The sequence below is a fragment of the Nocardioides faecalis genome, assembly GCF_018388425.1.
Lineage (GTDB): Bacteria > Actinomycetota > Actinomycetes > Propionibacteriales > Nocardioidaceae > Nocardioides > Nocardioides faecalis.
The window spans coordinates 2,508,209-2,563,593 of record NZ_CP074406.1 but is presented as its reverse complement, the minus strand read 5'-3'; the positions used below and the strand labels follow the sequence as shown (position 1 = coordinate 2,563,593).

The window sequence follows — 55,385 nt, the reverse complement described above, 5'->3', positions numbered from 1 at the left end:
GCTACCACGGCGTGCAGCACGTGGACCTGGACGGGGACGGACGCAAGGACCTCGTCACCACCTCGGAGGCCGGCCGCGTGGCGGCGAACCTCGACGACGACATCGTCGCGCTGCAGGTGTTCCGCGGGCTCGCGGGCGGGAAGTTCGCCGCCCCCGTCACGATCGGCACCGAGGGCGGCAGCATCCCGGTGGTCGCCGACGTGGACGGCGACGGTCGCCTCGACATCGCCTCGTCGCAGTACTTCGGCACCGGCTCGATGGCCGACAACCCCACCCGCGCGTCCTTCCTGTGGTGGCGGCAGACCGGGGACCTGTCCGACGGCATCGCCGCCGGCGACTTCACGATGCATGTGATCGCCACGCTGGCGCAGACCGGCCCGGGCTTCCAGATCCGCCCGGTCCCCGACTTCCGCGGTGACGGCCGGACCGTCTGGGTCGGCACCAACCACACCGGCCGCTGCACGTTCTCCACGCCCCAGCCGGCCGAGGGTGTCTTCGAGCTGACCCCCGGTGAGGCCATCACCGAGCCGTGGGGCATCACCCGGCTGTCCACCCCGGCCAACCCGGACCCGAGCTGCCCCGCGGAGTTCAAGAACGACCGCAACATGATCTTCCCCGGCGACGACATCACGTCGCGGGCCGTGCCCGGCCAGGCCGCCCCCGGTGTGTTCGGCTACGGCGACGTGGACGGCGACGGCGACATCGACCTCGCCGTGTCCGGCGACGGCGACCACCGCCTCTTCTGGATCGAGCAGCGCGAGGACGGCTCCACCCGCCTGCACACGCTGACCGCTCCCGGTGAGCGCTTCGGCCAGTCCGGCGGGGCCGTGGTGGCCGACCTCGACGGCGACGACGCCGCCGAGCTCGTGTTCTCCAGCTTCGACCGCAACGCGGTCGCCATCTGGCGCAGCGGTGCCCCGCTGGAGTCCGTGGTCGTGCCCAGCACGCTGCGGGTCTCCGGTGCCGGCACCGTGCGTGCCGGCCAGCAGACGGACCTGACCGCGACCCTGACCGGCCTGGACACGCAGGTGCCGGCCGAGCGTCCGGCTCTGCGCGTGACGTTCACCCCCGCCCGGACCGGCAAGCCCGTCCTCCGCGGCATCTTGGCGCTCGCCCGCACCCGGAAGGGGACGTTCGTCGGCCGTTGGCGGGAGCGGGTCGCGCAGGCCGGCACCTACCGGTTCCACTACGCCGGCCGGAAGAACGACCCCCTCATGCAGGCCGGCGCGGCGTCGTACGACGTGCGGGTGGCCGCACGCAGCGTGCTGACGAACCTGTCGGTCCCGCGGAAGCCGACGAGCAAGAAGCGGGTGAAGGTCTCCGGCTCCGTCCTGCCCGCCGTGGGACGCAAGGTGCGGCTGCAGCGCTCCAGCTGTGTCCGCAAGCGCGGCGAGCGCGTCTGCACCTGGCGCACCGTGAAGACGACCCGGACCAGCACCGCCGGGAGGTTCTCGTTCACGACGCGGGTGCCGCGCGGCAAGAGCCGGTGGCGGGTCGTCGTGGCCGCCGACGCGTCCGGTACGGCGCTGACCAGCAGCGTCCGCGTCGTACGGCGCAGGTGAGGCGCACCCCCACCTGAGCGTCGTCGACGCCACCGCCGGCCGGGTCTGCTCAGCGGACCCGGCCCGCGCGCAGGTACAGGACCTTCGGCGCGTAGCCGGGGCGGTGCGCCGTGACCACGACCCGCAGCACCTTGCCGCGGTCGGCGCGGCGAATCTGGTAGCGGGCGCGGGTGGCGCCCGCGACCGGCCAGCCGGCGACGGTCCACCGATAGGTCCGCGCGGTCCGGGAGTCGCTGAGGGGCCTCAGAACCCGTGCCGGCTGCGCAGGTCCGCGAGCCAGTCGTGGGCCGCGGGCAGGCCCCACGCGTCGACGATCTCGAGGGCACGATCCGCGTGCGTGCTCGCGGTCGGCGTCTCCCCGGCCGCGGCGGCGGCCAGGGCGAGGAACGCGTCCACCGGGCCGAAGAGCATCCCGTCGGCACCCGAGGCGCGCCCGGCGTACGGCGCCAGCCGCTCGTGCGCGTGCCGGCCCAGGTCGGCGTCGCCGAGGTGGAGCGCCGCCTCGGCGATCCCGCACCACAGCGGGCTGGAGAAGGCCAGCTCACGCTCCAGCAGCGCGTGCAGCTGCTCGGGGTCGAAGGCGGCCACCGCCTCGGCGTGGCGCCCCGCGCGCGAGTTCGCGACGACGACGAAGACCTGCATCGGGAACCCGGCGTCGATCCGCGCCTGCAACCCGGGCAGCGCGTCCAGCGGCCGGCCCTGCCACAGCCGCACCGCGAACAGGTCGAAGTGGGTGTCCAGGGCGAGCTCGGCGTCGTGCCCGGTGCGGGCCAGGAGCCCGAGGCGACGCTTGATCGTCACCAGCATCTCCTCGCACTCGGCGAACCGCCCCGCCGCCGCGGTCCAGGCCACCTCGATCTCGTCCAGCACCAGGTCGGCGTAGATCACCCGCAGCTCGGCGGCCAGCGCCCGGGCGAGGCCCATCGAGTGCCACATCTCCTCGACCCGGCCCAGCTCGCCCAGGACCACCGTGCTCATCGTCCGCGCCATCAGCAGCGCGTGCCGGTCCCCGACCGACTCGGCCAGCCCGACCGCTTCCTGGGCCGCGGCCAGGGTGTCGGGCGCGGTGGGCGAGGTCCACGTCGAGATGCCGGTGTGCAGCAGCACGTCGCACAGCAGGGCCGGGTCGTCCAGGGCGCGGGCGAGCTCCAAGGCACGACGGCACAAGGCGGTGCGCTCGATCAGCGGCACCTCCTCGCGCAGCTCGTTGGCCAGGCTCACGAGCACCCGGCAGCGCAGCGCGTGCTCCGCCGGGTGGGACTCGCCCAGCCGCGCCAGCGCCCGGCGCAGTGCGCCGACGACCACCTCGTTGACCGCCCCGAACGGCGCGGAGCGCCACAGCATGCGGTGCGTGGTCTGCGTGGCCGCGTGCGCCAGCGCGGTGACCTCGCCGAGCTCGTCGGCGGCTGCGATCGAGCGCTCCACGGCGCCGATCAGCTCGGGCAGCATCCCGGCCCAGCGGTAGACCTCGATCGCCTGCTCCAGCAGCGCCAACCGCTCGCGCGGCCCGGCCGCGGGGTCGCCTGCCTGCAGGGCGAGCGCGGTCTGCAACAGCTCGGCGGCGTCGTCGTAGGCGTGCACACGGGAGGCGGCGCGTGCCGCGGCCGCGCCGGCCCGCCACGCGGCGCCGGCGTGCGCGGGCCCGGCGGAGCGCCAGTGCCAGGCGAGCTCGGCCTCACGGTCGGCACGACCTTCGAGCAGCTCCGCGACCAGCCGGTGGGTCCGGGCCAGCCGGGTGGAGCTCGTCGAGGCGCAGAGCACGTCGACGACCAGGGCGTGGGAGAACCGGAACAGCTCGACGCCGTCCTCCTCCAGCAGCCCCGCCTCCAGCGCCGGCTCCACGGTGTCGAGCAGCTCCTCGGGGGTGATCCGGACCAGCTCGCCCAGGGTCTGCAGGTCGAAGAGCCGGCCGAGGACGGCGGCACTGCGCAGGACGGTGCGGGTGGCCTCGGGCAACGCCGCCAGCCGCTGCTCGACCACCTCCGTCACCGCCCGCGGCAGGGCGCCGGCGTGCAGCAGGTCGCTCACGTCGCGGTCGGCCTCGCCGGCGAGGCGGGCGAACTCGACGACGAAGAACGCGTTGCCGTCGGTGCGCCGGTGCAGCTCGGCGGCCAGCGGGGCGGCGAGCTCGCGGCCCGCGACCTGTGCGTACACCGTCCCGGTGGCGGCCACGTCGAGGCCGGCCAGGTCGCGTCGTACGGCGTGGCGGCGCGCCATCGCCTCCGCCACCCCGCTGAGGTCGCGCGCCGAGGTGGCCGGGGTCCGCCAGGTCGCCACGACCAGCAGCCGCTGCGGCCCGGCCGCCTCGGTGAGCAGCCGCAGCACGCCCAGCGTCGAGGAGTCCGCCCAGTGCAGGTCCTCCAGCACCACCAGCACCGGGGCGGTGGCGGCGAGGCCCAGCACGGCACGCGCCACGCCGGCCCGCACCCGGAACTGCCCGCCCGCCTCGGCACCGGCCGTGGCCAGGTCGTACGACGTGCCGAGCATCTCCAGCGCGGAGAGCCACGGCCACAGCGGGGGAGCCCCGTCCTCCTGCGAGCAGTGCCCCACCGCCACCTGCCAGCCCTGAGCGAGCGCGTGCGCGGCCAGCTCGCCGACCAGGCGCGACTTCCCCACCCCGGCGCCGCCGGTCAGCACCGCGAACCCGGCCGTGCCCGCGCCGGCGCCGGCCAGCGCGCCGTGCAGCGCCGCGACGTCGTTCTCGCGACCGACGAGGGGCCACGGCGCCCGGGGCAACCGGGTGGAGGCTTGGCGCGGTGGTGCCGGCGCGGCCGGGGGCGGCGCGAGGTCGGTGACCGAGGGGTCCTGGCGCAGGATCGCGGTGCGCAGCTCGGCCAGTGGCGGGCTGAGGTCCACGCCGAGCTCGTCGGCCAGGTGTGCGCGCAGCTCGTCGAGCACCGCGAGCGCGTCGGCCTGCCGGCTCTCCCGGGCCAGGGCGAGCGCCCGCAGCGCCCACCAGCGCTCGTGCAACGGATGCTCGGCGGTGCGGGCCTCGAGCTCGCCGCGCACGACGTCGTGCAGGCCGAGGGCGAGCTGCCCGACCGCCCGCAGCTCCCCGGCCATCCGGTGCAGGTCCTCCAGCCGGATCCGGTGCGCGTGCGCGACCGGGTCCGCGCCCAGCTCGGCGTACGGCGTGCCCCGCCACAGCGCGAGCGCCTCGTCGAGCTCGTCGAGGGCCGCCTCGACCGCCTCCCGCGCGTGTGGCGCGACCCGCGGCCGCAGGTGGTCGGGCACGACCTCCAACCGGGCGCGGGCGGAGGCGACGAGCCGCTCGAACCGCACCTCGTCGCGGGCGGACGCGGGCACCTGCAACCGGTAGGTGTCACCGCGGGTGAGGAGCACGGTGGCCGGCCCCCGCGGTGCCCGGTCGGGCTCGAGCGCCCGGCGCAGCGCGGCGACGTAGCCGTGCAGCGTGGTCAGCGCGGTCGGGGGCGCGGCGTCTCCCCAGACCCGCTCGATGAGCCGCCCGCTCGACAGCGGCTCGCCGCCCGCGAGCGCCAACGCGGCCACGACCTGGCGCTGCCGCGGCGTGCCCAGGTCGACCTGGTGCCCGTCACGGCACACCTGCACGGCGCCGAGGACGAGGATCTCGAGCCTCCGCGCGCTGCCCACCACCGTGGTGGCCGCCACGGCGGCGTGCACCGGGTCCACGGCGTCCACGGTGTCCACGGGCTCCTCCACGGGGGTGGTCGTGGGTGCATCCGTCAAGCAGCGTAGCGAGAACCGGGCCCCCTCGTCTCCGCCGTCGCACGCCGTCGCACGCCGTCGCGGATGCTCAGGTGAAGATCGGACCCACCCGGCCGCCGTCGACGGAGACGACGGCGCCGTTGGCGACCCGGGCCCGCGGGGAGGCGAGGAACACCACCACGTCGGCGACCTCCGCGGCCCTGACCGGGCGGCCCAGGGCGTTGCCGGCGGCCGCGGCGGCGTACTCGGCGTCGCCGTCGTTGCGCTCGGTCACGGTCAGCCCGGGGTGCACGCAGGTGACGGCGATGCCGGCCGGTCCCAGGTCGTCGGCCAGGTTCTTGCTGAGCGCGACGACCGCGATGTTGCGCACCGACCCGGCGATGTTGCCGGTGGTGCGGGCGTTGACGCCGGAGATGTTGACGATGGCGCCGCCGCGCTCGCGCAGGTACGGCGCCGCGGCGCGAGCGGTGCGCAGGTAGCCCAACGCCTTGGTGTCGACGTTCTGCAGGAAGTCGGCGTCGTCCAGGCCGGCCAGGCCCGGCGCGGTGGGCGCGGTGGCCCGGGGTGCGGCGGCGTTGACGAGCACGTCCAGCCCGCCGAGCAGCTCGGCGGCGGTGTCGATGGCCGCGCGCACCGCGGCGTCGTCGGTGGTGTCGGCGACCACGACGCCCGCGGCGCCGATCTCGGCCGCGGTGGCCTCCAGCGCCGAGCGGTCCCGGGCCAGCAGCACCACGCGGGCGCCCTCGGCGACCAGGGCGGCGGCGACCGCCTTGCCGATGCCGCGGTTGCCGCCGGTGACCACGGCGGCCGCTCCGTCGAGCCCGAGGTCCATCAGCGCTCGCCTCCCTCGCCCGGGGAGGCGCTCATCTCGGGGATCGGGGTGCGCAGCGTGCCGGTGGCCAGCCAGTCGTCGAGGTTGTCGAGGGTGAGCCGGCGCATCGCGGCGCGGGTCTCGTGGGTGGCCGAGCCGACGTGCGGGGCGAGCACCACGTCGTCACGGACCAGGAGCGCGGCCGGCACCTCCGGCTCGCGGGCGAACACGTCGAGCGCGGCACCGCCGAGGCGGCCCTCCTGCAGCGCGGCGACGAGGGCGTCCTCGTCCACCACCGACCCGCGGGCGACGTTGACGAGCAGCCCGCGGGGTCCCAACGCGTCGAGCACGGCGGCGTCCACCAGCCCCTCGGTGCCGGGGCCGCCGGGCACGATCACGATCAGGTTGTCGACGCCCGCGGCCAGCTCGGCCGGGGAGGCGGCGTAGGCGTAGTCGACGCCGGGCACGGGGCGCCGGTTGTGGTAGCTGATCGCGCAACCGAACGCCTCGAGCCGGCGCGCCACCGCGCGGCCGATCCGGCCCAGGCCGAGGATGCCGACCCGGCTGCCGGAGACCTGGTCGGTGAGCGGGAACGCGCCCTTCGACCACGCGCCGTCGCGCACGAACAGGTCTGCGGTCACGATCCGGCGCCGGGCGGCGAGCAGCAGCGCGAGCGCGGTCTCCGCGACCGCGTCGTCGAGCACGTCGGGGGTGTGGCTGACCGCGATCCCGCGCGCCAGCGCAACGTCGACGTCGACGTTGTCGTAGCCGACCCCGTGGTTGGCGATCACCCCGAGCCGGGGCAGCGCCTCGATCAGGCTCGCGGGCACGGGGGAGAGGTTGGAGCACACGATCGCCACCACGTCACCGCCGTGCTCGGCCAGGAACGCGGCCCGCGCCGGGTCGTCGGCGACGCCGGGGTCGCCGGGGTCGCCCGGCAGGTCGAGGGCGTCGTACCGCTCGCCGGTGGCGGCGTGGAGCTCGGGGCTGATCGGGGGGACCCGCAGGACGGTGCCGGTGCGAGTGGTGCCGGTGCGTGCGTTCACGGGACAAACCTAACGTGATCGCTTGGATGCATATATCATCTATTCCATGGCCTTCAGCACCATCACCGACCTCGATGTCGCCGCCGCCCAGGACAACAGCCGCGCGCTCCGTGAGCGGCTGCTCACCACGCCGTCGCAGACCTACGTCACCGGCCCCGTCGGTGCCGGCAACGGCGAACGCGTGCTGGTGCTGGGCGGCACCGGCTACATCGGCCGGGCGCTGGTGCCCGAGCTCGCCAGCCGGGGCTACGCCCCCGTCGTGCTGGCCCGCGACGCCGCGGTCAAGAACGACGCCGAGTTCGCCGACGCCGAGATCGTGGTGGGCGACCCGACCCGCGCCGCGGACGTCGTCAACGCCGTCGCCGGCGGGGACACCGCCGTCGTGATCTCCCTGCTCAGCGGCCGCCGGCCCAACGACGCCGAGGAGTGCCGCCTGGTCGACCACGAGGCCGTGGTCAACGGCATCAAGGCCGCCGTGGAGCACCGGGTGCGCCAGTTCATCCACATCAGCGACTTCGGCGCCTACCGGCCCGAGCTGATCCCGCAGGTCTACAAGCTGCAGGTCGAGGGCGAGCTGATCGGTCAGCACCACGGCGCGCTGCCCTGGACCATCATCCGGCCCACCGCCTACTACCCGTACCTGTCGATGACCTTCGGCGACGTCAAGAACGGCCTCGCCTACCGGATCTTCGACCACGGCGAGTACAACGTGGTCAACCCGATCGCCCGCGAGGACCTGGCCGAGTTCATCACCAACCAGGTGCTCAACGCCGACGCGCTGGGCCGCGTCCTGCCGGTCGGTGGCCCCTGGGTGGCCGACAACGTCGTGACGCTGAAGGACGCCGGCCAGATGATGTTCGACATCACCGGCCGCGAGCCGCAGTGGGACGTCGTGACGATGGCCAGCTGGGACAAGAAGATCGCCCGCCTCACCCGGCTCGGCAAGATCTCCAAGCAGCTCAAGCCGGTCGCCTTCTACCTCGAGGCGGCGAAGTACTGGTCGGTCGTCGACCACGTCGCCCCCGCGTACGGCGAGCGGACCCTGCGCGGCTTCATGGAGAAGCTCAAGGACCGCGAGTTCCCCACCGGCAGCTTCCGGGAGCGGATGAAGAACGGCACCAACGTGATGCCGACCGACATCTGAGGCTCCCCGACTCGTGAGTTCCCGTCCCCCGAGTCGGGACCTTCCGTCCCCCGAGTCGTGAGTTCTCGTACGCCGACTCGTGAGTTTCCGTCCGCCGAGTCGGCAGGTCGCGGCCTCAGGCCGGATCGTACGACGCGCCCGCGTCGGCCAGCATCGTCGCGATCGAGTCGTCGGTGCACTCCGCCCAGAATCCGCCGACCACGTCCTCGACCTGGCTGAAGGACTCCGCGGCGTAGAGCACGTGCTGGTAGTCGGTGATGTCGTAGGCCTGGGTCGCCATCGCGGCGATCTCCAGGGGCTTCAGTGTGACGCCGCGGAACGCCTCGATCTCGCCGGGGGAGGAGAGGATCCCGGCGCCGTACGCCTTGAGCTCGCGGTCCTCCCACAGCACGCCGAACTCGAGGGTGAACCAGAAGACGCGGCTGACCGCCTCCAGCGCCGCCGGCGTGCGCACCCGGCGGGAGGCCTGTCCGGCCAGCTCGTAGAGCGCGGTGAAGCGCGGGTCGGCCAGCGTGTTGCCGTGCCCGACCACCTCGTGCAGCACGTCGGGCTCGGGGGTGTAGAGCGGCACGGAGTGGTGCCGCACGTACTGCGTGGACCAGAACGCGCGCTCGTCGAGCGCGCCGTAGAACTCGCGCAGCGGCACCAGGCCGGCCGCCGGCCGGTAGCCGAACCCGGTGAGCGGTGCGAGCCACCCGGAGACCTCGCTGAGCTGCGGGACGTGGTCGATCGGCAGGTTGAGCGCCTCCTTGCCGTCGAGGAACTCCCGGCAGGCACGGGCGCGGTGCTTGGCGACCAGCGCCTCGCTGACCACCCGCCAGACCTCGTGCTCGGCGTCGGTGTAGTCGGCCTCGGGCAGGGGGTCGCCAGGTCGCCAGGTGCTGGCCAGGGTGGCCAGTGCGTCGCGGCGGGCGCGGTAGTCGGGATCGGCGAAGCCGGGGTGCCCGGAGCCGAGGTGGACGCTCACGGTGCCGTCGGCCTCGGCGTGCACGGGCGCGAAGTACTGGCCCTCGGTGAACATGGCCCCACTCTCCGACCGTGTCCGGGCATTGGCGAGCAGCATCGGACGAATGGCTTCCGCGCGGGGGTATTCGATGGCAGAGTGCGGGAGATGGACGCCGTCGACCACGCGATCCTGGACGTGCTGCGGGCCGACTCACGGACCTCGATGCGGGAGGTCGCCGAACGGGTCGGGGTGAGTCGCTCCAGCGCCTACGACCGGGTCCGCCGGCTGGTCGAGGGCGGGGTCATCCGCGGGTTCACGATCGACGTCGACCCGGCCGCGCTGGGCCTCGGGCTGTCGGCCTACGTGCACGTGCGGATCAAGCAGAACTCCTGGAAGTCGTTCCGGGCCAGGGCCTGGGACCTCCCCGAGGCCGCGCACGTGGCGCTGGTGGCCGGTGACTTCGACTGCGTGCTGCTGCTGCGCGCCCGCGACTCCGACCACCTCCGCGAGGTGGTGCTCGAGCGGGTGCAGGCGCTGCCCGAGGTGCTGGGCACGCAGACCGTGCTGGTCTTCGAGGAGCACACGGGTCACTCCTGAGACCGGCCGCTGCGCCGAGCCACGGGCTATAACGTGTTCTCGTTCGCGGGGTCTCGTACGACGTCAAGGAGCCAGGCATGCAGCGGTTGGAGGGGCGCGTCGCCCTCGTCACGGGAGCGGGCAGCGGCATCGGCCGGGTCACCGCGCAGCGGCTCGCCCGCCGCGGCTGCGACCTGGCCCTGGTGGACCTGCGTCCCGAGGGCGTCGAGGAGACCGCCCGGCTCGTGCGTGCCGAGGGCCGGCGCGCGTCGGTGCACCTGGCCGACGTCTCCGACGCCGAGCGGATGGCCGCCCTGGTCGACGAGGTGCTCGCCGAGCACGACGTGCTGCACGTGCTGGTGAACAACGCCGGCATCACCTCGGTGGGGGCGTTCTCCGCGGAGCGGCTGGAGGACCTGCACGCCCTGGTCGACGTCAACGTGTGGGGCGTGGTCCACGGGTGCCGCTTCTTCCTGCCGGTGCTGCGGGCCCAGGAGGAGGCGCACATCGTCAACGTCTCCTCGATGGCGGGCCTGATGGGACTGCCGCACACTGCCGGCTACGCGCTCACCAAGGGTGCGGTCAAGGCCTTCACCGAGGCGCTGCGCGGCGAGCTGGTCGACACCTCGGTCGGCGTCAGCGTGGTCTTCCCGGGCACCCACCGCACCGGGATCACGGCCGGCGCTCTCGGTGCCGACGGGGCCCGGATCGCCCAGGTCTCCTCCGGCCGGCTGGCGGTGCTGATGCCGCCGCCGTCCCTGGTGGCGCGCCGCATCGTGAAGGTGATCGAGAAGGACCGCCCCCGCGCCGTGGTCGGTCCGGACGCGCGGATCGTGGACCTGGCCTCGCGCATCGCGCCCGGGCGCACCGGCCTCATCGGCCGGATCACCGGCCGCCTCGCCAGCCACTGAGCGCACCGAGGAGGAGCCGGCGGCTACTGCAGTGCCGCGGTCAGCCGCATCACGTTGTCGAGGTACCGCGTCCGGGCCGGACGCCGGTCCCACTCGCTCAGCGTGAGCTCGCGCGAGAGCGCGCGGTAGCGGTCCTCGACCTGCCGCATCCGGGCCACGACGGCCGGGGCGGGCAGCATCAGGGTGACCTCGAAGTTCAGCCCGAACGAGCGCATGTCCATGTTGGAGGAGCCGACCACGGCGACATCGTCGTCGATGGTGAAGTGCTTGGAGTGCAGCACGAACGGCGCCGGGTAGAGGTGGATCCGCACGCCGGCCTCCAACAGCGCCCGGTAGTACGACGCCTGCGCATGGCCCACCATCACCTGGTCGGAGACCTCGCTGACGAACAGCTCCACCTCGAGCCCGCGCCGCGCCGCGGTGGTGACCGCGTAGAGCAGCGACTCGTCGGGCACGAAGTACGGCGAGGTCAGCGACACCCGCCGGGTGGCGGCGTAGATGAGGGTGGTGAACATCCGCAGGTTGTTCTCCGCGACGATGCCCGGCCCGCTCGGCACCACCTGGCAGGGCACGTCGAGCTCCTCGTCCTCGCGCGTGTCCGGCTCGCCGTGCACGGCGACCAGGTCGACGGTCTCGCCGGTCTCGACGTACCAGTCCGAGGCGAAGACCGCGTTCAGCCCGGTGACCACCGGCCCCTCCAGCCGCACCATCAGCTCGACCCACTCGCGGCCGATGCGGTGGTTGCGCGGGTGGTGGTAGCCCGGCTCGATCAGGTTCAGCGAGCCGGTGAACCCCACGGCGCCGTCGACGACCAGGATCTTGCGGTGGTTGCGCAGGTCGGGGCGTCGGAACCGGCCGCGCAGCGGGTCGATGGGGAGCATCGGGTGCCACTCGATGCCGCTGTCGCGCAGCCGGCGCAGCGTCCGGTGGTAGCCGCGGATGCGGCGGGTGCCGAGGTGGTCGAAGAGCAGCCGTACGTCGACCCCGCGCTCGGCGGCGCGCTGCAGCGCGGCGAAGAGCGGATCGGTGACCTCGTCCCAGGCGACGATGTAGAACTCGACGTGCACGTGGCTGCGGGCCCGGTCCACCTCGGCGGCCATCTCCGCGATCACCGTGCGGTAGTCGGCGAGCAGCTGCACCTCGTTGCCGCCGGTCATCGGCAGGGCGCCCAGGGTGCGGTTCAGGTCGGCCACCCCGGCCAGCGTCGGCGGCAGCGCGGAGGTGTCGAAGGAGAGGTCGTGCGCGGCCACGCGCCTCCGGATGGTGTCCACGGCGACGCGTTGCCGGGTGATCCGCCGCCCGCCGATCCGGGTGCGGCCGAACAGCAGGAAGATCGCGAAGCCGATCAGCGGCTCGACCATGATCAGCAGCAGCCAGGCCATCCCGGTCGAGGGCTTGCGGTTGCCGGGGATCACGCCGAGGGCGACCACGCGCAGCGCGAGCTCGACGACCAGCACGACCCAGCCGAGGGCGGAGCTCGGCTCGGGCCAGGTCATGGTGGAACCCTAGGGCGCGCGGCGCACGAGGGCTCCGCGGTGTCCCGTGGGCTGTTCAGCCTTCCTGGCCGTGGACGTCGTTGAGGATCTCCCGCACGCCCGCCAGCGCGAAGCCGGTCCACGCCCGCGATCGGCGCAGCAGGTAGTGGCCGACGTCGCCCATGTCGGTGAAGCGGGCGTCGCCGACCTCGTTCGCCCGGGCCACGAAGGCGCGCGTCGCGGCGGCGGAGGTGACCCGGTCTCCCGTGCCGTGGGCCGCGCGCAGCACCTTGCCCGCCAGCGGGGTCACGTCCTCCCCAGCAGGCAGCCACGGCGCCAGCGCGACGACGCCACGCACGGCACGGTCGTCGGCCACGGCGACCGCCGTGCGGGCCCCCATCGAGTGCCCGACCAGCACCACCGGCAGGTCGTGGTGGCGCGCCAGCGCGCCCAGCGCCCAGCGCGCGTCCCGGACCGGGTCGGGGTCCCCGGCGTCGTTCCACCCCTTCACCCGGTAGCGCAGCAGCACGACGCCGACGGCGTCACGGCGCAGCGGGCGCGCCAGCGACCGGGCCAGCAGCCGGCCACGCTGCCACGACAGGCTGCGCGCCCCCACCGGATCCGTGCCCGTCTCCGCGCCGCCGTGCAGCACCAGCGCCAGGGCCCGGGGACCGTTGGGCACCCAGCGGTGGGTGAACGCGGGCTCGCCGACCGCCTCCATGCTCATGGCGCCATGCTGCCGTCCTGGGACAACCTCGCCCGGGCTCAGAGGCTCAGAGGCTCGCGGGCTCGCGGGCTCACGGGCTCACGGGCTCGCGGGCCGCAGGGGCGGCCCGGCGGGTGGGGCTACGGTGAGGGGGTGAGAGTCCCCGTGTACTCCGACGACCGACTCGCCGCGGACGTCGCGGCGGCCGCCGCCGAGCTCGGCGAGCCCCTCACCGCCGCGTCGTACGACGCCTGGCAGCGGGGTCGCGACGCCGCCTCGCCGGCCCTGCTGATCCGCCGGTTCGGCTCGTGGACGGATGCCTGCGCTCGCGCCGGGGTGCAGACCAACAAGACCCGGTCGACCACGCGACGCTGGAGCGACGACGACGTGGTCACGCTGGTCGCCAGCTATCTGGCCGAGCCGGGTGCCACCGGCAGCTTCGCCGACTACTCGGCCTGGGCTCGGGAGCAGCCGGACGCACCGAGCGGAGCGACGTTGCGCCAGCGGTTCTCCTGGGCCGAGGTGAAGCGGCGCGCCGCGGCCCGCGCCTGACGTCCACCCTTCGTACGGCGCGTCCACGGTTTGCGGCGGGCAGGGATCATGGTCCCGCCACCGACCAGGGAGTGACGATGACCAACGACGTGACCAGCGACCCGACCAGCGACCCGACCAGCGACGTGACCGGCGACCCCGCTGCCGCGGCGGCCCGGCTCGCCGAGCTCGAGCCCGCCTGCGACCGCGACGAGGCGCTGGCGTTCTTCGACACCCTCCCCGCGGTGCGGGCCGAGACGCTGCGTGGCCAGTGGCGCGGCCGGGAGCTGGCCACCGGCCACCCCATGGACGGGCTGCTGGAGGCCTCGGGCTGGTACGGCAAGCGGTTCGACTCCGCCGACGAGGTGCACCCGCTGCTGTTCACCGCGCCGGGTGGCCGGATCGTCTCCGCCGACCCGCGGCGCATCCCCTTCGGCATGCTCGACTCGATCCCCGAGCAGGTGGTGTCCCGGGGCCGCGCGGTGATGGGCGTCGCGCTGCCGCTGCTGGTCACGAAGAAGCCGCGTGCCCGGCTGCGCAACGTGGAGTACCGCGGTGTGGTCACCGCCGGGATGAGCTACGACCACCTGCCGATCATCGACCTGTTCCGCCGCGTCGACGACACCACGCTGCTGGGCTGCATGGACCTGCGCGCCGCGCCGCCGTACTTCTTCGTGCTGCAGCGCGACTGAGCCGCCGGCGGCACCGGCGCGCCTCCGCACGGCGAGCCGGCGGCCTCGACCCTGGCGCTCGGGCGCGGGATCGGTGATCATCGCCAGATGAGCACTCGGGGCGCCGCCGCGGGTCGGGCGAGGCGCCCGGGCCCCGGATGAGCGCGGCCCCGCCGCCGGCCGAGCCGGGGCGCAGCCGTCGCGGGTTGATCGGCGCGGCCGGCGCCGCCGCGGCGGCAGCGGTCGGTGTGCCGATCGTGGTCGCGGACCGCCTGGTCGACCGGGCCGCGGACAAGGAGGAGCAGCTGGCCCGGGTCACCCCGATCCGGGTCTCACGCCGCGCGGCCGGCCTGCTGACCGACACCGCCGGTGAGTTCGACGACCTCTCCGGCGGGGCAGCAGGCGGGGGCGAGGTCGGCACCGTCGAGCAGGCGAAGGCCGGCACCGGCTCGGTGCGGCTCCGTACGCCGCGCGGCTCCGAGGCCCCCGTCGTGGCACTGCGCCGGTTCGCCTCGGTCGACCTCGCCGCGCAGCACCTGAAGCTCTGGGTCCGCGTCGAGGGCTGGGACGACCTGGGCAACAGCCAGGTCCGGCTGCACTCCACCGACACCGACTACTTCGCCTTCAACCTCGGTGCCGCGATCGCGCGTCCCGCCCGCGCCGAGGGGGAGTGGACCGAGGTCGTGCTGCCGCGCTCGGCGTTCACCGAGAGGTCCGGCGATCCCCGCTGGGCTGCCGTCACCGGTCTCGGGTTCACGGCCTGGTCGCCGTCCGGCACCACCGTCGAGCTGCTCTTCTGCAACGCCGTGCTGGTCCCCGACACCCCCGCGCCGGGCGTGGTCTCGCTGACCTTCGACGACGGCTGGGCCAGCCAGTACCGCGCCGCGCAGCTCATGGACGAGCACGGGTGGGTCGGCACGGCCTTCGTGATCCGGCAACGGATCGGGACCGACGGCTACCTCAGCGACGAGGAGGTCACCGACCTGCACGAGCGGGGCTGGGACATCGGCGGCCACGGCGACACCCCGCTGCGCACGCTCGACGACGACGCGCTGGTCGAGGCGGTGAGCGCCGATGCCGCCTGGCTGCGCGAGCGCAACCTCCGCGGTCGCCAGCACTACGCCTACCCGAACGGTTCGGTCGACGACCGGGTGGCCGCGGTCCTCCGGCGGTACTTCGTCACCGGGCGCACCATCAACGAGGTCAACCAGTCGCTGTCGTGGGTCCAGGAGCACCGGCTCTCGGCGATCTCGGTCTATGCCGAGCAGGCCGACGCCGAGGTGCGGGCCCTCGTCGACGCGGCCGCGCGCGACGGCGACTGGACCAACCTGGTCTTCCACAAGATCGGTGACGAGGGCGACGACCTCTCCTGGACCGAGCACCGGTTCCGCGACCTGCTCGCGCACATCGCCGGCTCCGGCGTCGTGGTGCAACCCCTGGGCGGGGTGCTCTGAGGGGCGGCCCCCAGAGCACCCTGCGCCGGGCTCTGCGCCGGGCTGTGCCCGGCCGGGCACCTCAGGTCAGAGCAGCCCTTCCTCCTTCAGCCACTCCTTGGCGATGGTGGCGGCGGGCAGCTGCTCGTCGACGCTGCGGGCGTTGAGGTTGACGAGGTCCTCGGGCGACATCGCGGCACTGATCCGGTTGATCACGCCCGCCGCGTCGTCGTCGACGTCGTCGCTGGCCACGGGCACCACGTGCGAGGCCACGAACAGGCCCTTGGTGTCCTCGAGCGCCACCAGGTCGTTCTTCTTCAGCGACGGGTCGCCGGTGTAGATGAACGCCAGCTGGATGTCGCCGTCCTTGAGCGCCTTGACGGTGAGCGGGCCGCCGCCGTCCTCGATCGGGGTGAAGCCGACCTCGACGTCGTAGACCCGCTTGAGACCCTTGGGGCCGTTCGGCCGCGTCTCGGACTCCGAGTTGGCGCCGAAGACCAGCGGCTCGGTCACCTTCTTCAGGTCCTCGATCGAGGTCAGGTCCCACTTCTCCGCGAACTCGCGGGTGACCACGTAGGCGTCCTGGTCGGTGGCCGGGGACTGGTCGAGGACCCGCAGCCCGTCAGGGGTGGCCTCGACCAGCGCGTCGTAGACGTCGTCGGAGAGGGTGACGGTGGTGTCCGGCTCCCACACGAGAAGCAGCGGACCGGTGTACTCGGGGAACAGGTCGATCGAGCCGGACTCGATCTCGGGCAGGTAGGCCTCGCGCTGGCCGATCTTGAACTGGCGGTCCACGTCGTAGCCCTCGGCCTCCAGCGCCTGGGCGTACGCCTCGGCGAGGATCTCGCTGGAGTAGTAGTCCTGGGAGCCGATGACGATGGTCTCCCCGCCCTTGTCGCCGGAGCTCAACGGGTCGGAGTCGCCTCCGCCGCAGGCGGCGAGGGCGACGGTGAGGGTGGCGGCGGCCGCGAGCGCGACCCCGGTGCGGAAGCGGGTCATGCATCAACCTTTCGACGGTGCGGCCCGGAGCGGACCGCTGGTACCGGTGAGACCCGTCCCGCGGGTGCGGGCACGGGCGGCGCGCTGCAGTGCGGCCAGCGCGATGTCGACGAGCAGGGCCAGCGCGGCGACGAGCAGCGCACCGGCCAGCATCTGCGGGTAGTCCCGGGACTTCAGGCCGGCGAACAGGTAGCGCCCCAACCCGTTGTCGGAGATGTACGCCGCCAGGGTGGCCGTGGCGACGACCTGCAGCGTCGCGGCGCGGATCCCGCCGAGCAGCACGTCCGCGCCCAGGGGCACCTCGACACGGCTGATCAGCTGCCAGGTGCTCATGCCCAGGGCCCGCGCGGCGTCGACGGCGGTGCGGTCGGCGGACCCCACCCCGGCGTAGGCGCCGGCGAGCAGGGAGGGGAAGGCGAGCGCGACCAGCGCCAGCAGCGGCGCCTCCAGCCCGATCCCCAGCCACAGCCCGAGCAGGGTGAGCAGGCCGAGGGTGGGCACCGCGCGCACGGCGCCGGCCAGCGCCACCACCAGCACCCGGCCGCGACCGGAGTGACCGATGACGATGCCGAGTGGCACCGCGACGAGCGCAGCCAGCGCCACGGCGGCGAAGCTGATCCACAGGTGCTGCACCAGGCGGGTGTCGATGCCGCCGGGGCCGCCCCAGTGCGCGCCGTCGCCGATCCAGGCCAGCGCCTCGGAGAACAGGTTCACCGCGCCACCCCCGGTACGACGTCCGGCACCGCGCTCGGGCCGGGGACGCCGACGCGGGCCCGGCGCCGGCTGGGGCGGCGGTTCCACGGCGTGAGCACGATGCCGAGCCCGACCAGCACGAGGTCCAGCAGCACCGCGAGCGCCATCGTAGCCACCACGCCGGTGACGATCTCGGCCTGGATGCCGCGCTGGAAGCCGTCGGTCAGCAGGTTGCCGAGGCTGGGGATGCCGACCAGTGCGCCGATCGTGACCAGGCTGACCGTGCTCACCGAGATCACCCGGATCCCGGACAGCAGCACGGGCAGGGCCAGCGGCAGGTCCACGCGCAGCAGCAGCCCGGTGCGGGAGTAGCCCATCGCCTCGGCGGCCTCGCGCACCCGGGGATCGACCGAGCGGAACGCCTCGGCGGCGGTGCCGGCGAGCAGGGCGGTGCCGTAGACGGCCAGCGCCACGACGAGGGTCAGGCCCGAGCGCAGCGGGATGCCGAGCAGCACGGGGATGACGATGAGCAGGGGCAGTGCCGGCACGGAGTAGAGCAGCCCGGCGGCGCCGAGCACCACCGCGCCGGCCCGCGGCCAGCGCCAGGCGATGCGGCCCAGCAGCACGGCGACGACGACACTGATCGCGATGGCGGGCGCGGCGAGGCGCAGGTGCTGGAGCGTCATCTCCAGCACGAAGTCCCGGTTGAGGGACAGCCAGCTCACGCGAGCACCCCCACCGGCCGCCCGTCGCCGTCGACGACCAGCCGCCGTCCCTTCACCTCGACGGTGCTCAGCGTGCGTTCGGACCGCTCGGTGCCGACGAAGTCGCGCACGAAGTCGTCGGCCGGGGCGGCCACGATCTCCTGGGGGGTGCCGGCCTGGGCGACGACGCCGCCGGTGCGCAGGATGATGACGGTGTCGCCGAGCCGGAAGGCCTCGTCGACGTCGTGGGTGACCAGGACGATCGTCTTGCCCAGCTCGGCCTGCAGGCCGAGCAGCTGGTCCTGCAGGTCGCGCCGCACGATGGGGTCGACCGCACCGAACGGCTCGTCCATCAACAGCACCTCGGGCTCCGCGGCCAGCGCCCGGGCGACGGCCACCCGCTGCTGCTGGCCGCCGGAGAGCTGGCCCGGGAATCGGCGGGCCAGTGAGTGCTCGAGGCCGACCAGGGTGAGCAGGTCCATCGCCTTGTCCCGGGCGGCGCGCCGTGGGGTGCCGGTCAGCACGGGCACGGTGGCGACGTTGTCCACCACGCGGCGGTGCGGCAGCAGGCCACCGGCCTGCGGCACGTAGCCGATGGAGCGGCGCAGGGCGACCTTGTCGAGCTCACGCACGTCACGTCCGTCGATCCGCACCGTGCCGGCGGTGGGGTCCACCATCCGGTTGACCATCCGCATGAGCGTGGTCTTGCCCGAGCCGGAGGAGCCCACGAGGGCGAGCGTGCTGTGCGACTCCACGGTCGCGGAGAAGTCCCGCACCGCCACGGTGCCGTCGGGGTAGGTCTTCGTGACGGAGTCGAATTGGATCCCCATTGCTGTCCCATCGCGTGGCCGTCGTCGGTGCCGGCCCCGGTGCGCGCGGGCCGTTGGTGAGCCTAGGCGGTGGGGGTGAGCGTGCGCATCACTCTGCGCACCACTCTGCGCAGCGTTCGGTGGGGCGCGGGCTCAGCCGGAGTGGTCCGAGTGGCCGTGCGTCGGGGGGTAGGGCCGGAACGAGCGCATCCGGCGCATGTACCCCGGCACCCGGCGTGCCGAGAGCGAGCGCGGCCAGTCGCTGGCCCGGAACCACGCGTCGGAGCCGCCGTCGACGAAGATGATGCTGCCGCACAGGAAGTCGGCGGCGTCGGAGAGCATGAAGGTCACCCAGCGCGCCAGGTGGTCGGGGTCGCCGAACCCGCCGATCGGCACCGGGAACGCCTTGATCCGCTTCGCCTCCGCCGGGGTGGCCAGCTGCTGCTGCAGCAGCGGCGTCAGGATCGCGCCGGGCGCGATGGCGTTGAGCCGGATGCCGGCGCCGGCCCACTCGCGGGTCACCGCGTGGCGTCGTACCCAGTGGCTGACGGCGATCTTGGAGGCGCCGTAGGCGAACGACGGCGCCATCTTCGCCCCCAGGAGCCGGATCCTGCGCAGCGCCTTCTCCATGTCGCGGTCGATGATCGCGTCGGTGGTGGCGCGCGCGATGAGCGGCACGGTGGTGGTGGAGTTGCTGGAGAAGACCACCACCTTGGCGTTGCCTGCGGCGGCCAGGGCCGGGCGCCAGGCCTCGAGCAGGTCGACGACGCCGAGGAAGTTGACCTCCAGGATCAGCTGCGGCCGGTCGGCGCCGGGGGCGGGACCGATGCCGGCCGCGAGCACCGCACCGTCGAGGCGGCCCTCGCAGCGTTCCAGCACCTCCCGGGCGGCCGCGCCCCGGCCGGTCGGCGTGGACAGGTCGGCGACGACGTCGGCGTCCTTGATGTCGACGGTCAGCACGGTGTGTCCGTCGGAGCGGAGCCGGTCGACGACCGCCGCGCCCATGCCGGAGGCCGAACCGGTGACTGCGTAGGTACCCACCCGGCCACTGTAGAACTTGTTCTCGAGAACCGGGAGTGGTCTCGGCGCGCCCGCACGACTCTCCGTGCCACCGAGGGGCGCCCGCGCCCGCGTCGTGCGCTAGCCTGGGAGGCACCACCGGACGTCCGTCGTACGACGCCGCTCCCGGTGACGTTCACCTGATCGGCGGTCTCCCGCAGCAGCGCGAGCCGTCGGCGAACCTGGCGGGGCCAGCCCCGTCGTCGGAAGGACACCTGTGGGTCGAGGAGGCCAGCGGGGCGCGACGCAGCAGCGGCGCGGCTCCCAGGCGTCGCGTGCGCGGCGCAACGAGGAAGGCATCATCCCCCAGCTCGCGCGTGCGGTGCGCGAGGTGGAGTCGGCGGTCGCCCGGCGCTCGGCCATGCCGGAGGTGCGGGCGAAGTTCCAGGTCGTCGCGCTGCTGGCCCGCGAGGAGCGGACCCGGGTCAAGAACGACCCCGACCTCTCCGAGAGCCGCCGCGGCGAGGAGCTGAAGCGCCTCGACGGGATCGCCACGATCCTGGCGCAGACCGCGGCCCGCGACAGCACGCTGTTCACCCTGCTCGACGAGAACGCCGAGATGTCGGAGTCGGCCAAGGCGATGCGCCGCGAGCTGCTGCGCAAGGCCGGCGTCGAGGAGCCCGAGTCGGAGCCCGAGCCGCAGGCGGTCGACCCCGAGGCGGCGGCGCTGGCCGAGAAGCGGGTCATCCCGCCGTCGGTGCAGGCCCGCCAGCTCGCCAACCCGTTCCTGGCGCCCGACTTCACCCACGCCCGCGCCCGCGTGCGTCCACGCCGCCTCGCCGGCTGGGAGCTGCTCGAGCCGCTGTTCCGCTCCTTCGAGCGGGCCGCGCCCGACGCCCCGGCCTGCATGGCGATGCCGGACGCCGACCAGCTCACCTCGTTGACCGGCCGGCACGCACCCGCGGGACGCGAGCTGATGCCGCACCAGGCGCAGCTGGTGGCCTCCGCGGCCGCCGGGCACCGCACCTACCTGCTGGCCGACGAGCCGGGCCTGGGCAAGACCGCGCAGGCGCTGCTCGCCGCCGAGGCCGCCGGCGCCTTCCCGCTGCTGGCCGTGGTGCCGAACGTGGTGAAGACCAACTGGGCCCGCGAGGTCGACCTGTGGATCCCGAACCGCCGGGTCACCGTCCTGCACGGTGACGGCGAGGACGCCGACGGGTTCGCGGACGTCTTCGTGGTCAACTACGAGATCCTCGACCGCCACGTCGGCTGGCTCGGCACCCACGGTTTCCGCGGGATGATCGTCGACGAGGCGCACTACATCAAGAACAAGACCTCCCAGCGCTCGCAGAACGTGCTGGAGATCTCCGAGCGGATCCGGGCCCGGATCGCGCGCCCACTGATGATGGCGCTGACCGGCACCCCGCTGATCAACGACATCGAGGACTTCCGCGCGATCTGGCAGTTCCTGGGCTGGATCGACGACGTGGTGCCCCAGGGCGAGCTGATGGAGGCACTCGAGGAGACCGGGCTGACCCCGGCCGACCCGGCGTTCTACCCGGCGGCGCGGCGCGCGGTGATCGACCAGGGCATCGTGCGGCGCCGCAAGATCGACGTCGCCGCCGACATCCCGGCACGCCGGGTCGCCGACATCCCGGTCGAGCTCGAGGGCGAGGCCGGCCGCTCCATCCGCAAGGCCGAGCAGGAGCTCGCCCGCCGCATGGTCGAGCGGTACGACGCCGCGCTCTCCACCCGCCGCAGCGGCGCCGTGGTCGAGGGCATCGACCACCGGCTGGTCCGTCAGGTCGCCGGCTGGGAGCGCGAGGACAGCTCCGCCAAGACCGGCGAGAACGTCTTCGAGATGCTGCGCCGCATCGGCAAGGCCAAGGCCGGCCTGGCCGCGGACTACACCGCGCAGCTGGCCCGCAACGTGGGCAAGGTCGTCTTCTTCGCCAAGCACATCGACGTCATGGACACCGCCGAGAAGACGTTCGCCGAGCGCGGCATCCGGTTCACCTCGGTGCGCGGCGACCAGTCCTCCACGGTGCGGCAGAAGGCGATCGACGCCTTCGTCAACGACCCGGACGTGCAGGTCGCGGTCTGCTCGCTGACCGCGGCCGGGGTCGGGCTCAACCTGCAGGTGGCCTCCAACCTGGTGCTGGCCGAGCTGTCCTGGACCGACGCCGAGCAGACCCAGGCCATCGACCGGGTGCACCGCATCGGCCAGGCCGAGCCCGTCACGGCGTGGCGCGTGATCGCCACCCAGACGCTGGACACCCGCATCGCGGAGCTGATCGACAAGAAGGCCGGGCTGGCCGCGCGGGCGCTGGACGGTGCCGGCGAGGACGTCGAGGGTGCCGCCGTCGACATGCAGACCGAGGCGCTGGTCGCGCTGCTCACCGCAGCCCTGCAGGCCCGCGGGGACTGAGCGGGCCCGTCCCGAGCACGGCGGCGGCGGGCGCGACAGATGTGCCCGCCGATGCCGTGTCACATCCGGGCGCGCTGTCTCGTCCACCCGGCATGGACGACAACCACATCTCCACGAAGATCGCCGTCGCCGGCGGCACCGGGCTGCTCGGACGCCTCGTCACCGAGGAGGTCCGCGTCCGCGGGCTCACCCCGGTGGTGATCGCCCGCTCCCACGGCATCGACCTGACCACCGGTGCCGGCCTGGACGCGGCGCTCGCCGACGTCGACGCCGTCGTCGACGCCAGCAACGTCGCCAGCCTCAGTGCCCGGCGCTCGATCGCCTTCTTCACCGCGGCAACCACGAACCTGCTCGCCGCGGAGCAACGCGCCGGTGTGCGCCACCACGTCGCCGTCTCCGTCGTCGGCTGCGACCGCGTCGACCTGCCGTACTACCTCGGCAAGCGTCGTCAGGAGGAGCTCGTCGCGGCCGGCGGCGTGCCCTGGTCGCTGCTGCGCGCCACCCAGTTCCACGAGTTCGCGGCCCAGGTCGCGGGCCAGGGACCACCCCTGCTCGCGCCGGCGCCGCGGATGCGGTGCCGACCGGTCGCCGCACGCGAGGTCGCGGCCGCGCTGGTGGACGCCGCCGTGGGGCCCGCCCGCGGCCGGCTGCCCGACCTCGCCGGACCCGGCCCGGAGCGGCTCGACGACCTCGTGCGCCGTGTGGTGCACCATCGGCGCATGCGTCGTGTCGTCGTACCCGTGCCGCTGGTGGGTGCCGTCGGCCGCCAGGTGTCCGCCGGCGGGCTGCTGCCCGACGCACCGGCGGTCATCGGCCGCGAGACCTGGACCGAGTGGCTGGCCCGTGCCTGACCCCGTGCCCGGCTCCGTGCCTGACCCCGTGCCTGATCCCGTGCCTGACCCGGTGCCCGGCTCCGGTCGCCTCGAGGAGCTCGCCGTCGCCTACGACGCGCTGCGGCCCCGGATGGTGCGGGTCGGGTACGCGATCGTGGGCAGCCGCGCCGAGGCCGAGGACGTCGTCGCGGACTGCTGGACCCGGCTGGTCGACGCCGACGCGGGCCCGGCCGGCCCGGTGCGCGACGTCGTCGGCTGGCTGACCGTCGCGGTCGCCCGGGCGGCCACCGACGTGCTGCGCTCGGCGCGCCTGCGCCGCGAGCAGTACGTCGGCCCGTGGCTGCCCGAGCCCTTCGTCGACCCGCTGCCGGGCGCTGGCGCGGGCGCCGCGGCTGCGGGACCGTCCGGGGGCGCGGCGGCCGGCGACCCCGCGGACCGGGTCACCCTGGACGAGTCGGTGGGCTACGCGCTGCTGGTGGTGCTGGAGGCGCTGTCACCGGCCGAGCGCACGGCGTTCGTGCTGCACGACGTCTTCGGGATGCCCTTCGGCGAGGTCGCGGACGCGGTGGGTCGCAGCCCGGCGGCGGTGCGGCAGCTGGCCTCCCGGGCCCGGGCGCACCTCGCCGCGCACCCGGTGAGGTTCGAGGTCTCGCGCGCGGCCCACGAGGCGGTGCTGGGCCGGTTCCTCGCCGCGGCCGGCGGCGGCGATCTGGCGGCCCTGGTGGCCACGCTGGACCCCGACGTGGTGCTGACCTCGGACGGCGGCGGCGTGGTCAGCGCGGCGCGACGGCCCGTGCACGGCGCGGACCGGGTCGCCCGATTCCTGCTCGGCACCCTGCAGCGTGCCGCCACCGACGCCGAGGTGGAGCTGTGGCACGCCAACGGCGCCCCGGCGATCGGCATCCGCGAGGGCGGGGTGCTCACCACGCTGGTGGTGCTCACCGTCATCGGCGAGGCAGCCTCGCGGATCGACCTGATCCGGGCACCGGACAAGCTCGCCGCCGTGGAGCGGCAGCGAGTGCCCTGAGGCGCCCCGCCACGAGGGCAGGTCGCGAAACCCCTCCGACCAGCGCGATAAAAGGCCGTGCCTACTACTCGATCCCATCCGCATTGGAGGGAAATCCCATCGGGGCTGCCGGAACCTCTGGCGAGCCGGACGGCGTTCGGGACACCGCCATCTGACGCAAGGGACGGCCACTGACCCGCGTGCGCGAGCCAACCCGAGAGCGCGATCATTTTTCGAGGCAATCGCGATCTACCCCACGAGCCTCAGGGGGTCAGCAGCCGCTGGATGGCGTCGCCGTACAGCTCGACCAGGTCGTCGGTCGCGGCCGCGGTCAGCGTCGGGTCCTCCAGCATGAAGAGGGCGTTGAGCAGGCCGCCGAGCTGGGCGACGGCGAGGGCGACGCGCAGCTCGCGGCGCTCGCCGGAGAGCCGGGGCGCCAGCGGTCCGACGTACTTCTCCAGGTTGTGCCGCACGATCTCCTCCCGCACCTGGCCCAGGTGCGCGGCGCGGGCGATCGCGACGTAGCGCTGGCGCAGCACGGTGCGCTGGGGGTCGAGGAAGTAGGCGACCAGCCGGCGGCCGAAGGTCTCCAGGGGCCCCTCGACGAGCGCGTCGATGCCCAGGGAGGTGTCGACGGTGGCGAGGAAGAGTGCCTCCTTCGACCCGAAGTGCCGGATCACCAGGGCGGGGTCGACCCCGGCCCGGGCGGCGATCGCGCGCACGGAGGTGGCGTCGAAGCCACCGGCGGCGAAGAGGTCGCGGGCGGCCACCTCGATCGCGTTCCGGGTGGCGCGGCCGGCGGGCCGCAGCCGGTCGGCGTCGCGAGGTGCGGCGCGTTCGGGCGACGAGATGTGGGCCACGCCACCACCGTAGGCCATCGCAGACTTCGGTCAACACTGTTGACACGCATGGAGTCAACGCCGTTGACTCTGCCCTCGTGACTCAGACCTCATCCGGCGCGGGCTCGGCCGCGGACGCCGTCCCGAACGACCCGAGCGAGCTGGGCCGGCGCGGCACCCCGCTGCTCACGGTGGTCGTGCTGTGCCTGGGCGGCCTCGTCGCCGCGCTGACCCAGACGATGGTGATCCCGATCCAGGGCGAGCTCGGCCGGCTGCTGTCCACCTCGGAGGCCAACGCCTCCTGGGTGGTCACCTCCACCCTGGTCTCCGGGGCGGTGGCGATGCCGATCGCGGGCCGCCTGGCGGACCTGTTCGGCAAGCAGCGGGTGCTGATGATCTGCTCGCTCATCCTTGTGCTCGGCTCCGGTATCTGCGCGCTCAGCAACACGCTGGCGCCGATGCTGGCGGGCCGGATGCTGCAGGGCTTCGCGATGGGCTTCATCCCCGTCGGCATCGCGCTGATGCGCGAGGTCACCCCGCCGCGGCTGACCGCGTCGGCCATGGCCGCGATGAGCGCGACCCTCGGCGTGGGTGGGGCGATCGGCCTGCCGCTGTCGGCCTGGATCGTGGAGTACTTCAGCTGGCACACGCTCTTCTGGGTCTCCACCGCGCTGGCCGCGGTGGTGGCGCTCGCGGTCGCCACCCTGGTGCCGCACGTGCGCGACGCGGTCGGCGGCCGCTTCGACGTCGTCGGCGCCCTCGGCCTGGCGCTGGGCCTGGTCGGGCTGCTGGTCGGGGTCTCGAAGGGCAACGAGTGGGGCTGGGCCTCGGGTCGCACCGTGGGGCTGCTGGTCGCCGGCGTCGTGGTGCTCCTCGCCTGGGGGGTCTTCGAGCTGCGCAGCAGCGACCCGCTGTGCGACCTGCGGGTCAGCGCCCGGCGTCCGGTGCTGCTCACCAACCTCGCGGCGATCGCGGTCGGCTTCGGCATGATGGCCCAAGGCATCGTGACCCCGCGGCTGCTGCAGTCTCCGTCGGCCACCGGCTACGGCCTGGACCAGACGCTGCTGGAGACCGGGCTGTGGATGGCTCCGGGCGGCATCGTGATGATGCTCTTCTCGCCGGTCTCGGGCCGCCTCATCGGCGCCCTCGGTGCTCGAGTGACGTTGATGATCGGCGGCTCCGTCATCGGGTCGGGTTATGTGTTCATGGTCTTCCTGACCGACGCGCCCTGGCAGCTGATGGTCGCGGGCTGCATCATCTCGGCAGGCGTCGGCATCGGCTACGCGGCGATGCCGACGCTGATCCTGCAGTCGGTGCCGATGAGTGAGGCGGGCTCCGCGGTGGGCATCAACAGCCTGATGCGCTCCGTGGGCACCAGTGTCTCGGCGGCGGTCATGGCCGCGATCCTGACCTCCGCCACCCTCGGGCTCGGTGGCCACGAGCTGCCCAGCGAGGGCGCCTTCACCGCCTGCTTCATCGTCGGGGCGTGCGGTGCGTTCCTCGGCGTGCTGCTCGCCGCCCTGGTGCCGAAGGCCGTGCCCGAGCGGTCCGCAGCGGCGCTCCAGGGCCGGAGCCGGGTGTGATCTGGGTCTGATCCTGGCCCCGACCAGGGATCGGGTGCCCGGGTGTGGGCAAGGATGACGGTGTGTCCGCACCGTTGCTCTCCACTGACCCCGCTGCCGACGCGATCCGGCGCGCAGCCCTCCGCCGGATGCGCACCGTGGCGGTCTCGCTGCTGCTCTTCGCCGCCGTGGTCTACCTCCTCACCCTCGACGGCGAGGGGGTGTGGGGCTTCGTCAACGCCGGAGCGGAGGCGTCGATGGTCGGCGCCATCGCCGACTGGTTCGCCGTCACCGCCCTGTTCCGGCACCCGATGGGCCTGCCGGTCCCGCACACCGCGCTGATCCCCAAGCGCAAGGCCGAGCTCGGCCGCGGGCTGGAGGAGTTCGTCGGGGAGAACTTCCTGCAGGAGGAGATCATCCGCGAGCGGGTGATCAACGTCGGCATCGCGCAGCGGGTGGCGGACTGGCTGGCGGTGCCCGCGAACGCCGACCGGGTGGTGACCGAGGGCTCGGAGATCGCCGCACGCGTCCTCGGCAAGGTGCGCGAGGAGCACATCGAGGCGCTGGTCACCGAGGCGCTGGTGCCCCGGTTCCGCGAGGAGCCGATCGCGCCGCTGCTGGGCGGCCTGCTCACCGAGGCGCTGCACGACGACCTGCACCACGGGCTGGTCGAGCTGATGCTCGAGGAGATGCACGGCTGGCTGCTCGCCAACCCGGAGACGGTGCGCGAGGTCCTCGGCGAGCGCGCCCCCTGGTGGTCCCCGGACCGGCTCAACGAGTTCGTCATCGACCGCGCCCACATCGAGATGGTCCGCTGGGTCGCCGACATCCGGGCCACCCCCGACCACCGCGCCCGCAAGGCGCTCGACTCGATGCTCAACCGGCTCGCCGGGGACCTGCTCAACGACGCCGCCACCCAGGAGCGCACCGAGCGGCTCAAGGAGCGGGTGCTCGAGCACCCCGCCGTGCTCAACACCGCCGTGTCGCTGTGGAAGGCGTTGCGCAAGGCGCTGCTGGGCTCGCTCAAGGACCCCGAGGGCGCGGTCCGGCTGCGTCTGCTGGCGGAGATCGAGCACGGCTCGGCCCGCCTGCGCACCGACGCCGCGCTGCGCGAGCGCCTCGACCGGCACGCGGCCGACGCCGCCGTCTTCGCCGTCGAGCGGTACGGCGCGGAGCTGACCGCGGTGATCACCAACACCATCGAGAAGTGGGACGGCAAGGAGGCCGCGTCCCGCATCGAGCTGCACGTCGGGCGCGACCTGCAGTTCATCCGGATCAACGGCACCATCGTCGGTGGCCTGGTCGGCGTGCTCATCCACGCCGTCGCGGTCACCCTCCACTGATCGAGTGGCCCGGGCGGCCGCCTAGGCTGGGGGAGTGGCAGCACCCATGGACGTCGGCATCCGCGACGCGTCGATCCGGCTCGGTCAGTTCCTCAAGCTCGCGAACCTCGTGGAGTCCGGCGCGGAGGCCAAGCCGTTGATCGCCGACGGCCTGGTCCGGGTCAACGGCGAGGTCGAGACCCGCCGAGGCCGTCAGCTCGTCGCCGGCGACCTCGTCGAGCTCGGCGGCCAGGCCGCGCGGGTGGTCGAGGGCGACGTGCCCGACAACCTGCCCTGGTAGCCGGAAACAGCCGGGCGAGCTGGAAGAAGCACCGCGCCGCCCCCCGGTGCGGGGAGCGGCGCGGAACGTGGCTGGCGTGCTGTCGAGCGCGGTGGCTCAGCTGACCTCGAGCAGGTCGACGACGAAGATCAGCGACTCGCCCGGCTTGATGACGCCGCCGGCGCCGCGGTCGCCGTACCCCAGGTGCGGCGGGATGACGAGCTGACGGCGACCGCCGACCTTCATCCCCTGCACGCCGGTGTCCCAGCCCTGGATCACCTGGCCGACGCCGAGGCGGAACTTGAGCGGGGCGCCGCGGTTGTACGACGCGTCGAACTCCTCACCGGTGGACAGCGCCACGCCGACGTAGTGCACCGAGACGGTGCTGCCGGCCCTCGCCTCGTCACCGTCGCCGACGGTGATGTCGGTGACGACGAGGTCGGTGGGCGGGGTGGGGTCGACGAAGTCGATCTCGGGCTTCTCCATGCGCCCAGCCTACGGGCACGCACCGGTCCGGGGACCGCCGCGGCCGGTCCGCCGGCGCCGGGCCCGGTCGCTGTGATCTGCCTCCCAATGGGCGGCACGGGTTGCCCGAGGGCCGAACCCCGGGGATACTCGGCAAACTAGAACATGTTCTACGTGGGGGATTGGTTCGAGTGTACGACTTCGAAGGAGCACACGGCGAGGGGGCCGGGGGTGGTCCCTCCCGCGCGCTGACGCTGCTGGAGCCGGCGCGCTGGAGCGTGGAGTACGGCGCCTCGCGCCTGCTCGAGCTGCTGCCCGCCGAACGCGGACTGGGGGAGGACCGCCCGGTGCTGGTGCTGCCCGGCTTCTCCGCCCACGACGCACTGACCGGACGGCTCCGGGCCCACCTGCGCCGCCGCGGCTGGCACGTGCACGGCTGGGGGCTGGGCGCCAACCACGGGCTCACCGAGGCGATCGTCTCCGGCCTGCCCGCCCGGTTCACCGAGCTCTCCGAGCACCACGGCCAGCCGATCAGCGTGGTCGGCTGGAGCTTCGGCGGCCTGCTCGCGCGCTGGCTCGCCCACGAGCACCCCGAGGCGGTGCGCCAGGTGGTGTGCCTGGGCTCACCGTGGCGCGCGGAGGGCGAGCGCACCCGCGCCACCGCCCTGTTCGAGCGCTCGCGGGTCAAGCACGGCATCGTCGAGAACGCCCGCGAGATCGTGGACCGGCTCCGCGGCCCGGTGCCGGTGCCGTTGAGTGCGGTCTGGTCCCGTTCCGACGGTGTCGTGCCGTGGCGTGGCTGCGTCGTCGACGAGAGCGACCACCCGCCGGCGGAGAACGTCGAGGTCGTCTCCAGCCACGTCGGCCTCGTGGCGAACCCCGTCGTGCTGCGCGTGGTCACCGACCGGCTCAGCGCCGACCCCGCTCGGTGGCGGCCGTACGCGGCCTCCGTCCCCGGGGCCTGCGCGGCCCAGGTCGGCGCGCCCACCCCGGCGGGTGCGCGATGAGCGCGCTGGAGCAGCGCGACCCGGCGTACGTCGCCGCGGCGCTGCCGCTGCTGAGGCTGGCGGTGAAGGGCTACTTCCGCTCCACGGTCGAGGGCATGGAGAACGTGCCGGACGGTGGGGCGCTGCTGGTGGGCAACCACTCGGGCGGGCTCACGCCGATGGACGTGCCGATCATCCTGGTCGCCTTCGCCGAGGCGTTCGGCACCGAGCGGCCGCTGCACTGCCTGGCCCACGACATGCTCTTCACGGGCGCGGCCGGTCCGCTGATGCGCCGGTTCGGCTTCGTCCGGGCCGACCGCGAGAGCGCGCAGGAGATCCTCACCTCCGGCGGCGCGACCATCGTGTTCCCCGGCGGCGACTACGACACCTTCCGCCCGACGCTGCGGGGCAACGTGATCGACTTCCGCGGCCGCACCGGCTACGTGCGCACCGCCCTGCGTGCCGGCGTGCCGATCGTGCCGGTGGTCTCGATCGGCGGGCAGGAGGCACAGCTCTTCCTGACCCGTGGGCAGGCGCTCGGCCGCCGCTCCCCGCTGCGCAGGCTGATGCGCACCGACCTGCTGCCCTTCGGGTTCGGCTTCCCGTTCGGTCTCGCCCCGGCGCCGCTGAACTTCCCGCTGCCGACGAAGATCAGCACCCGGGTGCTGGACCCGATCGACCCGGCGACCGCGCTGGACAGCGACGACGTCCCGGGTGACGGCCCGGGTGACGGCCCGGGTGACGGCCCAGGCGGGATCGAGGCCGGCAGCGACGAGCACGTCGCGCGAGTCGACGCGCTGGTGCGCGAGCGCATGCAGGAGGCCCTCGACGAGCTGGCGCGGGCCCGACGCTTCCCGGTGCTGGGATGAGCAGCCGGATGGGGGGCCCGCTGGGCTGGCTGCGCACCCAGCTGTGGGTGTTCGGGGTGCTGGTGCGCAGCCGGATGCTGGTGCCGATGAGCCCGGCCAAGTACGTGCGGCTCATCGGGGTGCTGCGCGCCCAGGGCACCAACGCCACCACCAGCTTCGCGCTGGCTGCGGTGCGCGACCCCGACGGCGCGGGCCTGGTCGACGAGCGCGGCACGCTCACCTGGCGCGAGCTGCAGGAGCGGTGTGCGGCCCTGGCCGTGGGGATCGCCGAGGCCGCCGGTCCGGTGGACACGATCGCGGTGCTGTGCCGCAACCACCGCGGCTTCGTCGACGCGCTGCAGGCCGGCTCCCGGCTCGGGTGCAGCGTCCTGCTGCTCAACACCGGCTTCTCCGGTCCGCAGCTGGCCGAGGTGATGCAGCGCGAGGGCGCCCGCGTCATCGTGTACGACGAGGAGTTCACCGGCATCGTCGGCGACGCCCGCGCCCGGGTGCCCGGCCTGGTCGAGATCCTGGCGTGGACCGACGCCGAGCCGGGGCCGGAGACGCTGAGCACGGAGCGGATGATCGCCGCGCACGCCGGCAAGGCACCGCCGCGTGCCGCCACCCGCGGCCGCGTGGTGCTGCTGACCTCGGGCACCACCGGCACCCCCAAGGGCGCCCGGCGCAGCGGCGGCGGCGCCGACGAGCTCGCCGGGATGCTGGAGATGATCCCGTGGCGCGGCGGCGAGCGCACCGTCGTGGTCGCGCCGATGTTCCACGCCTGGGGCTTCGGTCAGCTGATCATCTCCGCGACCATGACCTGCACGGTGATCACCCGGCGCCGCTTCGACCCCGAGGCCACGCTGGCGCTGGTCGACGAGCACCGTGCCACCGGGCTCAGCGTGGTGCCGGTGATGCTGGAGCGGATCATGGACCTGCCGCAGCAGGTGCTGGAGCGCTACCGCCTCGACAGCCTCCGCTTCGTCTCCGCCAGCGGCTCGCGGATGCGGCCGCAGTCGGTGGTGGCGTTCATGGACCGCTTCGGCGACCTGGTGCACAACAGCTACAACGCCACCGAGGCGGGCCAGATCAGCGTGGCCCGACCCGCGGACCTGCGCCATGCGCCCGACACCGCGGGCCGGCCGGTGCGGGGCACCCTGCTGCGCGTCGTCGACGACGAGGGCCGCGACGTGCCGGCGGGCACGGTGGGCCGGATCCTGGTCTGCGGCGCCTCGCCGTTCGACGGCTACACCGGCGACTCGGAGAAGGAGTTCATCGGCGACTTCATGGTCAGCGGCGACGTCGGCCGGCTCGACGCCGAGGGTCGGCTCTACGTGGTCGGCCGCGACGACGACATGATCGTCTCCGGCGGCGAGAACGTGTACCCGATCGAGGTCGAGAAGGTGCTCGGCGAGCATCCCGGCGTCCGCGAGGTCGTCGTGGTGGGCGTGGACGACGAGGCGTTCGGCCAGCGCCTGGCGGCGTACGTCGTGCCGGCCGCGGGCGCACAACCGCTCGACGTCGGCGTGGACGACCTCAAGGCCCACGTGCGGGACCGGCTGGCCGGCTACAAGGTGCCGCGCGACGTGGTGCTGCTCGACGCGCTGCCGCGCAACGCCTCCGGCAAGGTGATGGTCCGCGACCTGCCCGGGCCGGGCTGATGACCTCCGGGAGCGCCCCGAGGCCGGTGCGCCCCGCCATCGAGCGGATGACCGGCTTCGACGCCGGCTTCCTGTACATGGAGACGCCGGCGGTGCACATGCACACGCTGAAGATCGCCGTGCTCGCCGGCGGCGAGGACCTCAGCTACGACACGTTCGTCGCCGGCATGCTGGCCCGGCTCAAGCGGCTCCCGCCGCTGCGCCGCCGGGTGGTCGAGGTGCCCTTCGGGATCAACCACCCGGTGTGGGTCACCCAGCGCCGCATCGACGTGCCGCACCACATCCGCCGGCACCGGATCGGCGGCACCGGCAGCATGCGTGACCTGGAGCAGCTGATCGGCATCATCGCCTCCACCCCGCTGCACCGGGACCGGCCGCTGTGGGAGCTGCACTACTGCGAGGGCCTCGAGGGCGGCCGGGTGGCCGTGGTCGGGAAGATGCACCACGCGCTGGCCGACGGTGCTGCCGCCAACGCGCTGCTCGCGAACGTCACCGACGTGCGCTCCGCCGCCAACGCGGAGGCGGCGGCCGAGGAGTTCGCCACCACCGACCGGCTCCCGCGGCGCCGCGACCTGGTGCGGCACGCCTGGGCGGACGCCGCCGCCCAGGCGCGGCTGCTGCCGGGCCTGCTGCGGCGCACGCTGCGCGGCGCCCGGGGCGTGCTGCGCGCCCGCCGCGCCGGCGCCCGCTCGCCGGTGCCGGTCCTGCATGCGCCGCGGGTCTCCTTCAACGGCGCGCTCACCCCGCTGCGCTCGTTCGCGACCGTCTCCGTGCCCCTGGCGGAGATGAAGCGGGTGCGGGCCCAGCACCCCGGGGCCACGCTGAACGACGTGGTGCTGGCGACCACGTCCGGGGCCCTGCGCCGGTGGCTGGCCGAGCGCGGCGAGCAGCCCTCGTCGTCGCTGCTGGCCGGCGTCCCGGTCAGCACCGACGCCCGCGACGCGAAGCCTCGGCTCGGCGGCAACCACGTCTCCAACCTGTTCACCACCTTGGCCACCGACGTCGACGACCCCGCGGAGCGGGTGCGCCGGATCGGCGAGACGACGCGCGACGCCAAGGAGATCCACCACCGGCTCGGCGCCTCGATCCTCCTGGACTGGTCCCAGTTCGCGCCGCCGCGGCCCTTCGCGGCGGCGGTGCGCGCCTACTCCTGGCTGCACGCAGCGTCCTGGCACCCGGCGCCGTTCTCGGTGATCGTGTCCAACGTGCCCGGGCCCCGCGAGCCCGCCACCATCGGTGGTGCCCGGCTGCTGGACCTCTACAGCGTCGGCCCGCTCGTCGACGGTGTCGGCCTCAACGTCACCGTGTGGTCCTACGTGGACCAGATGAACTTCTCCCTGCTTGCCTGCCCCGACCTGCTGCCGGACGTGCACGTGCTGGCGTCGTACTTCCCCGAGGCGCTGCGCGAGCTGGACCTCGCGCGCCCGGGCGCCACGGCGCCGGTGCGCACCGCCGAGGCCGACGACGACGAGCACCGCGGCGCGCAGTCCAGCGCGTGAGCACCCCCTGTCTGCCCCGTCTGAAGGAGTCCCGATGACCATCAAGGTGATCCGCAGCCTCGGACGCCACGCGGTGCGTGCGCAGCTGGCCGGCGCCCGGATCGGCGGGCGGGTGCTCGTGCGCGGCGTGCGCACCGGGATCCGGCGCCACCACCGCGTCCCACGGCTGCCCGACCTGCCGCCCGGACGGCTCGTGGACCTGCCCGGGCGGGGGGAGGTGTTCGCCGTCGACACCGGCGCCCCGCACCCCGGAGCGCCGACGCTGCTGCTCTTCCACGGCCTGGCCACCACGTCGTACCTCAGCTGGTTCACCAGCATCGAGGACCTGAGCGCCAGCTACCGGGTGGTGATGCTCGACCAGCGCTGGCACGGCCGCGGGATCGTCTCGGAGCGGTTCTTGCTCGAGGAGTGCGTCGACGACGCCGCGGCGCTGCTGGACGTGCTCGGCATCGACGAGGTGGTCGCCGTCGGGTACTCGATGGGCGGCGCGCTGGCGCAGCTGTTCTGGCGTCGGCACCGGGAGCGCACGGCGGGCCTGGTGCTGGCCTCCACGCTGGCCCGGTGGCGCTCGAGCCGGGGCGACCTGTTGTTCTACTCCGTCCTCGAGCTCGCCAACGTCCCGCTGCGCGGGCACTACCGGCGCCGGGTGGAGACGGTGCGCACCGCGCTGCCCGACCCCGGTGAGCCGGGCATGGACCTCTCGGAGTGGGCCTGGGGGGAGTTCCGCAGCACGAGCGCCTGGGCGCTGCCGGAGGTCCTCGGTGCGCTGGGCGGCTTCGACGCCCGCTCCTGGCTCGGCGCGGTGGACGTGCCGACGGCGGTGGTCGTCACCGCCCGTGACCGTGCCCTGTCCACGCGCCGGCAGCGCCAGCTCGCGGCGCTGATCCCGACCGCCACCCTCCACGAGGCGCCCGGCGGGCACACCTCGGTGGTCTTCGACGTGGAGCACTGGCTCCCGGTGTTCCTCGCCGCGGTCGCCGACGTCGTCGCCCGGACGGGGCACGCCGCACCGCTGCAGCGCGAACGGCGCGCCTGAGCCAGCAGGAGCGTGGGGCGGCTCAGCCCTGGTGCATGTAGCTGTCGAGCTGGTCGCGCTCGAACTGCAGCTGGTCGATCTTGTGCTTGACCAGGTCGCCGATGCTCACGATGCCGACCAGGTCGCCGTCGTGGAGGACGGGGAGGTGGCGGAACCGTGCCTGCGTCATCACGGCGAGCACCGCGTCCAGCCGGTCGTCGACCGAGCAGGTGCGGACCTCGGAGGTCATGATGGCGGCGACCGCCTTGTTGATCACGGTGCCGTCGCTGTGCAGCGTGCGCACCACGTCGCGCTCGGAGACGATGCCGTCGAGGGAGACGCCGTCGGCGCTGACCACGACGGCGCCGATGTTGTGCTCGGCGAGCACGGTGAGCAGCTCGCGCACCCCTGCCTGGGGCACGATGGTGACGACGTCGCGCAGCGACTTCGAGTTGAGCACGTCGCGAATCAGCATGTGACGCAGGTTACACTTCGGGCTCCCGGTCGTCACGGTTCTCCTCCGCCGCCCGTGCTCGGTGGGCACGCAGGTCGGAGACGCTGCCCGGGCCCGTGCTCGGCCAGTCGGGGTCGTCGTGCGCACCCGCCGCGGTCCCGGCGTCGCCGAGGAACGACAGCGCCGCCTCGTGCAGGTGGCCGTTGGTGGCGACCGCGTTGCCGCCCCACGGGCCCTCCGCCCCGGCCAGCGAGGTGAACCGGCCGCCGGCCTCGCGCACGATCACGTCGAGCGCGGCCATGTCGTAGACCTCCAGGTCCGGCTCCGCGGCGATGTCGACCGCCCCCTCGGCGAGCAGCATGTAGGACCAGAAGTCGCCGTAGGCCCGGGTGCGCCACACCCGGCGCATGAGGGCGAGCACGTCGTCGCCGAGGCCGCGGTCCTCCCAGCCTGAGAGCGAGGAGTAGGAGAACGAGGCGTCCTCGAGGCGTCGTACGTCGGAGACCTGGCAGCGCGTCGCCTTCATCAGGGAGCGGCCGGTCCAGGCGCCCTGGCCCACCGAGGCCCACCACCGTCGCTGCAGCGCGGGCGCCGAGACGACGCCGAGCACGACCTCGTCGTCGACGACCAGCGAGATCAGCGTGGCCCAGACCGGCACGCCGCGCACGAAGTTCTTGGTGCCGTCGATCGGGTCGATGATCCAGCGGCGCTGGGAGTGGCCGGAGGTGCCCTCCTCCTCGCCGGTGATCGCGTCCCGGCTGCGGGCCTTGGACAGCGTGCGCCGGATCGCCTCCTCCACGCCGCGGTCCGCGTCGGTGACCGGGGTCAGGTCGGGCTTGCTCATCACGTGCAGGTCGAGGGCACGGAAGCGGGCCTGGGTCAGCGAGTCCGCGTCGTCGGCGAGCAGGTGCGCCAGACGTAGGTCGTCGGTGTAGTCGGGGGCAGCCACAGGGGCACCCTACGGCGCGGCTCTGTCCCGCGGCGTGGGAGGCGGCTCAGGCCGGCCCAGCAGGTCGGCCAGCAGGTCGGCTCAGTAGTCGGTGACGGAGCGGGCGGCGAGCAGGCGCCGGAACGAGTCGACCCGCTCGGGGTCGGCCTGGCCGGCGGCCAGCGCCTCGTCCAGCCCGCACTCGGGCTCCCCGGCGCCGTGGGTGCAGCCGCGGGGACAGTCCTCGGTCATCTCGTCGAGGTCGGGGAAGGCCTCGATCAGGTGCTCGGGCTGCACGTGGGCGAGCCCGAACGAGCGGATGCCGGGGGTGTCGATGATCCAGCCGCCCCTGCCCCACGACGGCAGCTCCAGCATCACCGCGGAGGTCGAGGTGTGCCGCCCGCGCCCGGTGACGGCGTTGACGTGGCCGATGCGCCGGTTGGCGTCGGGCACGAGCGCGTTGACCAGCGTGGACTTGCCGACGCCGCTGTGGCCGACCAGCACGCTGACCTGGCCGGCGAGCCGCTCCTGCACCTCGTCCAGGCCGAGGATCGACCGGTCCGGTCCGCGCCGGGTGACGACCCAGGGCACGCCGAGCGAACGGTAGGTCGACAGCAGCACCTCGGGGTCGGCGAGGTCGGACTTGGTCAGGCACAGCAGCGGCGACAGCCCGGCGTCGTACGCCGCCACCAGGGCGCGGTCGATCAGGCCCGAGCGCGGCTCGGGGTCGGCGAGCGCGGTCACCACGACCAGCTGGGTGGCGTTGGCCACGAGGACCCGCTCGACCGCGTCGTCGTCGTCGGCGGTACGACGCAGCACGGTGCGGCGCGGTACCACCTCCACGATGCGCGCCAGGCTGCCGTCGGCGCCGGAGACGTCACCGACGACGCGGACGTGGTCCCCGGTGACCACACCCTTGCGCCCCAGCGGCCGGGCCTTCATCGCGGTCACCACGGTCTCGCCCACCACGACGGTGTAGCGGCCGCGGTCCACGGTGATGACGACGCCGTCCACGGCGTCGTCGTGGCTGGGCCGGTCCTTGGTGCGCGGTCGCGTGCGCCGACGGGGACGGTCGTAGTGCTCGATGTCCTGGTCGGTGTAGCGCGCCACGGCGGTCCTTCTCAGTCCCGTCCCGGCGCCGCGCCGGGGAACAGGCCGGACCAGAAGCCGGCGAAGTCGGGGAACGTCTTGCCGGTGGTGGCGATGTCGTGCACGGCCACTCCGGCCACGGCGGCGCCGATGATCACTCCGGCGTGCGCCATCCGGTGGTCGGCGTAGGTGCGGAACTCGCCGCCGTGCAGCGGGGCCGGTCGCAGGGTCAGGCCGTCGGGGTGCTCGGTGACGTCGGCGCCGAGCGCACCGAGCTCGGTGGCCAGCGCGGCGAGCCGGTCGGTCTCGTGGCCGCGGATGTGGCCGATGCCGTGCAGGTGCGAGGGCGTGCCGGCCAGCGCGCACAGCGCGGCGACGGCGGGGGCGAGCTCGCCCACGTCGTGCAGGTCGGCGTCCAGGCCGCGCAGTCCGCGGAGCCCGTCAGTGGGACCGGTGACCGTCAGCCCGGCCTCGTCGAGCCGTACGGTGCAGCCCATCCGTGCGAGCAGGTCGCGCAGCGCGTCCCCGGCCTGGGTCGTGGCCGCCGGCCAGTCGCGCACGGTGACGGAGCCACCGCTGACGGCCGCCAGCGCGAGGAAGGGTGCGGCGTTGGAGAGGTCCGGCTCGATCGTCTCCTCCAGCGCCGCGATGGGGCCCGGTGCCACCGTCCACCGGTCCGGCTCGTCGTCGGTGACCTGCACGCCACGCTCGCGCAGCATGCTCACCGACATCTCGATGTGCGGCAGCGAGGGGATGGGCGAGCCCCGGTGCTGCACGTCCACGCCGGCGTCGAACCGGGCGCCGGCGAGCAGCAGCGCCGAGACGAACTGCGAGGAGGCGGAGGCATCGATCACCACGGTGCCGCCAGGTACGGCGCCGGTCCCGCGGACGGTGAAGGGGAGCGCGCCGGGCGTGCCCGTGCTGGCGTGGTCGACATCCAGGCCCAGCGCGGCGAGGGCGGTGAGGACCTCGCCGACGGGCCGGTTGCGCATGTGCTCGTCGCCGTCGAAGGTGACCTCGCCGCGGACCAGGCCGGCGACAGGCGGCACGAAGCGCATCACGGTGCCGGCCAGGCCGCAGTCGACCTGCGCGGAGTCACCGGGCACCGAGCCGTCCAGGGGGACCACGCTCCAGTCGGCCCCCGAGGTGTCCACCTGGGCGCCGAGGGAGGTCAGGGCGCGGGCCATCAGCAAGGTGTCGCGCGAGCGCAGCGCGCGTCGTACGACGGAGGGGCCGTCGGCGAGCGCGGCCAGCACCAGCGCCCGGTTGGTCAGGGACTTGCTGCCGGGCAGCTCCACGGTGAGGTCCAGGGGACCCGTCACGGTCGGTGCGGGCCAGGGGTCCGGGTGGTGCGCTGCGCTGCTCATGTCCGGGCGAAGTCTACGGGTGCCGCGCCGCACGGTGGGCGGCGCGGCACCGGTGCCCGGCGGCGGAAGCGGCCGGGGGAGTGCTCGTGTGATCGCGCGTGGGACTGCTGGGCGGAGTGCTCGGTCAGCGGACGCGCTCGCGGACCTTCGCGCTGGCCTCGGCGGCGCTGCGCCGGGCATGCTGGGCGGCGTCCTGGGCAGCCTGGGCGACCTGGGGTGCGCGTGCGGCGGCCTCCTGGGCGGCCCGCGAGGCGCGCTCGGAGGCGACCTGGGCGGCGCGGGAGACCTGGTCGGCGACGACCGGAGCCTGCTCGGCGGCCTTCGCGCTGGCCTCGCTGGCGAACCGGGAGGCGTGTGCGGCGGTGACCTGGGCGGCGCGGGAGACCTGGTCGGCGACGACCGGAGCCTGCTCGCTGGCCTTCGCCGCGACCTGCTCGGCGATCCGGGAGGCGTGCTCCGCGCCGCGCAGGCCGGCCTGGGTGACGGAGTCGGCGACGATGGGTGCCTTCTCGGCGGTCTTCTCCGAGACCTTCTTCGCGGCGACCGACGCCTGCTGGCCGGCGACCGCGGCGGCCACGGCGGCGTGCTTGGCGGCCTGCTCTGCCGCGCTCTTGAACTGGGCGGCGCGGTCGCTGCCGTTGCTCGAGCCCGACGGGGTCAGCTTCTGCACGCCCTTGGAGGCGCCCGCGCCGGCCGCGTGGGCCGCGCCGGTCACGGCGGCTCCGGCGGCCTGCGCGCCGTGCTTGGTCTTCCACAGCACGCCGGGACGGCCCTCGGTGTCGAGCGCCGCGATGGCCAGGCCGCCGGCCAGTGCCGCGTTCTTGGTGAAGTGGGCCAGCTGCTCGCGTCGCTCGGCCGGGTCGCTGGACTCCCAGAACCGGTGCCGGGCGGCGGTGGAGGGGATCAGTGTGGCCCCCAGCACCGCGGAGGAGAGGCGGGGGAACTTGCCGGTGGCCAGGGCCAGGCCGGCCGCGATCTGCACCGCGCCGCTGATCCGCACCCAGGTGGCCGGGTCCTGCGGCACGACGACGTTGTCGGGGGTGGCGTCGTCGACCATCGGAGCCAGGCGGTCCGTCACCGGGGCGACCTGCTTGGCCAGGTCGGGGGTGTTGCGGAGGTCCTGGATCCCGTTGGCCAGGAAGTACGACGCGAGGAGGGGGCGGGCGAGGAGTCTGCTGAGAGCCATGCCAGCGCGGTACCCCGGCGCGCGCGGTCCACACAACGCAGTTAGGCAGTCGGAGCCGATTGTGCGCCGCGTGGCCCGGTTCCGCGTCCAGCCGCGGCTAGATTGAGCGCATGTGTGGACGCTACGCATCCAGCCGCAGTCCCGAGGACCTCGTCGACGAGTTCGAGGTGCTCGACCCGCGCCTGGAGCGGGCGATCGGACCGTCATGGAACGTCGCACCCACCGACGAGGTCTACGCCGTGATGGAGCGCTCGCCGCAGGACGCCGCCGAGCCGGTGCGTCAGCTCCGGACCCTGCGCTGGGGCCTGGTGCCGTCGTGGGCCAAGGACGCCGGCATCGGCAGCCGGATGATCAACGCCCGGGCCGAGACCGTCGCGGAGAAGCCCGCGTTCCGCAAGGCGTTCGCCTCCCGCCGCTGCATCCTGCCCGCCGACGGCTACTACGAGTGGTACGCCGGCGAGGCCACGACCTCGCGGGGCAAGCCGCCCAAGCAGCCCTTCTTCATCACCCCGGCCGACGGTTCCGTGCTGGCGATGGCCGGGCTGTACGAGATCTGGCGGGACCCGAGCCGGCCCGAGGACGCACCCGACGCGTTCCGGTGGACCAGCACCGTGCTGACCACCGAGGCGAGTGACGAGCTCGGCCGGATCCACGACCGCATGCCGCTGGTGGTCGACCGTTCCTCCTGGGCGCAGTGGCTGGACCCGCGGGTCCGGCTGGCGGACCCGATGGAGCTGCTCGTGCCCGCGCAGAGCAGCGGGCTGACGGCGTACCCGGTCTCCGCGGCGGTGGGCAACGTCGCCAACAACTCACCCGACCTGGTCGAACCGATCCCGATCGCCGAGGACGGCGCGGAACCGGGCGAGACCGACGACGCTCAGGGGCGGCTGCTGTGAGCGAGGAACGGCTCGTCGAGACGCCGCACGGCGAGGGCCGCCTGGTGATGCACCGGGCGCGCCGGCCGGTGGTCACGCTGCTGCTGAGCCACGGCGCCGGCGGCGGCATCGAGGCCCGCGACCTGGCTGCGCTCGCCGCCGGGCTGCCGGCCAACGGTGCGAACGTCGCGCTGTTCGAGCAGCCCTGGCGCCGGGCCGGACGCAAGATCGCCACCGCCCCACCGACGCTGGACGCCGCGCTGCGCTCGGCCGCCGACGCACTGCGGGTGCGCACCCCGCTGGTCGTCGGCGGCCGCTCCGCTGGCGCCCGCTCCGCGGCCCGCACCGCACGCTCGCTCGGTGCGCGCGGCTGCCTGGCGCTGTCGTTCCCGCTGCACCCGCCGGGCCGGCCCGAGCGATCGCGGTACGACGAGCTCGCCGGGGTCGGCGTCGCGACGCTGGTGGTGCAGGGCGAGCGGGACCCGATGGGCCGGCCCGAGGAGTTCGGCGACCCGCTGCCGGCGGGGGTGGACCTGGCGGTGGTCCCCAGCGCCGACCACGGGCTCGCGGTGCCCAAGCGCGGGCCGATCAGCGAGGACGAGGCGATGGCGATCGTCGTGGAGTGCACGCTGGAGTGGCTCGTGCGCGACGTGGTGGGGAATGCAGGCGGTGGGTGAGGCGTTCGGTGGACATGATCGCGATGCTGGAGCGCTCGGCGGAGGGCTCGCCGACGACGCCTGTGCCGCCGCAGCCTCTAGGCTGGGCGTCGATGCCTGAGATCTCTGACCTGCCGGCCCTCGACAGCGACCTGGACCCCGCTCCGCTCCCCGCGGAGGAGGTCGACGTCGCCACCGAGACCCCCGAGGAGCGGGCCGCGCGCTTCGAGCGCGACGCGCTCGTCTTCCTCGACCAGCTCTACGGTGCCGCGATGCGAATGACCCGCAACCCCACCGACGCCGAGGACCTGGTCCAGGAGACCTACGCCAAGGCGTTCTCCGCCTTCCACCAGTTCCGCCCCGGGACGAACCTGAAGGCCTGGCTGTACCGCATCCTGACCAACACGTTCATCAACAACTACCGCAAGAAGCAGCGCCAGCCCCAGCAGGCGTTCGCCGGCGACACCGGCGACGTCGAGGACTGGCAGCTCGCGCGCGCGGAGTCGCACACCTCCACCGGCCTGAAGTCGGCCGAGATGGAGGCGCTGGAGCACCTGCCCGACAGCCAGGTGAAGACGGCGCTGCAGCGGTTGCCGGAGGAGTTCCGGCTCGCGGTCTACCTCGCCGACGTCGAGGGATTCGCCTACAAGGAGATCGCCGAGATCATGGGGACCCCGATCGGGACGGTGATGTCGCGGCTGCACCGCGGCCGCCGTCAGCTGCGCGACATGCTCTCCGACTACGTCCGCACCGGCGGCGACGCCCCGCTGGAAGGCGACGAGCGATGAGCGAGCACCTCGAGCACGCAGGCCACCCGCACCAGCCCGGCGGCGACCCGAGCAACGCGGAGTGCGCCGACTTCCTCGAGCGCATCGTGCGGCTCATCGACAACGAGCTCGAGGCCGGCGACTGCGCAGTCGTCCGCGCCCACATCGACTCCTGCAGCCCGTGCCTGGAGCGCTACGACCTGCAGCGCACCGTGAAGTCCGTGGTGGCCCGCTCCTGCTCCGAGGTCGCCCCCGCCGACCTGCGCGCGCGGGTCCGGGTGCAGATCCAGGAGATCCAGCTCAGGCTCCGCTGACGGCGGCGCCGAGGCCCGTGCTGAGCGGGCGCCGGCCCGGGACCGTCAAAAGCAACGAACCCCCGGACCGGTGTCGGTCGGGGGTCCGGGCGAACGCTGAGTGTCAGCTGTTCGGGCGCTTGCCGTGGTTCGCGCCCTTCTTGCGGCGAGCGCGGCGCTTGCGTCCAGTCTTGCCCATGGGTTCCTCCTCAAGTCGAGAATCGCGCCATTCTCTCAGGTCGAGCGGTGAGTCCCCAAGTCGGGGCCCGCGCCGGGGCCTGCGCCCGGTTCACCCGGGGCTCGGGACCCGGGACAGGAAGCGCTCGGCATCGACCACCACGCGGGTGACCTCGCCGGAGCCCACCAGCTTCCCGGCAGCGCCGTCCGCGGCGAGGTTGCGTGCCGCGACCGCGAACCGGCGCAGCCGCCCGTCGGTGTGCACCACCCGTGCGGTGACCTCCACCGCCCCGGCCACCGGGGTGGGCGCAAGGTGCTCCAGCTCGACCCTGGTGCCCACGCTCGTCTGGCCCTCGGCCAGCTCAGAGTCGATCGCGGCACACGTCGCCTGCTCGCACCACGCCAGCAGCCGCGGCGTGCCCAGCACCGGCAGGGAGCCCGACCCCAGGGCGTGTGCGGTGTCCTGCTCGGTCACGGTGAAGACCAGCCGCGCCCGGCCCGCCTCCTGCTCCACGGCCCCTCAGATCCCGAACGTGTTGCGCGGGTAGGCCGCGTTCACGTCCGTGATCACGTTGACCAGGTAGGGCACGCCGGAGGCGAACGCCCGGTCCAGGGCGGGGCCGATGCCACGCGGGTCGGTGATCGTCTCACCAGCCCCGCCGAGCGCACCGACCACCTTGTCGTAGGAGGTGGCGGCGGCGAGGTCGGCCGCGACGTCGTAGCCGTAGAGCATCTGCATGGGGCCCTTCTCCAGGCCCCAGGCGGAGTTGTTGCCCATCACCATCACGACCGGGAGGTCGTGACGCACCAAGGTGTCGACGTCCATCAGCGAGAACCCGGCGGCGCCGTCGCCGAGCAGCAGCACGACCTGCGAGGACGGGCGGGCGACCCGCGCCGCGATCGCGGCACCGAGACCGGCGCCCAGGCAGCCGTAGGGGCCGGGGTCCAGCCAGCCGCCGGGCCGGCGCGGCTCGACGTACTTGCCGGCGAAGGAGACGAAGTCGCCGCCGTCGCCGATCACCACCGCGTCGTCGGCCAGGCGCGGCACGAGCTCGCCGTAGATCCGGGCCGGGTGCACCGGGTCGGCCTCGGCCCGCAGCAGCTCGGCGTCCTTGGCGTTCGCCGCGGCCACCGTGTCCTGCAGCAGCGAGATCCAGGCGGCCCGGTCCGGCTGTGCGGCGCGGGCCAGGCCCTCCAGCAGGCCGTCGAGCACGGTGCTGAGGTCGCCGGAGACCGAGTCGGCGAGGTCGGCGTGGGCCGAGACCTGGGCGGGGGAGTCAGCGATGTGCACCACCGCCGCGGGCCGGGCCCCGTCCTTGCCGCCGAAGACGCCGTAGCCCAGGCGGAAGTCGAGCGGCGTGCCGACGACCACCACCAGGTCCGCGCCGTTCAGCGCGGTGCTGCGCGCCTTGGTGACCAGCATCGGGTGCCCTCCGGGTACGACGCCGCGGCCCATGCCGTTCGTGATCGCGGGCAGCCGCATCTCCTCGACCAGGCGCAGCGCGGCATGCTCGGCGCGGTCGGCCCACACGTCGGTGCCGAGCACCAGCAGCGGACGCTCGGCGCGGGCCAGCAGCCGCACGACCCGGTCGATCGCGTCGGTGTCGGGCGCGGCGCCGCGCAGCTCGCCGACCGTGGGCACGGTGCCGGTGCCGACGTTGAAGAACTCGTCCATCGGCACGTCGACGTAGGTCGGGCCGCGGTGCGAGGAGCGGGCCAGGGTGAACGCGGCGTCGAATCCGGCGGCCACGTCGTCGGCGGTGGTCAGGGTGGCGGCGTGCTTGGTGACCGGCGAGACGATCGGCAGGTGGTCGATCTCCTGCAGGGCGCCGGTGCCCCACCGGTTGTTGGGGGCGCGGCCCCCGACCACGACCATCGGCGAGCCGGCGAACGAGGCCTGCGCCATGGCGCTCACCCCGTTGGTCACCCCGGGCCCGGCGGTCAGCACCGCCAGGCCGGGCACCCGGGTCAGCTTCCCGGTCGCCTCGGCGGCGAACGCCGCGGTCTGCTCGTGGCGCACGTCGATGATCGCGATCGGCTGCGGGGCGCCGGGGTCGGCCTCGCGTGCCTGCGCGGACTTCACTGCGCCGTCGTACATCGGGAAGACGTGGGCGCCGGAGAGGGTGAACATCGTCTCGACGCCGTGGGCCTGGGCGACCGCGACGGCGAGCTCGCCGGCGTGGCCGGTGCGCTGCGCGTCGTCTCCGGTGTCGCCGGTGCCGGTGACGTCGAGGGCTGCGGGATCGGGAGTGGTGGAGGTCACGTGCGCACCCTAGCGAGGCTGTGGCGAGGCGGGGTGGTTCAGCGGGTCAGCAGCGCCGGGTGGATGCGCCGCAGGGAGGCGACGACGCACAGCAGCAGGTCGGAGCGGACCTCGGGCTGGCGCGGGGACACGGCGAGCTGCAGGTAGAGCGCCCGCAGCACCGCCTGGGCGTTGCCGGTGCGCAGGTAGGGGTCCTCGCCCCGGGACGGCTTGACGCGCGCGCCCATCTCGAGGCGCGCCACCCAGGGCTCGAGGATGGACAGCGGCACCCGGTCGCGCAGCAGGATCTCCAGCACCGCGTGCGCGATCCGGTCCGGCTCGCCGTGCACCAGCAGCGGGGTGCCCGGGGCCAGCACGCGGTCGGCGATGACGTCGAGCAGCACCGTCAGCTCGGGGACATCGAGGTGTGGGGAGCGGGCCAGTGCGCCGAGGGCGTCCGCGCCGTGGGCCGCGGCGTGCGCCCAGCCCTTGCCCGGCACGAAGCCGCGCAGGTCCTGCTCGCGCACGTACCACCCGGCCAGCCGGTCGCCCCAGCCCAGGATCCGGTCTGCGGGCTGGCGGCGCACCACGGTGTCGCGATCGATGCACTCGGCCAGCACGAGCGCGGAGAAGCTGCGTCGGAACACTGAGTCGGTGTCGGTCTCGCCGAGGCCGACGGTGAGGCCGGCGCACATGCCGTCGCCGAGGCCGGTCAGCAGGTCGTCGTACACGCCGTGCTCGGTCCAGGTCGCCAGGAACGCGTAGGCCAGCGTGTCGCGGACCTCGGGGTCGGGGTCGCCCAGCATCCGGGTGAGCTGTGCGGTCAGGTCGTCCAGCGGGTGCTCGCTCGGAGGTCGCCGCTCACCGTTGCGCAGGCGCTCGCGCAGCAGCGCCCAGTCCACAACCACGATGAGCTTCCTCCCACAGGACGAGCGGGATGACCCCGACCCCTTATCTTGCCAAACCTCCTCGCCTCCCGCACCGCCGAGGTGCGGCGCCCGGACCTGTCCTAGGTTTGCCGTCGTGCCCTCCCTGTCCGCGATCGCGCGCCGCCACACCGACCTCGACGCCGCCGACATCGCCTGGCTCCAGCTGATCCAGGCGGACTGGCAGGTGATCGCCGACCTCTCCTTCGCCGACCTGGTGCTGTGGCTCCCGGCCCGGGACGGCACCGGCTTCTGGGCCGGGGACCAGATGCGGCCCACGACGGGGCCCACGGCCTACGTCGACGACATCGTCGGCACCCACCTGCCTCGTGGCCGGCGCCCCCTCGTGGACACCGCCTACGAGGTCGGCCGGATCGCGCGCGAGGGCGACCCGGAGTGGCGCGACGAGGTGCCGGTGCGGGTGGAGGCGATCCCGGTGCGCCGTGAGGGCCGGGTGATCGCGGTGATCAGCCGCAACACCAACCTGCTCGGGGTGCGCACGCCGAGCCTGCTGGAGATCAACTACCTGCAGGCGGCCAGCGACCTGGCGAACATGATCGCCCTCGGCCTCTTCCCGAGTGAGGGTCAGCGCAGCGACCACGCCGACTCACCCCGCGTGGGCGACGGCTTCCTGCGGGTGGACGCCGACGGCCGGGTCGTGTTCGCCAGCCCGAACGGCCTGTCGGTCTACCGCAAGCTCGGGCTGACCGGGGACCTGACCGGCCACCTGCTCGCCGACCTGACCCGCGAGCTCGTCCCGCCCAAGCGGCGCCCGGACGAGGAGACCCTCAGCGCGGTGCTCGGTGGCCGGGCGCACCGCGACACCGAGCTCGGCTCCGGTGGGGGACCCGGGGACGACGTCTCGCTCATCGTGCGCGCCATCCCGCTGCGGCCGAAGGGCGAGCACATCGGCGGCATCATCCTGCTGCGCGACGTCACCGACCTGCGCCGGCGCGACCGGGAGCTGATCACCAAGGACGCCACCATCCGAGAGATCCACCACCGGGTGAAGAACAACCTGCAGACGGTGGCGGCGCTGCTGCGGCTGCAGGCACGCCGGATCGGCTCACCGGAGGCCGTGGCCGCGCTCGAGGAGGCGGTACGGCGCGTGGGGTCGATCGCGATCGTTCACGAGACCTTGAGCCAGGCCGTCGAGGAGTCGGTGGCCTTCGACGACATCGCCGACCGGCTCACCCGGCTCGTCACCGACGTCGGGTCGACCACCGCGCAGGTCCAGGTCCGGCGCGAGGGCAGCTTCGGGGTGCTCGACTCGGAGGTCGCCACTCCGCTGGCGATGGTGGTGATGGAGCTGATGCAGAACGCCGCCGAGCACGGTTTCGAGGCAGGCGCCTCGGGCCGGATCACGCTGCACGCGCAGCGGCACGGTGCCGTCCTGGAGGTGACCGTGGCCGACGACGGCCGAGGACTGCCCGAGGGCTTCGACCTCGACAACGCCACGAGCCTGGGGCTGTCGATCGTGCGGACTCTCGTGGAGTCCGAGCTGGGCGGTCACCTCACCCTCGGCCGCGGCCCCGACGGCGGGACGCGGGCGGGGATCAGCATCCCCGTCGAGTGAGCCGGCAGAAGAAAAGCCCGGACCGCTCGTGCGGCCCGGGCGTTCGGAACGATTCGGTCAGACGGGGGTCCGGACCCGGGCCCGGGCGTTGCGGCGCTTCAGCGCACGTCGCTCGTCCTCGCTGAGGCCACCCCACACGCCGTGGTCCTGGCCCGCCTCGAGGGCCCACGCGAGACACTGCTCGCGTACGTCGCATCGCCGGCACACCGCCTTCGCCTCCTCGATCTGGAGGATGGCGGGGCCGGTGTTGCCGATCGGGAAGAACAGCTCCGGATCCTCGTCGAGGCATGCGGAACGGTGTCGCCAATCCATGGGGGAGGTGCCTTCTTTCCTACGTGGCAAGGGGCCCGGCTGAGGGCACGCGTGAGACCGCAAAAGTGAACGGCTTCACGATCGCGCTTCTGCTAGGTTTCCAAGGAATCGTTCACATATCAAGCGAATCCCTTGGTCGTTTGTGTCACAAAGATGTCGCCTGGGCACACGCCGGTGCTCCTGACTACGCTGGAGCGGTGACCGATAGCCCTGCGAACGACCCGGCGGGCAACCCGCCTCCTCTGACCGTAGCGGCCTCCCTCGTGGCAGTCCAGGGTCTCACGCTGGTCCTGCTGTCGGTCCTGGAGCTGGCGAGCGTGAGCTCCGCCCGCCTCGGGCTCGGTCTGTCCACGGCCGGGTTCCTCGCGGCGTACGGCGTGCTGCTGCTCGCCGCGGGGTGGGGGCTGCGCCAGCGCCTGTCCTGGACCCGCGGCCCCGTGCTGCTCACTCAGCTGATCTCGCTCGGCCTGGCCTGGAACGTCAGGGAGCACGCCGTGCTGGCCATCGCGCTGCTGGTGACGGCGCTGGTCGTCCTGGCGGGGATGCTGCACCGCGACACGATCGAGGCCCTCGAGCGCTGAGGCTCAGGCCTCTGCCTCCAGTGACTGCCGGAGCTGCTCGAGGGTGCGGCTGAGCAGCCGCGAGACGTGCATCTGGGAGACGCCGATCTCCTCGGCGATCTGCGACTGGGTCATGTTCTTGAAGAAGCGCAGCAGCAGGATGCGCTTCTCGCGCGGCGGCAGGTTCTCCAGCAGCGGCTTGACCGACTCGCGGATCTCGACGTGCTCGAGCGCCTCGTCGTCGATGCCGATGGCGTCGAGCATGCTCTGCCCGCCGCCGCGGTCGGAGTCGTCGTCGGTGGCGTCCAACGACAGCGTGGCGTAGGCGTTGCTGGACTCCAGGCCCTCCACGACGTCCTCCACCGAGCACCCGATCGCCTCGGCGAGCTCGCGGGGGGTGGGGGAGCGGCCGAGGCTCTGGGTCAGCTCGGCGGTGCTGGCAGTGATCTGCATGCGAAGCTCTTGGAGCCGGCGGGGCACCCGGATGGCCCAGCCCTTGTCGCGGAAGTAGCGCTTGATCTCGCCGATGATGGTCGGGGTCGCGTAGGTCGAGAACTCGACCCCGCGGTCGGTGTCGAAGCGGTCGACGGACTTGATCAGTCCGATGGTGCCCACCTGGACGAGGTCCTCGTAGGGCTCGCCGCGGTTGCGGAACCGGCGGGCGCAGTGCTCGACCAGGGGCAGGTGCAGGTGCACCAGGTCGTCGCGGGCGACGTCGCGCTCGGCCTGCGAGGCGGACTCGTCGCGCAGCACGCCGAACAGCTCGGCGCTGCGCCGCCGGGTCGCCTCCACCGCCGCGGAGCGTGCGGTGCCGGGCGCTCCGCCGGCGGTCTCCGATACCGGGTCGGAGTTCATGACTCTACGGAGGAGCGGACGGTGAGCCGCACGGCGTAGCTGTCGGGCGTGGTGTCGATGGCGGCCTCGGCCGTCAGCGTCGCCAGCACCTGCCAGCCGAAGCTCTCGTAGTCCGGGTCCTCGGGCTCGGTCGCGGTGGTCGCGATGGTCAAGGCGAGCTCGCCGGCGCTGAGCCGGAAGGTGCAGTCGAGGACGGCGTCGTCGTCGGCCTGCTCCAGGACCATCGCGGCGGCCTCGGAGACGGCGATGCGCAGGTCCTCGATGTCGTCGAGGGTCAGGTCGAGCCGTGCGGCCAGCCCGGCGGTCAGGGTGCGCAGCACCGAGGCGTAGGCACCGTCCGCAGGAAGCCGCAGCTCCACCTCGTCGGCGAGGTCCTTCTCGGTCGGCGACACGCTCGGGCCACCTCGGACGACGTTGAGGGAGACGACGCTGCTCGGCTCGGACATACCGTTCCTCCGCGGGATCTGCTGGTGTGACGGGTGGTGTGACGGGCGTGGGCCGCGCGATCGCGAAGAGCCTACGGCAACGGCCGCGCCCCCGTGCGGGAGCGCGGCCGTCGCCACGCAGCAGGCTCAGTCCAGGATCGGGCCCAGGCCCAGGAGCCGCAGCAGGTCCTGCAGGCCCGGCAGCTTGAGCACCGCGTCCAGTCCCAGGATCTTGACCAGGTAGCCCAAGCCGAGGCTGTCGAGCACCTCGCCGAGGAAGTCGAGCGGGTTGGCGCCGGCCGCGATCGGACCGGGCACCGCGCTGTCGCCCGCCTGGCAGGCCCGGTAGGCCGACTGGGTGGCGCTCACCGAACGGACGGCCGTGGTCTTCGTGGCACGGGCCTTGCGGATCTGCTTGTCGGTGCCCTTGATGCGCTTCTTGTAGTGGGTGACCTTCTTGGCGGCCTTGCGCTTCGCCTTCTGGGTCTTCTTGACGGACTGGGCCTTCGTGGCCTTCTTCAGCAGCTTCTTGAGCTTGGCCTTCTTGGCCTTGAGGTTCTTGAGCTTGCTGTGCGAGGCGGTGTAGGTCGTCTTGGCCAGGCCGACCGCCGACGCCTGCACCGTGCAGTCCTCGGCTGCGCGGGCGCTGACCTCACGCGCGGGCGCCGGTGCGGCCGTGGCCACGGGCGCGGCGGTCAGCGTGAGGCCCAGGGCGACGGCGATGCCCAGGACGATCTTGAGAAGGGCGCGATGCATCACTGAAGTGGTTCTCCCTCGGGAATGCCGGCCGCCGTCAGTGTCCCTCCGAGCGACGACCGGGAACGTCTGCCGGGCTCATGGGGGGCCCGGCTCGGCGCACACCCTAAGGGACCTTGGTGGACCCTCGCCACGAATTCCGGGAATCGGGCATGCCCCACCCGGGCCCCAGGTCCCTGTCCTGATCGTCCGAAAAAGGTACAGGCCCGCGGGATCGTGTCCCGCGGGCCCGTGAGGGAGGTCGTGTCCTGACCGCTGGGCTCCTCTACCTGCCGGGCAGGCCGCCCAGCAGGGCGCTGAGACCGAGCGCGTCGAGCAGGTCGGTCAGCCCGGTCTCGGGGAGCAGGTCGCCCAGGCCGCCGGCGCCGCCCGGCAGCTGGCCGAGCAGGTCGCCCAGGCCGATGGTGCCCAGCACGGTCTGCAGCACCTCGAGCAGGTCGGCGGGGTCGAAGTCGGCCGGCACCTGGCCGCCGAGCAGGTCGCACAGCGGCTTGGCCTGCGGAGCCTGCGCGCACAGCGCCCCGATCGGGCTCGCCGAGGAGCCGCCGGGGACCAGCTTGGCGAGCTCGTCACAGACCTGCTGCGGCAGGCCGGCGTCGCACAGGGCCTGGATCGGGCTGTCCTTGCCCGTCGCGGGTGCGCCGCTGCGGCAGCGCTGCAGAGCGCCGGCGCTGTAGTTGCGGGTGACCGCGGTGCGCTGGGCGTACTTCGTCCGTGCGTCCCGGTCCGAGCGCGCCTTGGTCACCTGCTTGCGCAGCTTCTTGACCTTCTTCGCCTTGGCCTTCTTGGCCTTCTTGGACTTCGCCTTCTTGTGGCTGACCTTGGCCTTCTTGAGCTTCTTCTTGAGCTTCTTGAGCTTGGTCTGGGCGCTCTTGGCGGCCTTGACGGCGGCGGTGTGCGACCTCGCGGACTGGTTGTAGGCGTTCTGCGCGGCGGTGCAGTCCGGTGCGGCGGCGGCCTGCGCGGGTGCCGCCGGTGCGGCGGTGGCTCCCGGCGTGGCTGCCAGGGTCAATCCCAGGGCGACGGCCAGGCCGACGATGATCTTGAACAGGGCGCGGTGCATCGCGCGGTCTCCCTCCGGTTGGACCATCCCGTCGCCCCGGTCTCCCTCGGGGGCGTCGAGTCGGTGTCTGCGCCGGGCCATTGGGCCCGGTCCGCCGCCCACCGTAGGGCCGATCGGCCTCGATGTGACCTAGGACACCGGCAAAAACACCCGACCGTGCACCCGAATTGGATGCACGGTCGGCGGAGTCGGGACCTAGGTCCTCGGGGGTCGGACCCAGAGGGCTACGCGCCCGAGGGGGTCCCGTCCCTGCCCCGAGCAGGCTCGGGGCTCAGGCTCACTTCTTGGTCTCCCAGAAGATCTCGGCGATCTCGTCGATCTTCGCGAGGAGCTCGTCGGCCTTCGCAGCGTCGAGGTTGCCCTTGGTGCCGGTGGCACCGGCCAGCTTCGTGGCGTCGTTGAACAGCGTGTGCAGCTGCGGGTACTTCTCGAAGTGCGGCGGCTTGAAGTAGTCGGTCCACAGCACCCACAGGTGGTGCTTGACCAGCTCGGAGCGCTGCTCCTTGATGAGCACGGCACGGGTGCGGAAGTCCGGGTCGTCGTTGTCGGCGACCTTGGCGATGATCGCCTTGATCGACTCGGCCTCGATCCGGGCCTGAGCCGGGTCGTAGATGCCGCAGGGCAGGTCGCAGTGCGCAGAGACCTCGATGGTCGGGGCGACCACGCGAGAGATGAGACGCGAGAACATGTGGGTCCTCTCCTGTCTTTCGTCGGTAAGAAAGGTGCGCCTGCGACACTACTCGCCATGGGCGAGCACGTGGCGCAGGGCCGTTCCGGCAGGCGGCCGCGCAGGCTCGGTGCCGCGATCGTCCGAGGCGACTCGATGTACCCGACGCTGAGGTCCGGTGACCGCCTCCTCGTCACCTACGGGACGCCGGTCCGGGCCGGGCACGTGGTGGTGGCGCGACTGCCTGATGGGACGGTGGCCGTCAAGCGGGCCGCCGAGCGTCGGCCCGGCGGATGGTGGCTGCTCGGAGACAACCCCGCGCGGAGCACCGACTCGACCCGCTGGGGCGTGATCGCGGAGCACGACGTGTGGGCCGTGGCCCGGCTGCGGATCGCGCCGCGTCCCGCGCTGCTGCGTCGCCGGCGGACCCAGGACTGAGCCCCCGGACGCCGCAGCGAGCCTGTCTCTGCGTCCTGGGTCCCATGGCCCGGGTGGTGCGTAGCCCTGCGCTGCCGTGTGGGAACATCGATGATCGTGGCCATCGAAGTCCCTTCCTCCCACCCGCGCGCCGGAGACCCCGTCTTCGACCTCCACCTCGGCGGAAAGATGGCGACCGTACCCACCGCGGACGTCAGCACGAAGGACCAGCTGTCGCTGGCCTACACGCCAGGTGTCGCCGAGGTCTGCGAGGCCATCGCCGCCGACCCGTCCCTGACCCGGCACTACACGTGGGTGCCCAACACCGTCGCCATCGTGACCGACGGCACCGCGGTGCTCGGACTGGGCGACATCGGCCCCGCCGCGGCGATGCCGGTGATGGAGGGCAAGGCGGTGCTCTTCAAGCAGTTCGGTGGCGTGGACGGGGTGCCGATCTGCCTGGCCACCACCGACGTCGAGGAGATCATCGAGACCGTGGTCCGGCTCGCGCCGAGCTTCGGCGGGATCAACCTCGAGGACATCTCGGCCCCGCGCTGCTTCGAGATCGAGGACCGCCTCAAGGAGGCCCTCGACATCCCGGTCTTCCACGACGACCAGCACGGCACCGCGGTGGTGACGCTCGCCGCCCTCGTGAACGCGCTGCGGCTCACCGGGCGCGCCCCGGAGTCCACCCGCGTGGTGATCTCCGGTGCCGGTGCCGCCGGTGTCGCGATCGCCAGGATCCTGCTCGCCGCCGGCGTCGAGGACATCGCGGTGACCGACCGCAAGGGCGTGGTGAGCTCGGAGCGGCACGACCTGACGCCGTCCAAGAAGGCCCTCGCCGAGCTGACCGCCGACCGCTGCGGGCGTCGGGGCACCCTCGCCGACGTCTTCGAGGGCGCCGACGTCTACATCGGTGTCTCCGGTGGCACCGTGCCCGAGGACGTGGTGGCGACCATGGCCGACGACGCGATCATCTTCGCGATGGCCAACCCGAACCCCGAGGTGCACCCCGACGTGGCGCACCGGCACGCCCGGGTGGTGGCCACCGGCCGCTCCGACTTCCCGAACCAGATCAACAACGTGCTCGCTTTCCCGGGGATCTTCCGCGGAGCCTTCGACGCCCACGCCAGCGCGATCACGGAGGGCATGAAGGTGGCCGCCGCCGACGCCCTCGCTGCACTGGTCGGCGACGACCTCTCCGAGGACTACGTGATCCCCTCGCCGTTCGACCCGCGGGTCGGACCGGCGGTCGCCGCGGCCGTCGCCGAGGCGGCCCGCCGCGACGGGGTCGCACGCTCCTGAGCTCGTTGGGGCGGTCCCACTAGGCTGCGGCACGTGTTCGCCGTCTACGCCGATTCCTTCGCCAGCTCCGCCGACGACCCGCTGACCGGCCTGGTCGTGGGGGAGCGACCGGACCCGGTCGCCCCCGAGGGCTGGACCACCGTCACCGTCAAGGCCGCCTCCCTCAACCACCACGACCTGTGGTCGCTGCGTGGCGTGGGGCTCAAGCAGGAGGCGCTGCCGATGATCCTCGGCTGCGACGCCGCCGGCTACGACGAGGACGGCAACGAGGTCGTGGTGCACGCCGTGGTCTCCGACCCGGACTGGGCCGGCGACGAGACGCTCGACCCGCGACGCTCCCTGCTCTCCGAGCGCCACCAGGGCACCTTCGCGGACAAGGTCGTGGTGCCGCGGCGCAACGTCGTGCCCAAGCCGGCCTCGCTGTCCTTCGAGGAGGCCGCGTGCCTGCCCACCGCGTGGCTCACCGCCTACCGGATGCTGTTCGTCCAGGGCGGCCTGAAGGCCGGGGACACCGTGCTCGTGCAGGGGGCCGGGGGAGGCGTGGCGACGGCGCTCATCGCGCTCGCGCGCGCCGGCGGGCTGCGCGTGCTGGCCACCAGCCGTGACCAGGCGAAGCGGGACAAGGCGCTCGAGCTGGGCGCCCACGAGGTCTTCGAGTCCGGGGCCCGGCTCCCGGCCAAGGTCGACGCCGTCATGGAGACGGTCGGCCGGGCCACGTGGTCGCACTCGGTCCGCGCGTTGCGGCCGGGCGGCAAGATCGTCATCTCGGGAACCACCTCGGGTCCGAAGCTGGACGACGCCGAGCTGACCCGGATCTTCTTCCTCCAGCTCAGCGTGATCGGCTCGACCATGGGGACCCGCGGCGAGCTGGCCGCCCTGGTCAACCTGCTCGACAGCACCGGCGTGCGCCCCGTGATCGATCGCGTGCTGCCGATGACCGAGGCGCGCGAGGGCTTCGCGGCCATGGCGGCCGGCGACGTCTTCGGCAAGGTCGTCTTCACCCGCTGAGCGCGGAGCCGCTCGAGGGCGGCGCCGGGGGAGACCGGTCCCGGGAATCAGATCGGCCGCGCGAGCATTGCATCCCCCGGGGCCGATCGGTCCTGCCGTGACGTCGGCGCCGACGAGCAGAAGGACCCTTCCATGACCGCGCCCCTCGAGACCTCCGGCCCGACCGAGGTCCCCGCCCGCCACGACCGCGGGGCCGGGGCCGGGTCCGGGTCCGGGTCCGTCGCGCCGGTGGGCCGCACCCCGCTGGTGGTCAAGCTGCTCGTGGCGGCCACCTTCGTGGTGATCCTCAACGAGACGATCATGGTCAACGCGATCCCGCGGCTGATGGTCGACTTCTCGATCACCGAACGGACCGCGCAGTGGCTCTCCACCGCGTTCATGCTCACCATGGCCGCGGTCATCCCGGTCACCGGCTGGTTCCTGCAGCGGGTCAGCACCCGGACGGCGTACACGGCGGCGATGGCGACCTTCTCCGCCGGCACGCTGATCGCCGCACTCGCCCCCACCTTCGAGGTCCTGCTGGTGGCGCGGGTGGTGCAGGCGGCCGGCACGGCGGTGATGATGCCGCTGCTGATGACCACCCTGATGACCGTCGTCGCGGCCCAGGACCGCGGCCGGGTCATGGGGCAGGTCAGCCTGGCGATGGCGTGCGCGCCCGCGCTGGGCCCGACCGTCTCCGGGGTCCTGCTGGAGCTCGGTTCCTGGAGGCTCATCTTCGTCGCCGTGCTCCCGGTCGCGGTGCTCGTGGCGGTGCTGGGCCTGCGCCAGCTCGAGAACGTGGGGGAGACCCGGCGCACGCCGGTCAGCTGGCTGAGCGTGGCGCTCGCGGCGGGCGGCTTCGGCAGCTTCGTGTACGGCGTCAGCCGGATCGGTGCCACCGGGTGGGTCGAGCCCACCCTCATCATCGCGGTGGGGGTGGCGCTGATCGCGTCGTTCGCCGCCTACCAGCTGGTGCTGCAGCGCGGGTCCGGGCCGCTGATGGACCTGCGCACCCTGCGCCACCGCAACTACGCGATCTCGCTGCTGCTGATGTC

At 73.5% G+C, this 55,385-nt stretch carries 56 protein-coding genes (2 of these 56 running past the window's edge); 28 read left to right on the top strand and 28 right to left on the bottom strand.

The window, feature by feature from the left end; all coding sequences use genetic code 11:
- Positions 1-1,562 carry the 3' portion of an FG-GAP repeat domain-containing protein gene (locus KG111_RS11950; protein ID WP_205292910.1) on the top strand. Its footprint begins 544 nt before the window's first position, so the window shows 1,562 of its 2,106 coding nt (coding positions 545-2,106); its start codon lies beyond the left edge, outside the window; the stop codon is at positions 1,560-1,562.
- A 243-nt stretch (positions 1,563-1,805) separates the two neighbouring features.
- Here the strand turns inward: KG111_RS11950 and KG111_RS11945 are convergent, their stop codons facing one another.
- From KG111_RS11945 to KG111_RS11935, 3 genes are all read right to left on the bottom strand, one after another.
- Positions 1,806-5,243: an ATP-binding protein gene (locus KG111_RS11945; RefSeq protein ID WP_205292911.1), complete on the bottom strand. Its 3,438-nt coding sequence runs from the start codon at positions 5,241-5,243 to the stop codon at positions 1,806-1,808.
- 94 nt (positions 5,244-5,337) lie between these two features.
- Positions 5,338-6,081 (bottom strand): SDR family NAD(P)-dependent oxidoreductase, encoded by a 744-nt coding sequence (locus KG111_RS11940; RefSeq protein ID WP_205292912.1) that lies wholly within the window; start codon positions 6,079-6,081, stop codon positions 5,338-5,340.
- On the bottom strand, positions 6,081-7,106 hold the full coding sequence (locus tag KG111_RS11935; RefSeq protein ID WP_205292913.1) for a 2-hydroxyacid dehydrogenase: 1,026 nt from the start codon (positions 7,104-7,106) through the stop codon (positions 6,081-6,083). The genes KG111_RS11940 and KG111_RS11935 overlap by 1 nt, the downstream gene beginning before the upstream one ends.
- 46 nt (positions 7,107-7,152) lie before the next feature.
- Here KG111_RS11935 and KG111_RS11930 point away from each other — a divergent pair, with 46 nt between their 5' ends.
- Positions 7,153-8,250 carry an NAD(P)H-binding protein gene (locus KG111_RS11930; protein ID WP_205292914.1) on the top strand — a complete coding sequence of 366 codons (1,098 nt, stop codon included), beginning with the start codon at positions 7,153-7,155 and terminating at the stop codon, positions 8,248-8,250.
- Positions 8,251-8,365: 115 nt separating this feature from the next.
- Here KG111_RS11930 and KG111_RS11925 read toward each other — a convergent pair whose 3' ends face one another.
- Positions 8,366-9,271 (bottom strand): phenylalanine 4-monooxygenase, encoded by a 906-nt coding sequence (locus tag KG111_RS11925; RefSeq protein WP_205292915.1) that lies wholly within the window; start codon positions 9,269-9,271, stop codon positions 8,366-8,368.
- A 90-nt stretch (positions 9,272-9,361) separates the two neighbouring features.
- On the opposite strand from KG111_RS11925, the gene KG111_RS11920 reads away from it, so the two are divergent.
- Positions 9,362-9,793, top strand: coding sequence for an Lrp/AsnC family transcriptional regulator (locus tag KG111_RS11920; RefSeq protein ID WP_205292916.1), 432 nt, complete (start codon positions 9,362-9,364; stop codon positions 9,791-9,793).
- 77 nt (positions 9,794-9,870) lie between these two features.
- On the top strand, positions 9,871-10,683 hold the full coding sequence (locus KG111_RS11915) for an SDR family NAD(P)-dependent oxidoreductase (protein WP_205292917.1): 813 nt from the start codon (positions 9,871-9,873) through the stop codon (positions 10,681-10,683).
- A gap of 23 nt (positions 10,684-10,706) precedes the next feature.
- On the opposite strand, the gene cls is transcribed toward KG111_RS11915, so the two are convergent.
- Complete coding sequence (gene cls, locus KG111_RS11910; protein ID WP_205292918.1) at positions 10,707-12,179, bottom strand: cardiolipin synthase; 1,473 nt, start codon at positions 12,177-12,179, stop codon at positions 10,707-10,709.
- Positions 12,180-12,234: 55 nt separating this feature from the next.
- Entirely contained in the window at positions 12,235-12,885 is a 651-nt protein-coding gene (locus tag KG111_RS11905; RefSeq protein ID WP_205292919.1) for an alpha/beta hydrolase, read from the bottom strand.
- Positions 12,886-13,017: 132 nt separating this feature from the next.
- On the opposite strand from KG111_RS11905, the gene KG111_RS11900 reads away from it, so the two are divergent.
- The 3 genes from KG111_RS11900 to KG111_RS11890 all read left to right on the top strand — a co-directional run bounded on the left by KG111_RS11900 (position 13,018) and on the right by KG111_RS11890 (position 15,520).
- Positions 13,018-13,416 carry a homing endonuclease associated repeat-containing protein gene (locus KG111_RS11900; RefSeq protein WP_205292920.1) on the top strand — a complete coding sequence of 133 codons (399 nt, stop codon included), beginning with the start codon at positions 13,018-13,020 and terminating at the stop codon, positions 13,414-13,416.
- Positions 13,417-13,493: 77 nt separating this feature from the next.
- The gene (locus tag KG111_RS11895) at positions 13,494-14,087 is read left to right on the top strand and encodes a DUF4334 domain-containing protein (protein ID WP_205292921.1); all 594 of its coding nucleotides are present in this window, start codon (positions 13,494-13,496) and stop codon (positions 14,085-14,087) included.
- A gap of 137 nt (positions 14,088-14,224) precedes the next feature.
- Positions 14,225-15,520, top strand: coding sequence for a polysaccharide deacetylase family protein (locus tag KG111_RS11890; RefSeq protein ID WP_213449992.1), 1,296 nt, complete (start codon positions 14,225-14,227; stop codon positions 15,518-15,520).
- 66 nt (positions 15,521-15,586) lie between these two features.
- Here KG111_RS11890 and KG111_RS11885 read toward each other — a convergent pair whose 3' ends face one another.
- From KG111_RS11885 to KG111_RS11865, 5 genes are all read right to left on the bottom strand, one after another.
- Entirely contained in the window at positions 15,587-16,498 is a 912-nt protein-coding gene (locus KG111_RS11885; RefSeq protein ID WP_205293061.1) for an ABC transporter substrate-binding protein, read from the bottom strand.
- Between the two features lie 3 nt (positions 16,499-16,501).
- Positions 16,502-17,212: an ABC transporter permease gene (locus tag KG111_RS11880; RefSeq protein WP_205293062.1), complete on the bottom strand. Its 711-nt coding sequence runs from the start codon at positions 17,210-17,212 to the stop codon at positions 16,502-16,504.
- Positions 17,209-17,916, bottom strand: coding sequence for an ABC transporter permease (locus tag KG111_RS11875; RefSeq protein ID WP_249666105.1), 708 nt, complete (start codon positions 17,914-17,916; stop codon positions 17,209-17,211). Before KG111_RS11875 ends, KG111_RS11880 begins: the two co-directional genes overlap by 4 nt.
- Positions 17,913-18,725, bottom strand: coding sequence for an ABC transporter ATP-binding protein (locus tag KG111_RS11870; protein ID WP_205293063.1), 813 nt, complete (start codon positions 18,723-18,725; stop codon positions 17,913-17,915). The genes KG111_RS11875 and KG111_RS11870 overlap by 4 nt, the downstream gene beginning before the upstream one ends.
- 132 nt (positions 18,726-18,857) lie before the next feature.
- Positions 18,858-19,745 (bottom strand): SDR family oxidoreductase, encoded by an 888-nt coding sequence (locus tag KG111_RS11865; protein ID WP_205293064.1) that lies wholly within the window; start codon positions 19,743-19,745, stop codon positions 18,858-18,860.
- Between the two features lie 235 nt (positions 19,746-19,980).
- On the opposite strand from KG111_RS11865, the gene KG111_RS11860 reads away from it, so the two are divergent.
- The 3 genes from KG111_RS11860 to sigJ all read left to right on the top strand — a co-directional run bounded on the left by KG111_RS11860 (position 19,981) and on the right by sigJ (position 23,991).
- Positions 19,981-22,131: a DEAD/DEAH box helicase gene (locus tag KG111_RS11860; protein ID WP_205293065.1), complete on the top strand. Its 2,151-nt coding sequence runs from the start codon at positions 19,981-19,983 to the stop codon at positions 22,129-22,131.
- Positions 22,132-22,223: 92 nt separating this feature from the next.
- Entirely contained in the window at positions 22,224-22,982 is a 759-nt protein-coding gene (locus tag KG111_RS11855) for an SDR family oxidoreductase (RefSeq protein ID WP_205293066.1), read from the top strand.
- Between the two features lie 40 nt (positions 22,983-23,022).
- On the top strand, positions 23,023-23,991 hold the full coding sequence (gene sigJ / locus KG111_RS11850) for an RNA polymerase sigma factor SigJ (protein WP_249666104.1): 969 nt from the start codon (positions 23,023-23,025) through the stop codon (positions 23,989-23,991).
- A 242-nt stretch (positions 23,992-24,233) separates the two neighbouring features.
- Here sigJ and KG111_RS11845 read toward each other — a convergent pair whose 3' ends face one another.
- Positions 24,234-24,830, bottom strand: a complete 597-nt coding sequence (locus tag KG111_RS11845) for a TetR/AcrR family transcriptional regulator (protein WP_205293067.1) — start codon at positions 24,828-24,830, stop codon at positions 24,234-24,236.
- Between the two features lie 77 nt (positions 24,831-24,907).
- Here KG111_RS11845 and KG111_RS11840 point away from each other — a divergent pair, with 77 nt between their 5' ends.
- The 3 genes from KG111_RS11840 to KG111_RS11830 all read left to right on the top strand — a co-directional run bounded on the left by KG111_RS11840 (position 24,908) and on the right by KG111_RS11830 (position 27,994).
- Positions 24,908-26,392 carry an MFS transporter gene (locus KG111_RS11840; protein ID WP_205293068.1) on the top strand — a complete coding sequence of 495 codons (1,485 nt, stop codon included), beginning with the start codon at positions 24,908-24,910 and terminating at the stop codon, positions 26,390-26,392.
- Between the two features lie 62 nt (positions 26,393-26,454).
- Positions 26,455-27,714, top strand: a complete 1,260-nt coding sequence (locus tag KG111_RS11835; RefSeq protein ID WP_249666103.1) for a DUF445 domain-containing protein — start codon at positions 26,455-26,457, stop codon at positions 27,712-27,714.
- Between the two features lie 46 nt (positions 27,715-27,760).
- Positions 27,761-27,994: an RNA-binding S4 domain-containing protein gene (locus tag KG111_RS11830; RefSeq protein WP_205293076.1), complete on the top strand. Its 234-nt coding sequence runs from the start codon at positions 27,761-27,763 to the stop codon at positions 27,992-27,994.
- Between the two features lie 96 nt (positions 27,995-28,090).
- Here KG111_RS11830 and KG111_RS11825 read toward each other — a convergent pair whose 3' ends face one another.
- Complete coding sequence (locus KG111_RS11825) at positions 28,091-28,459, bottom strand: FKBP-type peptidyl-prolyl cis-trans isomerase (protein WP_205293069.1); 369 nt, start codon at positions 28,457-28,459, stop codon at positions 28,091-28,093.
- Between the two features lie 170 nt (positions 28,460-28,629).
- Between KG111_RS11825 and KG111_RS11820 the strand changes: the two genes are divergently transcribed.
- From KG111_RS11820 to KG111_RS11800, 5 genes are read left to right on the top strand one after another with little or no spacing between them, the layout of a single operon-like run.
- Positions 28,630-29,445, top strand: coding sequence for an esterase/lipase family protein (locus KG111_RS11820; RefSeq protein ID WP_205293070.1), 816 nt, complete (start codon positions 28,630-28,632; stop codon positions 29,443-29,445).
- The gene (locus tag KG111_RS11815) at positions 29,442-30,293 is read left to right on the top strand and encodes a lysophospholipid acyltransferase family protein (RefSeq protein WP_205293071.1); all 852 of its coding nucleotides are present in this window, start codon (positions 29,442-29,444) and stop codon (positions 30,291-30,293) included. Before KG111_RS11820 ends, KG111_RS11815 begins: the two co-directional genes overlap by 4 nt.
- Complete coding sequence (locus KG111_RS11810) at positions 30,290-31,933, top strand: AMP-binding protein (RefSeq protein WP_213449990.1); 1,644 nt, start codon at positions 30,290-30,292, stop codon at positions 31,931-31,933. The genes KG111_RS11815 and KG111_RS11810 overlap by 4 nt, the downstream gene beginning before the upstream one ends.
- Positions 31,933-33,432 carry a wax ester/triacylglycerol synthase family O-acyltransferase gene (locus KG111_RS11805; protein WP_213449989.1) on the top strand — a complete coding sequence of 500 codons (1,500 nt, stop codon included), beginning with the start codon at positions 31,933-31,935 and terminating at the stop codon, positions 33,430-33,432. Before KG111_RS11810 ends, KG111_RS11805 begins: the two co-directional genes overlap by 1 nt.
- 34 nt (positions 33,433-33,466) lie before the next feature.
- Positions 33,467-34,468 carry an alpha/beta fold hydrolase gene (locus KG111_RS11800; protein ID WP_205292551.1) on the top strand — a complete coding sequence of 334 codons (1,002 nt, stop codon included), beginning with the start codon at positions 33,467-33,469 and terminating at the stop codon, positions 34,466-34,468.
- 22 nt (positions 34,469-34,490) lie between these two features.
- On the opposite strand, the gene KG111_RS11795 is transcribed toward KG111_RS11800, so the two are convergent.
- The 5 genes from KG111_RS11795 to KG111_RS11775 all read right to left on the bottom strand — a co-directional run bounded on the left by KG111_RS11795 (position 34,491) and on the right by KG111_RS11775 (position 39,471).
- Positions 34,491-34,922 (bottom strand): CBS domain-containing protein, encoded by a 432-nt coding sequence (locus tag KG111_RS11795; protein ID WP_205292552.1) that lies wholly within the window; start codon positions 34,920-34,922, stop codon positions 34,491-34,493.
- Positions 34,923-34,932: 10 nt separating this feature from the next.
- Positions 34,933-35,850, bottom strand: coding sequence for an inositol monophosphatase family protein (locus KG111_RS11790; RefSeq protein WP_205292553.1), 918 nt, complete (start codon positions 35,848-35,850; stop codon positions 34,933-34,935).
- Positions 35,851-35,931: 81 nt separating this feature from the next.
- Positions 35,932-36,939, bottom strand: a complete 1,008-nt coding sequence (gene rsgA / locus KG111_RS11785; RefSeq protein ID WP_205292554.1) for a ribosome small subunit-dependent GTPase A — start codon at positions 36,937-36,939, stop codon at positions 35,932-35,934.
- Between the two features lie 11 nt (positions 36,940-36,950).
- Positions 36,951-38,285 carry a 3-phosphoshikimate 1-carboxyvinyltransferase gene (aroA, locus tag KG111_RS11780; protein ID WP_205292555.1) on the bottom strand — a complete coding sequence of 445 codons (1,335 nt, stop codon included), beginning with the start codon at positions 38,283-38,285 and terminating at the stop codon, positions 36,951-36,953.
- A gap of 124 nt (positions 38,286-38,409) precedes the next feature.
- Entirely contained in the window at positions 38,410-39,471 is a 1,062-nt protein-coding gene (locus KG111_RS11775; protein ID WP_205292556.1) for a DoxX family protein, read from the bottom strand.
- Positions 39,472-39,581: 110 nt separating this feature from the next.
- On the opposite strand from KG111_RS11775, the gene KG111_RS11770 reads away from it, so the two are divergent.
- The 4 genes from KG111_RS11770 to rsrA are packed head-to-tail and all read left to right on the top strand — an operon-like array spanning position 39,582 to position 42,083.
- On the top strand, positions 39,582-40,367 hold the full coding sequence (locus tag KG111_RS11770) for an SOS response-associated peptidase (RefSeq protein ID WP_205292557.1): 786 nt from the start codon (positions 39,582-39,584) through the stop codon (positions 40,365-40,367).
- Positions 40,364-41,023 carry an alpha/beta hydrolase family protein gene (locus tag KG111_RS11765; protein WP_249666102.1) on the top strand — a complete coding sequence of 220 codons (660 nt, stop codon included), beginning with the start codon at positions 40,364-40,366 and terminating at the stop codon, positions 41,021-41,023. The genes KG111_RS11770 and KG111_RS11765 overlap by 4 nt, the downstream gene beginning before the upstream one ends.
- 23 nt (positions 41,024-41,046) lie before the next feature.
- The gene (locus tag KG111_RS11760) at positions 41,047-41,790 is read left to right on the top strand and encodes a sigma-70 family RNA polymerase sigma factor (protein ID WP_372440177.1); all 744 of its coding nucleotides are present in this window, start codon (positions 41,047-41,049) and stop codon (positions 41,788-41,790) included.
- Entirely contained in the window at positions 41,787-42,083 is a 297-nt protein-coding gene (gene rsrA, locus KG111_RS11755) for a mycothiol system anti-sigma-R factor (RefSeq protein ID WP_205292558.1), read from the top strand. Before KG111_RS11760 ends, rsrA begins: the two co-directional genes overlap by 4 nt.
- A gap of 103 nt (positions 42,084-42,186) precedes the next feature.
- On the opposite strand, the gene KG111_RS18575 is transcribed toward rsrA, so the two are convergent.
- From KG111_RS18575 to KG111_RS11740, 4 genes are all read right to left on the bottom strand, one after another.
- Positions 42,187-42,261, bottom strand: coding sequence for a 50S ribosomal protein bL37 (locus tag KG111_RS18575; protein ID WP_370249596.1), 75 nt, complete (start codon positions 42,259-42,261; stop codon positions 42,187-42,189).
- Between the two features lie 90 nt (positions 42,262-42,351).
- Positions 42,352-42,753 carry a thioesterase family protein gene (locus tag KG111_RS11750; RefSeq protein WP_205292559.1) on the bottom strand — a complete coding sequence of 134 codons (402 nt, stop codon included), beginning with the start codon at positions 42,751-42,753 and terminating at the stop codon, positions 42,352-42,354.
- A 6-nt stretch (positions 42,754-42,759) separates the two neighbouring features.
- Entirely contained in the window at positions 42,760-44,502 is a 1,743-nt protein-coding gene (locus KG111_RS11745) for an acetolactate synthase (RefSeq protein WP_205292560.1), read from the bottom strand.
- 38 nt (positions 44,503-44,540) lie between these two features.
- The gene (locus KG111_RS11740; protein ID WP_432806880.1) at positions 44,541-45,176 is read right to left on the bottom strand and encodes a DUF2785 domain-containing protein; all 636 of its coding nucleotides are present in this window, start codon (positions 45,174-45,176) and stop codon (positions 44,541-44,543) included.
- A gap of 328 nt (positions 45,177-45,504) precedes the next feature.
- Between KG111_RS11740 and KG111_RS11735 the strand changes: the two genes are divergently transcribed.
- Positions 45,505-46,983, top strand: a complete 1,479-nt coding sequence (locus KG111_RS11735) for a sensor histidine kinase (protein ID WP_205292561.1) — start codon at positions 45,505-45,507, stop codon at positions 46,981-46,983.
- A 57-nt stretch (positions 46,984-47,040) separates the two neighbouring features.
- Here the strand turns inward: KG111_RS11735 and KG111_RS11730 are convergent, their stop codons facing one another.
- Complete coding sequence (locus KG111_RS11730; protein WP_038678054.1) at positions 47,041-47,295, bottom strand: WhiB family transcriptional regulator; 255 nt, start codon at positions 47,293-47,295, stop codon at positions 47,041-47,043.
- Between the two features lie 263 nt (positions 47,296-47,558).
- On the opposite strand from KG111_RS11730, the gene KG111_RS11725 reads away from it, so the two are divergent.
- On the top strand, positions 47,559-47,876 hold the full coding sequence (locus tag KG111_RS11725) for a hypothetical protein (protein WP_205292562.1): 318 nt from the start codon (positions 47,559-47,561) through the stop codon (positions 47,874-47,876).
- 3 nt (positions 47,877-47,879) lie between these two features.
- On the opposite strand, the gene KG111_RS11720 is transcribed toward KG111_RS11725, so the two are convergent.
- From KG111_RS11720 to sodN, 5 genes are all read right to left on the bottom strand, one after another.
- Entirely contained in the window at positions 47,880-48,710 is an 831-nt protein-coding gene (locus tag KG111_RS11720; protein ID WP_205292563.1) for an RNA polymerase sigma factor SigF, read from the bottom strand.
- Positions 48,707-49,156 carry an ATP-binding protein gene (locus KG111_RS11715; RefSeq protein WP_240196043.1) on the bottom strand — a complete coding sequence of 150 codons (450 nt, stop codon included), beginning with the start codon at positions 49,154-49,156 and terminating at the stop codon, positions 48,707-48,709. Before KG111_RS11715 ends, KG111_RS11720 begins: the two co-directional genes overlap by 4 nt.
- 126 nt (positions 49,157-49,282) lie before the next feature.
- A complete protein-coding gene (locus tag KG111_RS11710) occupies positions 49,283-49,891 on the bottom strand; it encodes a hypothetical protein (protein WP_205292564.1) in 609 nt (202 codons plus the stop codon).
- 265 nt (positions 49,892-50,156) lie between these two features.
- Entirely contained in the window at positions 50,157-50,954 is a 798-nt protein-coding gene (locus KG111_RS11705) for a hypothetical protein (protein ID WP_205292565.1), read from the bottom strand.
- A 277-nt stretch (positions 50,955-51,231) separates the two neighbouring features.
- Entirely contained in the window at positions 51,232-51,642 is a 411-nt protein-coding gene (gene sodN / locus KG111_RS11700; RefSeq protein WP_205292566.1) for a superoxide dismutase, Ni, read from the bottom strand.
- 57 nt (positions 51,643-51,699) lie between these two features.
- On the opposite strand from sodN, the gene KG111_RS11695 reads away from it, so the two are divergent.
- The 4 genes from KG111_RS11695 to KG111_RS11680 form a co-directional block, all read left to right on the top strand.
- Positions 51,700-52,059 (top strand): S24/S26 family peptidase, encoded by a 360-nt coding sequence (locus KG111_RS11695; RefSeq protein ID WP_205292567.1) that lies wholly within the window; start codon positions 51,700-51,702, stop codon positions 52,057-52,059.
- 168 nt (positions 52,060-52,227) lie between these two features.
- Entirely contained in the window at positions 52,228-53,343 is a 1,116-nt protein-coding gene (locus tag KG111_RS11690; RefSeq protein WP_205292568.1) for an NAD(P)-dependent malic enzyme, read from the top strand.
- A 33-nt stretch (positions 53,344-53,376) separates the two neighbouring features.
- Positions 53,377-54,351: a zinc-binding dehydrogenase gene (locus tag KG111_RS11685; RefSeq protein WP_205292569.1), complete on the top strand. Its 975-nt coding sequence runs from the start codon at positions 53,377-53,379 to the stop codon at positions 54,349-54,351.
- 132 nt (positions 54,352-54,483) lie between these two features.
- On the top strand, positions 54,484-55,385 hold the 5' portion of the coding sequence (locus KG111_RS11680; RefSeq protein ID WP_205292570.1) for an MDR family MFS transporter. It continues 601 nt past the right edge of the window; only the first 902 of its 1,503 coding nucleotides appear in the window; its start codon is at positions 54,484-54,486; its stop codon lies beyond the right edge, outside the window.

Bases quoted from the DNA above. Each gene is read 5' to 3' on its own strand.
- KG111_RS11940 (WP_205292912.1), bottom strand. From the start codon at position 6,081: ATGGACCTCGGGCTCGACGGAGCGGCCGCCGTGGTCACCGGCGGCAAC.
- KG111_RS11930 (WP_205292914.1), top strand. From the start codon at position 7,153: ATGGCCTTCAGCACCATCACCGACCTCGATGTCGCCGCCGCCCAGGAC.
- KG111_RS11925 (WP_205292915.1), bottom strand. From the start codon at position 9,271: ATGTTCACCGAGGGCCAGTACTTCGCGCCCGTGCACGCCGAGGCCGAC.
- KG111_RS11920 (WP_205292916.1), top strand. From the start codon at position 9,362: ATGGACGCCGTCGACCACGCGATCCTGGACGTGCTGCGGGCCGACTCA.
- KG111_RS11915 (WP_205292917.1), top strand. From the start codon at position 9,871: ATGCAGCGGTTGGAGGGGCGCGTCGCCCTCGTCACGGGAGCGGGCAGC.
- cls (WP_205292918.1), bottom strand. From the start codon at position 12,179: ATGACCTGGCCCGAGCCGAGCTCCGCCCTCGGCTGGGTCGTGCTGGTC.
- KG111_RS11905 (WP_205292919.1), bottom strand. From the start codon at position 12,885: ATGAGCATGGAGGCGGTCGGCGAGCCCGCGTTCACCCACCGCTGGGTG.
- KG111_RS11895 (WP_205292921.1), top strand. From the start codon at position 13,494: ATGACCAACGACGTGACCAGCGACCCGACCAGCGACCCGACCAGCGAC.
- KG111_RS11890 (WP_213449992.1), top strand. From the start codon at position 14,225: ATGAGCGCGGCCCCGCCGCCGGCCGAGCCGGGGCGCAGCCGTCGCGGG.
- KG111_RS11885 (WP_205293061.1), bottom strand. From the start codon at position 16,498: ATGACCCGCTTCCGCACCGGGGTCGCGCTCGCGGCCGCCGCCACCCTC.
- KG111_RS11870 (WP_205293063.1), bottom strand. From the start codon at position 18,725: ATGGGGATCCAATTCGACTCCGTCACGAAGACCTACCCCGACGGCACC.
- KG111_RS11855 (WP_205293066.1), top strand. From the start codon at position 22,224: ATGGACGACAACCACATCTCCACGAAGATCGCCGTCGCCGGCGGCACC.
- KG111_RS11830 (WP_205293076.1), top strand. From the start codon at position 27,761: ATGGACGTCGGCATCCGCGACGCGTCGATCCGGCTCGGTCAGTTCCTC.
- KG111_RS11825 (WP_205293069.1), bottom strand. From the start codon at position 28,459: ATGGAGAAGCCCGAGATCGACTTCGTCGACCCCACCCCGCCCACCGAC.
- KG111_RS11815 (WP_205293071.1), top strand. From the start codon at position 29,442: ATGAGCGCGCTGGAGCAGCGCGACCCGGCGTACGTCGCCGCGGCGCTG.
- KG111_RS11810 (WP_213449990.1), top strand. From the start codon at position 30,290: ATGAGCAGCCGGATGGGGGGCCCGCTGGGCTGGCTGCGCACCCAGCTG.
- KG111_RS11805 (WP_213449989.1), top strand. From the start codon at position 31,933: ATGACCTCCGGGAGCGCCCCGAGGCCGGTGCGCCCCGCCATCGAGCGG.
- KG111_RS11800 (WP_205292551.1), top strand. From the start codon at position 33,467: ATGACCATCAAGGTGATCCGCAGCCTCGGACGCCACGCGGTGCGTGCG.
- KG111_RS11795 (WP_205292552.1), bottom strand. From the start codon at position 34,922: ATGCTGATTCGCGACGTGCTCAACTCGAAGTCGCTGCGCGACGTCGTC.
- aroA (WP_205292555.1), bottom strand. From the start codon at position 38,285: ATGAGCAGCGCAGCGCACCACCCGGACCCCTGGCCCGCACCGACCGTG.
- KG111_RS11775 (WP_205292556.1), bottom strand. From the start codon at position 39,471: ATGGCTCTCAGCAGACTCCTCGCCCGCCCCCTCCTCGCGTCGTACTTC.
- KG111_RS11770 (WP_205292557.1), top strand. From the start codon at position 39,582: ATGTGTGGACGCTACGCATCCAGCCGCAGTCCCGAGGACCTCGTCGAC.
- KG111_RS11760 (WP_372440177.1), top strand. From the start codon at position 41,047: ATGCTGGAGCGCTCGGCGGAGGGCTCGCCGACGACGCCTGTGCCGCCG.
- rsrA (WP_205292558.1), top strand. From the start codon at position 41,787: ATGAGCGAGCACCTCGAGCACGCAGGCCACCCGCACCAGCCCGGCGGC.
- KG111_RS11740 (WP_432806880.1), bottom strand. From the start codon at position 45,176: ATGTGCGCCGGCCTCACCGTCGGCCTCGGCGAGACCGACACCGACTCA.
- KG111_RS11730 (WP_038678054.1), bottom strand. From the start codon at position 47,295: ATGGATTGGCGACACCGTTCCGCATGCCTCGACGAGGATCCGGAGCTG.
- KG111_RS11720 (WP_205292563.1), bottom strand. From the start codon at position 48,710: ATGAACTCCGACCCGGTATCGGAGACCGCCGGCGGAGCGCCCGGCACC.
- KG111_RS11715 (WP_240196043.1), bottom strand. From the start codon at position 49,156: ATGTCCGAGCCGAGCAGCGTCGTCTCCCTCAACGTCGTCCGAGGTGGC.
- KG111_RS11710 (WP_205292564.1), bottom strand. From the start codon at position 49,891: ATGCATCGCGCCCTTCTCAAGATCGTCCTGGGCATCGCCGTCGCCCTG.
- KG111_RS11705 (WP_205292565.1), bottom strand. From the start codon at position 50,954: ATGCACCGCGCCCTGTTCAAGATCATCGTCGGCCTGGCCGTCGCCCTG.
- sodN (WP_205292566.1), bottom strand. From the start codon at position 51,642: ATGTTCTCGCGTCTCATCTCTCGCGTGGTCGCCCCGACCATCGAGGTC.
- KG111_RS11695 (WP_205292567.1), top strand. From the start codon at position 51,700: ATGGGCGAGCACGTGGCGCAGGGCCGTTCCGGCAGGCGGCCGCGCAGG.
- KG111_RS11690 (WP_205292568.1), top strand. From the start codon at position 52,228: ATGGCGACCGTACCCACCGCGGACGTCAGCACGAAGGACCAGCTGTCG.